The organism is Chitinivibrionales bacterium (assembly GCA_014728215.1).
GTDB lineage: Bacteria > Fibrobacterota > Chitinivibrionia > Chitinivibrionales > WJKA01 > WJKA01.
In genome coordinates, this window is record WJLZ01000150.1 from 1 (window position 1) to 57,671 (window position 57,671).

At 43.7% G+C, this 57,671-nt stretch carries 36 protein-coding genes and 1 tRNA gene (2 of these 37 only partly in view); 18 read left to right on the plus strand and 19 right to left on the minus strand.

What is annotated here, in order from left to right:
• The first annotated feature begins 143 nt into the window (after positions 1 to 143).
• Positions 144 to 560, plus strand: coding sequence for a prepilin-type N-terminal cleavage/methylation domain-containing protein (locus tag GF401_12810; protein ID MBD3345936.1), 417 nt, complete (start codon positions 144 to 146; stop codon positions 558 to 560).
• A gap of 124 nt (positions 561 to 684) precedes the next feature.
• Here GF401_12810 and GF401_12815 read toward each other — a convergent pair whose 3' ends face one another.
• Both GF401_12815 and GF401_12820 read right to left on the minus strand, forming a co-directional pair.
• On the minus strand, positions 685 to 2,727 hold the full coding sequence (locus GF401_12815) for a tetratricopeptide repeat protein (GenBank protein MBD3345937.1): 2,043 nt from the start codon (positions 2,725 to 2,727) through the stop codon (positions 685 to 687).
• A gap of 55 nt (positions 2,728 to 2,782) precedes the next feature.
• On the minus strand, positions 2,783 to 4,843 hold the full coding sequence (locus GF401_12820) for a tetratricopeptide repeat protein (protein MBD3345938.1): 2,061 nt from the start codon (positions 4,841 to 4,843) through the stop codon (positions 2,783 to 2,785).
• A gap of 170 nt (positions 4,844 to 5,013) precedes the next feature.
• Between GF401_12820 and GF401_12825 the strand changes: the two genes are divergently transcribed.
• Complete coding sequence (locus tag GF401_12825; GenBank protein ID MBD3345939.1) at positions 5,014 to 7,011, plus strand: tetratricopeptide repeat protein; 1,998 nt, start codon at positions 5,014 to 5,016, stop codon at positions 7,009 to 7,011.
• Here the strand turns inward: GF401_12825 and GF401_12830 are convergent.
• From GF401_12830 to GF401_12845, 4 genes are read right to left on the minus strand one after another with little or no spacing between them, the layout of a single operon-like run.
• Positions 6,995 to 7,726 carry a methyltransferase domain-containing protein gene (locus GF401_12830; GenBank protein MBD3345940.1) on the minus strand — a complete coding sequence of 244 codons (732 nt, stop codon included), beginning with the start codon at positions 7,724 to 7,726 and terminating at the stop codon, positions 6,995 to 6,997. The two genes, GF401_12825 and GF401_12830, sit on opposite strands and share 17 nt — an antisense overlap.
• 38 nt (positions 7,727 to 7,764) lie before the next feature.
• Positions 7,765 to 9,198 (minus strand): glycosyltransferase, encoded by a 1,434-nt coding sequence (locus tag GF401_12835; protein MBD3345941.1) that lies wholly within the window; start codon positions 9,196 to 9,198, stop codon positions 7,765 to 7,767.
• Positions 9,198 to 9,968 (minus strand): FkbM family methyltransferase, encoded by a 771-nt coding sequence (locus GF401_12840; GenBank protein MBD3345942.1) that lies wholly within the window; start codon positions 9,966 to 9,968, stop codon positions 9,198 to 9,200. The genes GF401_12835 and GF401_12840 overlap by 1 nt, the downstream gene beginning before the upstream one ends.
• Positions 9,965 to 11,854 carry a hypothetical protein gene (locus GF401_12845; GenBank protein MBD3345943.1) on the minus strand — a complete coding sequence of 630 codons (1,890 nt, stop codon included), beginning with the start codon at positions 11,852 to 11,854 and terminating at the stop codon, positions 9,965 to 9,967. Before GF401_12845 ends, GF401_12840 begins: the two co-directional genes overlap by 4 nt.
• Positions 11,855 to 12,105: 251 nt before the next feature.
• On the opposite strand from GF401_12845, the gene asnB (GF401_12850) reads away from it, so the two are divergent.
• On the plus strand, positions 12,106 to 14,016 hold the full coding sequence (asnB, locus tag GF401_12850) for an asparagine synthase (glutamine-hydrolyzing) (GenBank protein ID MBD3345944.1): 1,911 nt from the start codon (positions 12,106 to 12,108) through the stop codon (positions 14,014 to 14,016).
• Here the strand turns inward: asnB (GF401_12850) and GF401_12855 are convergent.
• Entirely contained in the window at positions 14,004 to 14,993 is a 990-nt protein-coding gene (locus tag GF401_12855) for a glycosyltransferase (protein ID MBD3345945.1), read from the minus strand. The two genes, asnB (GF401_12850) and GF401_12855, sit on opposite strands and share 13 nt — an antisense overlap.
• Before the next feature lie 201 nt (positions 14,994 to 15,194).
• On the minus strand, positions 15,195 to 16,133 hold the full coding sequence (locus GF401_12860) for a flippase-like domain-containing protein (GenBank protein MBD3345946.1): 939 nt from the start codon (positions 16,131 to 16,133) through the stop codon (positions 15,195 to 15,197).
• A gap of 202 nt (positions 16,134 to 16,335) precedes the next feature.
• Between GF401_12860 and GF401_12865 the strand changes: the two genes are divergently transcribed.
• Complete coding sequence (locus GF401_12865; protein ID MBD3345947.1) at positions 16,336 to 18,699, plus strand: hypothetical protein; 2,364 nt, start codon at positions 16,336 to 16,338, stop codon at positions 18,697 to 18,699.
• 11 nt (positions 18,700 to 18,710) lie between these two features.
• Here the strand turns inward: GF401_12865 and GF401_12870 are convergent, their stop codons facing one another.
• From GF401_12870 to GF401_12885, 4 genes are read right to left on the minus strand one after another with little or no spacing between them, the layout of a single operon-like run.
• Positions 18,711 to 19,592, minus strand: a complete 882-nt coding sequence (locus GF401_12870; GenBank protein ID MBD3345948.1) for a hypothetical protein — start codon at positions 19,590 to 19,592, stop codon at positions 18,711 to 18,713.
• A 50-nt stretch (positions 19,593 to 19,642) separates the two neighbouring features.
• A complete protein-coding gene (locus GF401_12875) occupies positions 19,643 to 20,407 on the minus strand; it encodes a methyltransferase domain-containing protein (protein ID MBD3345949.1) in 765 nt (254 codons plus the stop codon).
• A gap of 2 nt (positions 20,408 to 20,409) precedes the next feature.
• Positions 20,410 to 22,323: an asparagine synthase (glutamine-hydrolyzing) gene (asnB, locus tag GF401_12880; protein MBD3345950.1), complete on the minus strand. Its 1,914-nt coding sequence runs from the start codon at positions 22,321 to 22,323 to the stop codon at positions 20,410 to 20,412.
• A gap of 6 nt (positions 22,324 to 22,329) precedes the next feature.
• Positions 22,330 to 23,466: a glycosyltransferase gene (locus GF401_12885; protein MBD3345951.1), complete on the minus strand. Its 1,137-nt coding sequence runs from the start codon at positions 23,464 to 23,466 to the stop codon at positions 22,330 to 22,332.
• Between the two features lie 127 nt (positions 23,467 to 23,593).
• Here GF401_12885 and GF401_12890 point away from each other — a divergent pair, with 127 nt between their 5' ends.
• The 10 genes from GF401_12890 (at position 23,594) to rpmA (ending at position 39,035) form a co-directional block, all read left to right on the plus strand.
• Entirely contained in the window at positions 23,594 to 24,358 is a 765-nt protein-coding gene (locus GF401_12890; GenBank protein MBD3345952.1) for a glycosyltransferase, read from the plus strand.
• A 137-nt stretch (positions 24,359 to 24,495) separates the two neighbouring features.
• Positions 24,496 to 24,569, plus strand: a tRNA-Met gene (locus tag GF401_12895).
• Between the two features lie 33 nt (positions 24,570 to 24,602).
• Positions 24,603 to 25,991, plus strand: a complete 1,389-nt coding sequence (tilS, locus tag GF401_12900; protein MBD3345953.1) for a tRNA lysidine(34) synthetase TilS — start codon at positions 24,603 to 24,605, stop codon at positions 25,989 to 25,991.
• A 191-nt stretch (positions 25,992 to 26,182) separates the two neighbouring features.
• On the plus strand, positions 26,183 to 28,222 hold the full coding sequence (gene hflB, locus GF401_12905; GenBank protein ID MBD3345954.1) for an ATP-dependent zinc metalloprotease FtsH: 2,040 nt from the start codon (positions 26,183 to 26,185) through the stop codon (positions 28,220 to 28,222).
• A 19-nt stretch (positions 28,223 to 28,241) separates the two neighbouring features.
• A complete protein-coding gene (folP, locus tag GF401_12910) occupies positions 28,242 to 29,063 on the plus strand; it encodes a dihydropteroate synthase (GenBank protein MBD3345955.1) in 822 nt (273 codons plus the stop codon).
• A 148-nt stretch (positions 29,064 to 29,211) separates the two neighbouring features.
• Positions 29,212 to 30,345 (plus strand): SUMF1/EgtB/PvdO family nonheme iron enzyme, encoded by a 1,134-nt coding sequence (locus GF401_12915; GenBank protein MBD3345956.1) that lies wholly within the window; start codon positions 29,212 to 29,214, stop codon positions 30,343 to 30,345.
• 21 nt (positions 30,346 to 30,366) lie between these two features.
• Entirely contained in the window at positions 30,367 to 36,807 is a 6,441-nt protein-coding gene (gene sprA, locus GF401_12920) for a cell surface protein SprA (protein ID MBD3345957.1), read from the plus strand.
• 18 nt (positions 36,808 to 36,825) lie between these two features.
• Positions 36,826 to 38,355, plus strand: a complete 1,530-nt coding sequence (locus tag GF401_12925) for an Rne/Rng family ribonuclease (GenBank protein ID MBD3345958.1) — start codon at positions 36,826 to 36,828, stop codon at positions 38,353 to 38,355.
• An 88-nt stretch (positions 38,356 to 38,443) separates the two neighbouring features.
• A complete protein-coding gene (rplU, locus tag GF401_12930) occupies positions 38,444 to 38,758 on the plus strand; it encodes a 50S ribosomal protein L21 (protein MBD3345959.1) in 315 nt (104 codons plus the stop codon).
• 22 nt (positions 38,759 to 38,780) lie between these two features.
• Positions 38,781 to 39,035, plus strand: a complete 255-nt coding sequence (gene rpmA / locus GF401_12935; protein ID MBD3345960.1) for a 50S ribosomal protein L27 — start codon at positions 38,781 to 38,783, stop codon at positions 39,033 to 39,035.
• Positions 39,036 to 39,105: 70 nt separating this feature from the next.
• Here rpmA and GF401_12940 read toward each other — a convergent pair whose 3' ends face one another.
• The 3 genes from GF401_12940 to GF401_12950 form a co-directional block, all read right to left on the minus strand.
• Positions 39,106 to 39,996: a hypothetical protein gene (locus GF401_12940; protein MBD3345961.1), complete on the minus strand. Its 891-nt coding sequence runs from the start codon at positions 39,994 to 39,996 to the stop codon at positions 39,106 to 39,108.
• Between the two features lie 170 nt (positions 39,997 to 40,166).
• Positions 40,167 to 41,756, minus strand: a complete 1,590-nt coding sequence (locus GF401_12945) for a Do family serine endopeptidase (GenBank protein ID MBD3345962.1) — start codon at positions 41,754 to 41,756, stop codon at positions 40,167 to 40,169.
• 104 nt (positions 41,757 to 41,860) lie between these two features.
• Positions 41,861 to 43,372, minus strand: coding sequence for an IMP dehydrogenase (locus GF401_12950; GenBank protein MBD3345963.1), 1,512 nt, complete (start codon positions 43,370 to 43,372; stop codon positions 41,861 to 41,863).
• A gap of 206 nt (positions 43,373 to 43,578) precedes the next feature.
• Here GF401_12950 and GF401_12955 point away from each other — a divergent pair, with 206 nt between their 5' ends.
• From GF401_12955 to GF401_12970, 4 genes are all read left to right on the plus strand, one after another.
• The gene (locus GF401_12955) at positions 43,579 to 45,333 is read left to right on the plus strand and encodes a protein kinase (protein MBD3345964.1); all 1,755 of its coding nucleotides are present in this window, start codon (positions 43,579 to 43,581) and stop codon (positions 45,331 to 45,333) included.
• Positions 45,326 to 46,240 carry a hypothetical protein gene (locus GF401_12960; GenBank protein MBD3345965.1) on the plus strand — a complete coding sequence of 305 codons (915 nt, stop codon included), beginning with the start codon at positions 45,326 to 45,328 and terminating at the stop codon, positions 46,238 to 46,240. Before GF401_12955 ends, GF401_12960 begins: the two co-directional genes overlap by 8 nt.
• Before the next feature lie 76 nt (positions 46,241 to 46,316).
• Positions 46,317 to 49,466, plus strand: a complete 3,150-nt coding sequence (locus GF401_12965) for a DUF2341 domain-containing protein (GenBank protein ID MBD3345966.1) — start codon at positions 46,317 to 46,319, stop codon at positions 49,464 to 49,466.
• 36 nt (positions 49,467 to 49,502) lie between these two features.
• Positions 49,503 to 53,027, plus strand: a complete 3,525-nt coding sequence (locus GF401_12970; protein MBD3345967.1) for a DUF2341 domain-containing protein — start codon at positions 49,503 to 49,505, stop codon at positions 53,025 to 53,027.
• Here GF401_12970 and mutS read toward each other — a convergent pair.
• Entirely contained in the window at positions 53,013 to 55,658 is a 2,646-nt protein-coding gene (mutS, locus tag GF401_12975) for a DNA mismatch repair protein MutS (protein MBD3345968.1), read from the minus strand. The two genes, GF401_12970 and mutS, sit on opposite strands and share 15 nt — an antisense overlap.
• A 66-nt stretch (positions 55,659 to 55,724) precedes the next feature.
• On the minus strand, positions 55,725 to 56,801 hold the full coding sequence (scpB, locus tag GF401_12980; protein MBD3345969.1) for an SMC-Scp complex subunit ScpB: 1,077 nt from the start codon (positions 56,799 to 56,801) through the stop codon (positions 55,725 to 55,727).
• Positions 56,802 to 56,853: 52 nt separating this feature from the next.
• Positions 56,854 to 57,671, minus strand: partial view of a hypothetical protein gene (locus tag GF401_12985; protein ID MBD3345970.1) — the 3' portion only. Its footprint extends 7 nt past the window's final position; the window shows 818 of its 825 coding nt (coding positions 8–825); its start codon lies off the right edge, out of view; the stop codon is at positions 56,854 to 56,856.
• On the minus strand, positions 57,627 to 57,671 hold the 3' end of the coding sequence (gene glmS, locus GF401_12990) for a glutamine--fructose-6-phosphate transaminase (isomerizing) (protein ID MBD3345971.1). Its footprint extends 1,788 nt past the window's final position; 45 of the gene's 1,833 nt are visible here — the last part of the coding sequence; its start codon lies off the right edge, out of view; the stop codon is at positions 57,627 to 57,629. Before glmS ends, GF401_12985 begins: the two co-directional genes overlap by 52 nt.

A 57,671-nucleotide genomic window follows, 5' to 3' on the forward strand; every position in this document is an offset into this window, starting at 1 on the left:
TAGCAGTTCTATCCACCTAAGAGGGTTATAAGCCCGGGAAAGGAGTGGCTTTTTAGAAAAGTTCAGTAAGTTTTAACCCTTAAATAACATTAGAGGGACAGAACAGCGTATTTATTTAACTCTTTTAGAGGGAAGAAGTAATCATGAAAAAATTAACACAAAAGGGTTTTACCCTGGTTGAATTGATGGTCGTTATTGTCATTGTCGGTATTCTGGCGGCGGTAGCTATACCGCGGTTTACCATGGCATCACATAAAGCGAAGGCTTCCGAATATCCTACGATTTTGACGCAGATTTATACTGCCGAGCTTTCATACGAAGCAGAAACCGGATCTTATTCCGATGCCTGGACTGATATCGGTGTTGATAATCCAACCGGCCAGAGCAACTGGTTTTCATATTCTATCCCCAGTGCCGGAGTGGGAAGCTTTGATGCTCGCGCAGATGTTGCTGTCACTTTCGGTGATGCCACTGCTGGAACAGATTATGCTCAAATCGATGAAAACAACAGTAAAACCGGCACAACTGATTTAACGAAATATGTAACGAACTGGCGATAGTTACCAGTTTCTCTTTGAATTGTCTTTTAAATCCCTGCCCCTGTACAAGAAAATGTGCAGGGGTTTTTTATATGTTATCCCCATAATATTGCCAAATACACTGCGGACAGACTGCATGTGTGATTTATTTCCGCCTTTTAATTTTCTCGATATATTGGTGCACTTCCGGAATATTCTCATTTATCCTCAATGCTGCATCATAATCCGACAATGCCGAATCAGGCATACCGAGACGGACAAAGGAATTTCCCCTGTTTACATAGGGTTTTGCGGATTGGGGCGACAGCGCGATTGCGCGTGAAAAAAGGACCGTGGCTTCCCGATATTTGCCGACATTCATTAAAAGAGTGCCAAGATTATTGAGCAATTCCCACCTTTCCGGGTTAAAATATGCGGCCAAGGCTGCATGATGAAGCGCTTTTTTCATTTGAGTCTTTTTCAGATAGATATTCGCACAGTAATGGTGTGCCTCCCAATCATCGGATTGTAATTCAAGAGCCCTCTTCCAGTATTTCAATGAAGAATCCTGCCTGTTGGTTTGAAAAAATAAGCGGCCGAGTGAAATGTACGAAAGCCTGAAATCTGCCTCAACGGTGATTGCATTCTTGAAACAGTCCTCTGCCGCAGAATAGACCCCCGAGTCTTTAAACGCAACCCCCATATTATGGTAGGCCTTGGCATATTCAGGATCAGACTCTATTGCTTTTCTAAAGCGGTCAATTGACTGAAAACAGTCGCCTTTATAGGCAAACACCAGACCTAAATTATAATTTGCAATAGCATCATGCGGCTTGATCTTCAATGCTTCATTAAAATGAAATGATGCAGTATCATATAATCCTTGTCTAAAAAAAATCGCTCCGATATTAGTATGGGCGATATAATTCCCCTCCGTAACTTTAAGTGCATGACTGAAAACCGTTAGGCCATTATGCCAGTGTTGAATTTGTTGCCGCGTCGAGCGTGCAAGTAACAGAAGAATTGTACATGCAATGAATATTTTCACAGTAATTATATGCCTTCTTTTTTTGAATAGCTCTTTCATTGTCCATGCAAAGATGATAAAAAGTCCAATCAAGGGCACATACGCATATCTATCAGCTCGAGCCTGAGCACCGATTTTCACGATTCCTATGACTGGAACCAACGTTCCAAGATACCAAAACCATCCAACACCCAGCCAGGGAAATCTTCCTATATTTTTTACTGCCAAAAACGTCATAGCACCAATAAACCCTAAAGCTATCATAAGCAGAGGTATATTTATTTCAACTGGAAAAGGATAAAATATTGCCAGCTTCTGTGGCCATATCATACTCGCGGTATACCGCAAATACGAAACTGATGAATTTACTATTTTGTATGCTAATGGATATTCATATATCGCTTTTCCGGCTTCCTGTGTCATGTAGGCTACAAATGAAGCGATAAAAGCCATCAGAAAAAAAGGTGTTTTCTCCAATATTAATTGTCTGATATTCCTGAATCGTCCACCAGAATAGGGACGCGATTTTCCATTATATGCCTTTGCTTCACCGAATGGTGTTTCCACTCTCCTGAGGGGCCAATAATCCAGCAGCAGAAGTACAAAAGGAAATGTTACAAGCATGGATTTTGCCATCAGCCCGAAGCAGAAATAGAGAAATGACAGGATATGCGATTGTCGTTTTCCGTATTTTGCATAATCGGCGTACTTCCAGATTGCGGCCAGCATAAAGAAGGTACTGAGCACATTTTTCCTTTCAGCTATCCATGCAACGGATTCCACATTTATTGGATGCAGGGCAAACAATGCCGCCACCAAGGCACTGCGCCACACTGTTTGTGATAACCTCAAAAGGACCAAAAAGAGGAGAAGCGCATTTAACATGTGTATAATGATGCTTATTCCATGATGACCGCTGGCATTATCCCCGAAAAACTCATAATCGACCATATGTGAAAGCCATGTTAAGGGATGCCAATTCCCCTCATACTTACTGGTAAAAGCCCAAATGATGTTGTTTATTGTCAAACCACCAGTAACATGCTCGTTTTTCGTCACATATTCAGCATCGTCATAGTTGACAAAACCATATTGCGTGACAGGATAATAAACAACCAGTACCAACACAGCAAGCAAAACACTGATTATTGATCGCTTGTGCCTCCGGATATTATTAATCACATACGTAAAACATGCCTTTTGTATAGCAAACCTCCAGACTTAACAAAAATATAGATTAGTTAACATTGTCATCCTCAGCCTGAAAGCCAAGCTCCCTGGTTGTTTTTTCTAAAAGATCAATCGCCTGAATAAAATCAGGGTCAAGGGAAACGGCTTTTTTTAAATCAGTGATTGCGGCTTCAAATTCACCCAGCGCACGATACGTTTTTGCTCGGTTAAAATAGGCGTTCTTGCTTCTGGGGTTGAGAGAAAGGGCAACAGAAAACGTTTTCAGGGCATCACGATAATTCCCACATTTCAAAAGAATATATCCAAGGTTATTATAGAGTTCCCAGAAACCATCATTATATTTTATTGCTTCAGTAAAATGAAAAACAGCCTTCTTACATTTTTTCTTCCGTGCATGAATAAACCCCAAAAAGTTATGCGCCTCCCAGTTTTGATAATTCAGCGAGATAACTGTAGCAAGACGACGATAGGAACTATCCAACTTGTGCTGCTTGAATAATTGCCTTCCCAAACCAAGATGTGCCGGCCAGTAAAGAGAATCTATTGCAAGAGCTTTTTTATACAAATCGATTGCGCAGGAGTCACAGCCCTGCATTTCCAAGGCTTCACCTAAACTATGATATGCTTCTGTATGGGTAGAATCGACACGGATAACCGTTCTAAAGAGTCGAATCGCCTTTTTTATATTTCCCTCATTTGCTGCAATTATCCCGAGATTATATAGGGGGACCGGTAAAGTGGGTGCCATTTTATTGGCAATTGTTAAATGTTTTTTCGCATTTTCATATTGTTTATTCGAAAGGTAAGCAACACCCAGATTTGCATGGGCCAAGGGATTTACAGGTGCTATTTTTAAAGTATGAATAAAAAGAGTTGTGCTGTTTTTCCAATAACAGGCTTGCTTTCTGGTCATTACTGCGAACAGAATGACAATCCCTGCACCCATAGCATATCCAACCATTTTGATTCTGGGCGATGATTTGAAGATTTTATCTGCTGTTAGGGAAACAATAATAAATAAGCCGATAAATGAAATATATGCATATCTGTCGGCCATGGCTTGAGGGCCGACCTGTATCAGTCCGATCACCGGGATAAGTGTTCCAAGATACCAAAACCATCCTGTTACCAGCCATTTTTTTCTTTTTGCCTTTGCCGACACAACGATCGTAATGCCCATAATGAGCATGGTTGAAATAATTATATGCGGTATTTGGGGCATCCCACGGTGTGGGTAAGGTACGGCCAAATTCAAAGGGAGTACCATTTTTTGTAAATACCTGCAATATGAAACAACTGCATTGCCGACTCGAACCGATAGAGGATAACCGGAAGCCGTTGCCCCCGCCGCATCCTGAGTCACATAGGTAATCATGCTTGAAATGGTCGCTAAAATAAAAAGGGGTACTTTTTCTATGAACATTTGATGTATATGATATCGCCTTTTCTGCTCCTTTCTTTGCCTTGAATAACCTGATAGCTGAACTCTTCCTGCAGGCCAGAAATCAATAAGAAGAAATAGAAATGGAAGGATTACCAACGCCGGCTTCGCCATCAGACCCAAAGAAAAAAATAACGCCATATACATGTAGGTGGATCGGCGCGGCATTTGAATGTAGTTCCAATAAAACAGCAGTGTTACTATCATAAAAAAGGTTGAAAGGACATTTTTTCTTTCTGCAATCCATGCCACCGATTCTACATTTATAGGATGAACAGCAAAAAGTATTGCAATCATGAAGCTGCTTCGTAATGATAACGACATGCGCCTAAACAATAAAAAGAGCATAAGCGCATTAATTATATGAAGAAGAAGACTGGTTACATGATGTCCGGAAGGATTCAGGCCGTAGAGCTCACAATCAGTCATGTGCGAAATCCAAGTTAAAGGGTGCCAATTGGCGGCGTGACTATGAGTAAAAGCCCAGATTATATTCCTATTTGAAAGGCCGGTATTAACATGCCGATTATCCAAAATGTAATCGTCATCATCTAAATTAATGAAATCTCCATCAATTACAGGCCAATATGAAACAGCAATAACAATAGCAATACATAAGCCCATTATTTGTTGAGGGTTATGCGAAATTATTTTGTTCACCTTCATGGTAGCTTAGTAGCTGAGATAAAAATAGTTGGAGAATAAATTCAAGGGTTTTTTAGATGATCGTTGTGATATTTCCCGGGGAATGGTAACACTGTCTTTAGAAATTGTATGATTTAATTCTGTAATATATAATATTAAAATACAAGACTAATCTAAGGATCTCTAATATAATGAACTTCCATAACTTGATCCCCCTTTTTAAAAAGCATATTAGCTCCTTAGTCCCCCTCTTATTAATCATTGCAGTTGGGATAACCTACTGGCCTCTTCATAAAAACGGTTTTCTACAAAGGTACGATGATTATGATTACATCGTAGAAAATGAGCATGTGAACACCGGCCTTACCTTTCCAAATATTCAATGGGCGTTTTTTTCTTCTCATGCGGCAAATTGGCATCCCATGACATGGATATCACATATGCTCGATTGCCACATTTACGGTCTCAACCCTAATGGACACCATTTTACGAACCTTCTGATACATATCGCAAACAGTATCCTCCTCTATTTCCTGCTCTTGTACGGTAGTCGATGCCCCTGGCGAAGCCTCTTTGTTGCCCTGCTCTTTGCCCTCCACCCGATAAATGTCCAGTCGGTTGCCTGGGCAGCGGAACGGAAAGAACTTCTTAGCACCTTTTTCGGATTTTTATCTCTTAGAGCCTATTTTGCCTACGGACGTCATCCAAACATTAATAAATATTTGTTTTCGCTGCTCTGTTTTTTGCTTGCGCTCATGTCGAAGGCCATGTTAGTGACACTTCCATTCCTTTTATTTTTGCTGGACTACTGGCCCCTGAAACGTATTCCTTTTCATGGTCCTGGGAAATTACATTTACAGACTGCCTCCGGGCTTAAACGTTCCGCACTGATAATTATTGCTGAAAAAGCCCCCTATTTTGTGGCCTCGATTGCAGTAAGCATTATTACAATTGTGACTCAAAAGCAGGCCGGAGCAATGGCTCCCTTGGAAAGCATCCCTCTTTTAGTCCGCCTTGCAAATGCAATAACTTCGTACTGTGCCTATATCTCTAAATTGATCTGGCCGACAAATCTCTCTGTTATTTATCCGCATCCAGGGATGCCGAACCCGCTAATTATCTTCCTTTCTTTTATAGTGTTAAGTATCCTTATCTTTTTGGCAATTAAATTTATAACTAAAGCTCCATGGATGTTTATCGGGTTATTCTGGTATCTTGGTACCCTTTTGCCGGTAATCGGCTTCGTGCAGGTAGGGGAACAACCAATGGCAGACCGATACGCTTATTTTCCTTTCATTGGCTTATACATACTCCTTTCATGGAGCATGGGGTACATAGTACAAAGGACTAAATTCATTATATTAATTCCCGCCACAATCGTTTTGGTATTTTTAGCAGGAATAACCCAAAAGCAAATAACCTACTGGCGGGACAGTATTTCACTATTTCAGCATGCTGTAAATGCAACCGAACAAAATTATTTGGCCCATTATAATCTGGCCTATGCCTTCGCAGATAACGGCCAATTTGAAAAGGCTATCCATCATTATAAGCATTCAATCACCATCCAACCTTCGGCAAATTCCTACAACAATCTGGGGGTTGTCTATCTTAAACTTAATGAGCCACAAAAAGCACTGTTGCAGTTTTTCAAAGTGCTGGAACTTGATCCGGAATATGAAGAGGCCTACTATAATCTTGGTATGTGCTACGCACGAATCGGAAAAGTCAAACGGGCAATACGTGCTTATCAAAAAGCTCTTGAATCAAATCCCGAATACTGGGAAGCCTTGAATAATATAGGATTACTCTATTTACGTAACGGGTCATATAAAGAAGCTGTTTGTTATTTTACCAAAAGCCTGCATGTTAATAAAAAGAATATATCGACATATCTCAAACGAGGAAAAGCTTATCATAAAATGGGCAAAATCGATTCTGCATTGTCGGATTATTTGACCGTCCTTGGAGCTTACCCCCAAGATGCGTATTTATTATTTGAAATCGGCTTACTATATGAGCTAGGCGGCGCTTATCATATGGCTGTAGAAAAATATTCTCGGGCAGCACAAATAATGCCTGAGAATAAACATTTCAAAAATAAGCTGAAAACAATCAGATCAAAAATACCGCAAGAGCCACCATCCGAAAGTCCCGTTTCTGATTCGATTGCTACTTCTTCCGAATAGCTATATATGCTCTGAATGCAGTAAAATATCGAAGCGGTGCAAAAATCGCCTCTGCAGCCATAAATAGAGGAATTAGGAAATCAGGAATGAAAGATCGACCTTCAAACCCACCGGAAGCAGGATAAAGAATACTGCACATCCTGTTAACCTTCACCAATTTGAAATCATCGCCAAATCGAGACAAAAACTTCTTCCTGAATTTGAAAAACAACAAATATGCAATTGCCTGGTTTGATTCCCAGGGATTTTTTCCCCCATCATCAGAAGCCAAGAAATAATCCTTATCCATAAGAAAGGGTTCTGGATGAAATTTTCTGTAAACAAACAAAGACAAAAGCGATGGATATGGTTCAATTAAAATTATTTTACCATGCTTTCTTAATATCCTTGATGCTTCCTGAAAAAACATGAGCGGATCGGACAAGTGGTGCAAAACATCTATCATCACGATATTTGAAATTGTATTTTTTTTAAAAGGCAACCGATGTGCATCTTGACACAGATTAAGCCAGCTGCAGAATTGAATATCGGACGCGATGATTCGCCGATGAAAACTCTTGAAGTTGCCGATTCCTGCGCCGATTTCAAGTGTGGGAGTATCAAACCTCGACAAGTCTTCGAGTATTTTTTGATACCACCTTGTGTAAACAAGTTGCAAAATTCTTTTTTTTTGCCATATTGCTCTATGTCTTTGGGTTTTTTCGCTTGTAATCATTCAATGGATATTCTTCTTTAGAATGGAAACAATTGCTCCTATGCGAATTTAATTTTATTCATAGCGAAGGCCATCATCTCAAAGAGCAGTAAGCCGTGTCTGAACCGCGAAATATTGGTGCTGCCGTATGTTCTGGCCTGATACCGGACCGGTACCTCAACAATTTTCAGATTCAGTTTAGCGGCGCCGAAGATCATATCGAAATCACCAAAGGGATCGAACTCGCCAAAATAGCTTCTGTTCGCCTCGATTCGCTGCCAGTTTTTACGGGATATAACTTTAGTTCCACATAACGTATCTTTGATTCGCTGACCTAAAATCCATGAAAACATGATCGAAAAAAATTTGTTGCCGAACATATTCAAGGTCTGCATCGCCTGTTTTTCCATGGGATAGACCAGTCGGGAGCCGTTAATAAACTCGCCCTGGTTACTTGCGACGGCGGCATAAAATTTGGGCAGGTCTTCCGGCCGAACAGTAAGATCGGCATCGAGAATCATCAGAATATCTCCCCGGGCCAGAGAGAACCCCAGCCGCACCGCATCACCCTTGCCCTTTCCCTTTTGCACTGCGTATTTAACATCATGGGAACCCTGGTATTTCTCTGCAACCCGCCTGATTTCATCAAGAGTGCTGTCTTTTGAGTTTCCTTCAATAAAAACGATTTCTGTATGTCTTCCCATTACAGGAATTCGCTTGACAGCATTTTCGATATTGCCTTTTTCATTGCGTGCCGGAATTATCACACTCACCGAATATTCATGCTCATTCTCTGGCTTTCGTGCCTGCCGTGCAACAACATAGCCGGTTAAGCACAATTGATTAAAGAAAGGAAGGGGGGCGATATACTTATTTATAAAGCCGCCAAGGAGAGGAATTGATTTCGGTACCAGAAAACGTTTTCCCTGTTTTATAATTTCAAAACCCTCAACATGCAACAGATTTTCGATATCCAGTTCATTGAGCCAGTTCAATCTGGTCTGGGGCATTTTCAATCGAAGGAATTCTGCAAGCTTCAAAATCGGTTGCCACAGAAAATTATGATAGGTAACGATTATACGTGAATCGGGCGTGGTTACTTTCCATAACTGGTGAAAAGCTTTTTGTATATCCTCAAAATACCCCAGGGTATCGGACAAAATTATATAATCGAACTTTTCGGCAATCTCGATATTTTCCCCATCCATGACATGGAATGAGAGTTCGGAATATTTCTTTTTAGCAATTTCTATCATTTTTTCGGAAATATCAATCCCGACACCCCGATGCGGATTAAGGCTTTTCAGCAAATCCCCGGTTCCGCATCCAATTTCCAATACCGAACTCTTCGCCGGAACATTAAACCTGAAAAATTTCCTTAAATCGTTATGGTAATACCTGTTTTTTTCAATATACCGGTCGCGTTTTTCTGCAATTGTATTGATAGACCGGCTTACGCGCTTCTTATTCTCAGAAAGCAGTTGCTTATTCATCAGGATTCCTTACTGCCATAAAAATCAGTATAAAAATATTCATTATCACTGTTATTTCTGCACTCATCAAGTGATATATCATCAAACATATGAATTCGTATATTCAAGCTTGCCAGGAAGGAGATATATTCATCCACAGAAGTCCCCGCCTTCCGCAATCCATAGGGCCAGAGTTCACTAATGATAATTACCCCGTCAGAACGATTAATTGTATTCTGCATTCCCTTCAGGGCGGCAAAATCGGCCCCTTGAATATCCAGCTTAACAATATCAACCTTCTGTACATTTTCTTTAAAATAGTCATCAATACAAACTGCGGATACCTCAGAAACCCTGCGATGATCACCACTGTCGTAGACCCGATGGTCTACATTCATTTTTTCTGAATGATATAATTTGATTGTTCCCGATTTTTCGGCAACAGCCGCCTGATGTCGCTGTATACATGGTATGCCTGCTGTTACTTTCGTCAGACGGACAAAATTAGCCGGATCGGGCTCAAAGGCATGGACGGTTCCAGTATTATTCATCAGCTTTGAAAAAAGGACCGAATAAAATCCTATATTGGCGCCGATGTCCAGGATTGTCATTCCTGGTGTTAGAATATTCTCAAGAAAGCGTATCTTTTTTCTCTCCGATTTGTATTTATAGGCAAAATAGAATGGTTTGTAAAGAAAGAAAGCATGACTATACACAAAATTCATAGTAGAAAACAGCCGATAGGATAAAGGAACATTTCTTCGGTCCATGTGCACGTTACACCTTTTCATTCAAAATGAGTTACTATTTTCCCCTGATATAAATCATGAACACCGTTCCCGCCCAACCGAACCAATTCGGCCGAAAGAAAGCCGTCGGAATAAATTCCTATATCGTTATCAAAAACAATATGGAACCATTTTTGCGTACATAAATCAAATATCCCGGCCAGATAATCCCCCTTTTTAACGGCCTTGAATACGTGATTGTTCAGGAAAACAGAGGGATTGTTTTTGTTATAGGCAGATATTTTCACTTCCGACAATGTTGAAGGTGTCGTATTGTCGCCGACAATGTGGATATATGCGACATTTTTTGCACGGAAAACCACCCGATCTTCACAATGGGCTGCGATTTTATTTTGCAGTTTTCTGTCGCTGATTACTTTTACAAACAATGGACCGACAATCAAAATGAGTAGCAAAGCAAGAGCTGCGTGGAAATGGAAACCATCATGATTATCGTGGTGTTCGAGCAAAAATCCTTTATTATCTTTTTTAAATTTAATCAGCTCAAGCAGGATACCTGTCCCCACTGAAACAAGCGCGCAATTAATCGGCATTGTTGCGGCATACACTCTATAGCCGCCATCAACAAGAAAGGGCGAAGAAAGCACTATGCCGATAAGTGAGACAATGAGAAACAAGCCAAGTTGCCGTATTTTGTTTTCTTTTATAACAAACAATCCGATAAACACCATGATAAAGGGCACCAGAAGAGAATACTTATTTATCACAAAATTGAAGGGTATCGTAAAACTGAAGAGATGAAGCGTTGAATGTAACAACACCCTCCCTATTGTAGCAAAAAAGGGAATTGGGTTTTTTTTAAGTTCGGCCTTTGCATACTCATAGGCTAATCTCGACTGCTCGGCTTCGGGGAGCGATGATAATTCCGGATGCTCATTATACACATGTGTCCATCCTTTACCACCCTTCACCATTCCATAAAGGGTATATGAAAAATTCGAAATACGGAGCCCTTTCCCTGATGATCCGACTAATGTGAGCATTGTCGAATTAATAATCATCACCATTAGTATCACTATTATTCCCATGAGTCCATGGCGATAGTTTAATCGGGCTTTATTGCGAAAATGGTATGCGCCGTAGAGAACAAGTAAAGGAAGGATGAAAAAGGCCCCGACCCTGATGCTGAGGGCGAGGGCAAGGAGAAACAACCCGAATATGTACCGGCCTTTTTTAGACGTGTAAACCCCTGTAAAAAGAAACACAAATGCATAGTTGCCGAAGAGCAATCCAACCGGCTCGGTGAGCAATGTTCCATTAAAAAATGAGAAAAAACTGGAAAGAAGAAGGAGCATTAAAAAGGCTGCAAATGTTCCAAAGGCGAAATAGATGGTTTTGGCTGCATGGTATATTGAAATTGCAACTAACACCACGGTTATAAAAATTGTTAATTGCAGATTTTGACCGGTTACTTTCAAAAGAACAGCATAAAAACATATGGGCAAGGGCCGCCGCAGACTGTTCCACTCATCCAGTCTGCCGAATTCAATTAACCGTTTCGCTCCGGCACAATACCCCTGCGGATCGCTATAGGGAAGGAACCCGCCGATGGTAAATAACGGGTGCCCGATATTCTTAAGCCATGTTTCATAGAGAATGGAAACATTAATTACCAGTGCCAAAGCAAAAAGTAATAACGAGAAAAGAGGTATCTTTTTAAGATAAGCAGCAACAAGAGGAGACCTGACATGCTTCTGAATCCAATGCTCTTTCTCACTATTATATGTGTCATAGAGAAACAGCACAACAGCAAATACAGGCAGAATCCAAAGTACCTTATCATACGAAAAATGCGGATAGAAAAGATAAAACATCAAAAAAAGAATTGACCCGGCGAGCAAATAGGAAACCAGGGAGATGTTTGTCACCTCCCTATGAAAAAGAGCCTTGAAAGAGGTCTTTATATTCTTACGCTGTTGGTCTATTATATTCTTCATATAATTATATGTATCAGCTATGCGAATACCTTTGATGATGTACAATTATATTGTATAATAAAAACAATTAAATGTAAGCTTCTCAACCTGTTTTATGCAGATACAAATCATTTAAAACCATAATCCTGTTGAGGTATTTCAAGAGGCCCAGTGCTTTTTGAGTACTCTTATCAAAAATACACATGTGCGGAATTGCAGGCATTGTACACACGGCTAATAAGGGAATCGATCGTACGGTTCTTCAAAACATGACCGATGCCCTGGCTCATCGTGGTCCGGATGACAGTGGCATTTACCTTTCAGATACATCCAGAGGATCTTCACTCTCTATCGGTTTAGGCCATCGCCGTTTGAGCATTATCGATCTCTCCAACCACGGCCGTCAGCCAATGAGCAATGAAAATCAGACTATCTGGATTACCTTCAATGGTGAAATCTACAATTTTCAGTCATTAAGATCCGCTCTCATCCAGAAAGGCCATCATTTTCGCTCCGAAACCGACACCGAAGTAATCATCCATGGATATGAAGAATACAAAGAGGCTCTCTTTAATAAACTCAATGGAATGTTTTCATTCGGGCTCTGGGATGAAAATGTGCAAAAATTATATCTCGTCCGTGATCGTTATGGACAAAAACCACTGTATTACCGGCAAACAGAGAAGGGTATTATTTTTGCCTCTGAGCTCAAAGCGCTGCTCAAGCACCCGGATCTACACCCTGAAATAGATCTTCAGAGCCTCGGCCAGTACCTCTCATATGAGTATGTCCCTGCCCCTCATTGCATCATTAAAGGCGTACAAAAGCTTTTGCCCGGCCATTTTTGTGCCTTCTCAAGGGGAAAAACATCTGTCCATCCCTACTGGCACATAGAATTTGATAGACGGGAGACAATCGATGAACGGGAAGCGGAACACCAGTTTATCGAGCTACTCAAGCAATCAATTGAACGGCGTCTTATGAGTGATGTACCGCTGGGGGTTTTTCTGAGTGGCGGCATCGATTCAAGCTCGATCGTGGCGCTTCTTTCGGAAATAATGGATCCCAAATCGATTAAGACCTTCTCTATCGGATTTAAAGAAAAATCTTTCAATGAATCGCATTATGCCCGAAAGATAGCCGGTCATTTTGGTACTAATCATCATGAGCGGATTTTTACGCCCGGTGAAATGTTTGATATCCTCCCCGAGATATGGAAATTTTTAGATGAACCCTTTGCCGACGCTTCGGTTCTGCCCACCTACCTCCTTTCCAGAATCACGCGGGAGCATGTAACGGTTGCCCTTGGCGGTGACGGCGGAGATGAACTTCTTGCGGGTTATGATCCATTCCTTGCCCATGCCTTTGCCCGGCATTACAATCGTATCCCCTCATCCATTCATAAAAACATCATTGTTCCCCTTGCTGATAAATTGCCTGCCTCCAACAAAAATATGAGTCTCTCATTTATTCTCAAGAAATTTATTGGTGGCGTTCAGAATGATTTACCCCGGCGCAACCAGATATGGCTCGGTGCATTTTCGGCAACAGAGCAACAAAGCCTTCTCAGCAAGGATGTGCAGCATGCATTATGCGATTTTGATCCCTATGGAGATATTGCTTCAACATGTTCCGGGACTCATTTCCGCGATTGGATTGATGAACTCGTTTTTATCTATTCTCGATTTTATCTTGCCGAGGATATTTTGACCAAAATAGACCGGGCAAGCATGGCGGTATCTCTGGAAGTCCGTTCTCCATTTCTGGATGTTGAATTTGCCGAATACGTTAATCGACTTCCTTCGAATTTGAAAATGAAAGGCTTAACCCGAAAATATCTGCTGAAAAAAAGCGTTGAAAAAAAGCTCCCCAAAGAAATAATTCACCGTAAAAAAAAGGGTTTCGGCATCCCCTTAACAAAATGGATTAAAGAAGATTTCCGGCCGATTCTGGCAGATGTTTTTGCTCCCGAAAAAATTAAAAGTGAAGGTTTTTTTGAGCCGCAAGCAATTCAACACCTCCTCTCAAATCATTTTGATGAAAAGCAGGATAACCGGAAACAGATATGGACGCTTCTTATGTTTGAGATGTGGAAAAATAACTATCTGTCTTGAGCGTCGGCGTGTTCACACTTTGTACGTGAATGGCTTTTATAACTGCTGATTTTTCCAACCAGGTAATTTGGCTTGTTCTGTGACTCGTAATATGTCCGCATGAGAAGCTCGGCGATCAAGCCCATGAGGATTGAGAGAAATCCCATAAGGAAAAACAGTACCACCAAAAAAGGTATCGGCGTTTCAATAAACGACTTCCCCCCCCAGAATTTATAATAAATCATCATTCCAAAGCACAGAATCGACAAAAAGAAATTGACAAGACCGAATCCCCCGAAAACATAGATGGGTTTTTGAGAATAACTGGCAAGAAACTTCACCACGATTAAATCGAGGACGACTTTGAATGTTCTGTTCAGTCCATAATGAGAGGAACCGTGTTTTCGAGGATGATGGGTAACCGGAATCTCCGCAACCCGGGCGCCCTGCCATGAAGCATAGATGGGTATAAAACGATGCATTTCGCCATAGAGCTTTATACCTGATATGACTTCACGCCTGTATGCCTTGAGCGTACAACCATAATCTTTCAATTTAACGCCCGAAATTGCTGAGATAAGAGCATTGGCAATTTTGCTGGGCACAACCCGGGTAAAAAGCCGGTCTTTTCTCTCTTTGCGCCAACCGGAACAGACCTCATACCCCTCCTGAAGCTTTCCGAGAAGACGGGATATGTCTGCTGGATCGTTTTGCAGATCGCCGTCCATTGTTATGATAATCTCACCCTGAGCATAGTCGATACCGGCCATTATGGCAGCCGTTTGTCCAAAATTTCGCTTCAGGTGAATTGCTCTGTATCGATTATCTTTTTGCGCGAGCCGATCTATCACTTCGCCGGTAGAATCAAAGGAGCCATCATTTATCAAAATAATTTCAAAGGGCTCTCCAAGGCGTTCCAAATGATGTGAAAGTCGCTTCTCCAATTCTTCAATCGTGGCGCTCTCATTATACAGAGGGATTATAATCGACAACAGCATTAATTATTATTACCAGTGCTGGATTTTAAAATATCGAGTATTTTCATTAATTAAATTTTATCAAAGATATTACCCATAGGGAAGATTTTTGTGGAATTATTTTGTTTATTTCTTTAAAATGATTGCCTTTTCCCAGATTTTACAATGTCACATAACCTTAATCAATAAAATAAGATACGAAATTGGAAGCAGAATATGCTTTTATTTCATGAATCTGTTTCTGATTGGAAACAACACAGCAGCACCCATAAGGAAAATTATTTGAATTGAACGATTTAAAAGTCCTATCGCCAAGGCGTCTTCTGCAGAAATTCCAAGCTCCTTGAAAAAAAGGATAAAGGTAGCTTCTTTGATCCCGATACCGCCAATACTGATTGGAACTATGCTGATAAATGAAAGAACCGAAATCAGAATGACAATATTACTGAATGAAACATGGTGCCCAATTGAACGTACCAGCATCCAATTTGTTACCGTCATGAACAATATTGACAGGAGTGAGAAAAAAACAATTAAAGGAAGATGCTTTCGGTAATCTGGAATAAGGGAAAGGGCGACATTAAACCTCTTTCCCGAGGTTATTTTATTAATCTGAATAACGCCGGTTCTGATAAGCATTTTTTTTAAAAAGCCGTCCGAAAAAATAACGAGGAAAACTATGACCAAAAAACACGCTGCAAGTACGATGAAAAGAGAAAGCTTTGGTAGCGGTATCGTTTCAAATCGAATCAGTGAAATGAAAATAAAAACGATCGCTACCGTTACTAATCCCGAAAGCCGGCTGAAAAAGACACTGCCTATAGATTGGGCCATATTTCCTGTTTTCTTATTTATATCATTGATTCGTAAAATGTCGCCGCCATATTCTGTTGGAAATATATGGCCGATCACAAGTGACGGAAAATAGGAAAACAGGAGATACGAAAATGGAACCCTGTTTTTATTATCAAATAAGCATTCTCTCCACCGAAAACAATTTGTGAGGTGCCTGGCAAATACCATAATTACTCCGATTAGCAGAAATACGATATTTGCTTTGGAAAATGCCCCGGCGAGAGCCTTCATTTCGATGTTAAAAAATATCCATACAACCAATCCGATTGATATGATTAACTTGACCAGAAATTTTAAATACTTCATAATCTTGAATATATTCTTTTATGCACGCACTTTTTCATAAAATTTTTAATTACAATATATTATGCTACTATAATGGGATGGTCTCTTAAACATTTTTTTCAGTAAGGACCAGTACATCAGAAGATAGAGCATCGTTTATTACTCTTTTTTGCCCATGAACACCAGACTATTAAACAAACATTCACTTTTCTGCCTTCTTTTTTTGTTGGTTGTTTCCGTTTTGTTTTTTGCTCCGGCTTTGTTTTCCGGCAAAACATTTTATGCCTTTGATACTCTCTCCCGCTATTTCCCCTGGCGGTCTTATTCAGAGAACGTTTCAATTAATAATCCGCTGATCACCGATCCGGTGAACGTTTTTTATCCCGATCACCTCATAAATAAAGACAATAAGGCGCCATTCGGTTACTGGAACAGCCACATTTTTTGCGGCAAAATTCGACGACAGGCAAGCAATCCTCTTGTGATGCTTCTAGTTCATACTTTCCCGGTGAGCATTGCTCATGATTTACTGTTATTTATCCATCTATTCCTTGCAGGATGTTTTGCCTTTCTCTTCCTCTCAAAAATCGGGGTATCAAAAAAAGCGTCGCTCTTAGGGGCGATTGCATGGATGTTTAATGGATATGTAATGGTATGGTTCGAGTTTGAAACAATAATAATGATGGCTTCTACCTTTCCGGCCATCCTCTATGCCTTTGAATTATTCAAAAACAGGCAAAGCATAAAAACCGGCACCTTTCTTCTTGCCGGTATAGCTTATGCAATATCGATTGGAAACATTCATATTCTCATTTATCAGGGCTTGTTCACGATAGCATACATTTTTTTCTCTTATCTTCGATTTTGGAAACATTCCGAAACCCGATTTAAAAATATAATCCGTCAGCTTATCCTATTAGGGGTAATTGCATCATGTGCCTGCATCATAAATCTGACCAGTATTATAAATAATGTGAGTATTGCCGGTGCAGGACATCGAAAAGCCTACAGTTTTAATGAATTATTTGAAAAGGCCGGTAAGATTCCTGCCAGGCATCTTGTTACCTATGTCTTTCCGGAATTTTTCGGCAGTCCGGTATCAAAAATTAATCTGCTTATTCGAGACAACCAGGCATACAACAATTTCAACGAAATGTGTCTGTACGCCGGCATTGTGCCGATAATATTATGTTTTCTTTCTCTGTTATATATTCGTAAAAGGTTTGTTTTGTTTTTTCTTCTCTCTTTTATAATAACGTTATTCATGGCGATGGGTACAGTACTCTATTTACCTCTTTATAAATTTGTCCCCGGCCTTGATTTGTCGACTCCCACCCGGATTCTTTACATTACCGGTTTTTGCACAGCGATACTTGCTTCTTTGACACTTGACAATTTGATTCGCCATAGGATAAGCTTTTTCCGTTTTGCCTCAATAAGCATCGTCTTTATAACCGCGATAATACTAATTGTCGCCTTTGTTCAATCGGAACAGGGTATACAATGGTTTACCGGTATCCCTAAACCCGACATGCTGTCGGATAAAATCATCGATCATTTTACGCTTTCATTTAAGCATTTCGGTATTCAAATTCTTTTTTCCCTTTTGGCCCTTGGTATTCTCTCATTGTTTATTTTTCACACCCCATCAAATAACAGCTACTTTTTCCTTATTATCATTCTCCTTCTGGTTGACCTTGTTGGTTTCGGATATAATTACAATACCCGGTCTTCACGAAAACTTGAATATCCTGCAACACCGGGCATAAACTTTTTATTACAGGACAAATCACACTATCGGATTATGAGTTTCGGTCCCTTTCTCCATAACTCGTTTATTCCTTTTGGCATTGATGATATCGGTGGATACGCCTCCTTTTATCCGGAACGGTATGCCGAATATATTCACCTTAGTCAGCAGGGATATACTGGAGCGGCGCCCGAAAAAATTTCACGATGGCTTAGTTTCAACAAATTCGGATCACCGCTTATCAATCTCATAAATACCCGATATATTCTCTTTCCGCCGGGAATGGGAATAAACGACCCTTCCCTATCCCGTGTTTATTCCGGTGAAATGAACATCTTTAAAAATAAAAACGCCTTTCCCCGAGCCTTTTTTGTTGATAGTTTTACGGTTATTCCCAATAGAGACAGCCTTCGCAACCGGTTGGCCCAATTCACCGATGAAAATTTCAAAACCACGGTAATACTGGAACAAAATCCTGAAGAACCATATATAATCAACTCGAAAGATTCTACACGTCCACCACATTACGATATCCGATTGACTTACCTTTCTGAAAAAGAAGTTGCAATACAAATTAAAACCCGAAAAAGCGGGTTTCTTGTTCTCAGCGACAGCTTTTTCCCCGGCTGGAAAGCTTTTGTCGACAACGATGTCCAACCAATTTACAGAGCAAATTATATAATGCGGGCGATACCAATAAGGGAAGGCACCCATTCGGTAACGTTAATACTGACTTCCACTCCCCGCAAAATTGGGAGAGTCGTTTTATTCTCATCCTGGATTCTACTCTTTTGCTGTTTTTTCTTCTGGGGTATAAGGAAAGTAAGACGTGGGTAGTAACAGATCAGTTACCGGAGCTTTGCTCGCCATATTCCAAGATCAATATTCAATAATTTTTCCAGGTGCGAAATATCCGGCTCATAATTTTTCATAAGATATCTTCTGGTTTCCTCTGAAAGCCTTTCCTTCGGCGGCTTTCTCTGACCCGGAGAAACGGAATAGTTGGTTTTGTTTATCTTTAATTTATGCAGCATATTTTTTATTGGAAAAAGTACCGGAGTATTCAACAACAAAATTGCTAATCCATTTAAAGCTATTTTTATTTTCGGGCCCGGATCTTTGGCAGCATTGATTTTTTTTCCTATAACACCAGGCACAAATCTATAATCTACGCCTAAAAAATGATAAACATTTTTTATACTCTCCTCCTGATTATCGAAAAAGTGTTCATAAATCCAGATGCCAATATTTTCTCTTGGAAAATAATCAAAATATGGTTTCAATTGCCTAAAATAATAACCGAGATCGATAAATCGTTTATCCCTTTTTAATTCCTGTTCAAACGTCGGCTTGCGAAATTCTTGCGTTTTTCTTTTTAAGTATACTGAAAAAGCAACATCAGCCGGATTTCTAAGAAGCGCAATGATTTTCACTTCAGGAAAATGCCGAACGATTCTTTGCGCAGTATCAGAATCAAAATAGTAAAGCGGGGATATATCTCCCAGCAATGCGTTTTCCGGCGCTTTAACAAAATATTGCCGATAATAATCAATGCCCTTCGGATAGGAAAAATAGGTAGGATAGAGAGAATATCTATTAAAAAAATGGAGTTCTTTATTATGAGGTATCCATATCTGCGGATGCTCGGATAGCGCTGCTGCCAGCCATGTTGACCCCGCACGTGGTGCTCCAATATAAACAAAATCGAGAAAATGTTCATTTGTTATCATTTAATAGGATACCTATGCAAATTCAGAACTCGACATCTCTCTGCCGTTATTTAGTGTGCAGTTCCTACTACTTCGAAATTTGATGTTGATTTAAACCTTCCGGTCGCTGGGTTTGTTAATTTATACTCAAGATCATTTTCTTTAAACCAATTGAAAACTTCGTTATAGGAATGGAAGGTTCTCTGGGGCACGCCAAACCAATCATTTATTAGTTCTGCGTTTTGTGTTCCCCGCTCGTAATAATTTTCCTTGCCGTAAATAGCTATGTGAATCATATCAAAAATTCTGAGAAAAATTGATAACAGGGTCTGAATCAATTTCTTTATGCGCCAGGGACTTTTCTGATAGAAAATCCGGCTAAAGTTCCAAAAACCCGAAAGCCATGTCTTTAGATACACGGCAATAACAATCTTTCCCTTCGGACTTAAGTGTCGAACTAATCGATCAAAGCTTTCTCTTGCATCAGCTGTATGATGCAATACTCCCCAGCTATAGATTATATCAAACCTTTTCTCTCCCAGATCAAGTTGTGTAAGATCGTGACGTTCAAATAAAGCGCCAAGGCCAAACTGCTTAGCTCTTTCCCTTGAATTATTGATACATTCAGCAGAGGCATCGACACCTAAAACATCTGCACCCAGCTTAGAAAATGCAAGTGAAACAATTCCACTTCCGCATCCCGCATCCAAGACCCTTTTTCCTTCAACTCCTTCAGGAAATAGATGTATAAGATGATCAGCAACCTTTTTAATATCAAGGGGAAAATCCGCCCAGTGTTTGTCATAGAATTGTGAAGTCGCTTCAGAAAGTTTCATATCTATTTCCTTTCAGTGAGATTTGCTCTTCTCTGCCTCATCCATTCCTCAAGCACAACAAGGGCCCAGATACGCCTCCCATGATTTGCCCTGCCTCTTTCATGCTCATCGATAAGGCTTTTCAGACTAGAAACATCAAACATTTCATGAATATCAGCGGATGAACAAAGAAGTGTTTCTCGAACCTGCTCTTTGAGCGGATCTTTAAGCCACATTTCGATTGGTGCGGCAAAACCACGCTTGGGTCTTTTAGTAAGCTTATGCCCCAGCATATCAGAAAATGTTCTTTTCAACAGATATTTTGTATTCCGATTCTTAAGCTTGAATTCGACCGGCAATCGAGCGCAAAACTCGAAAAGCTCGTGATCACAAAAGGGCGATCTTCCCTCAAGCGAATGGGCCATTGTCATACGATCTGTTTTTGTCAGACCGTTTCCGGCAAGGTAAAATCGAGTATCAACAGCGAGTGTCTTATCGACGAATGACTGCGCCGCAGCATTGGAAAAAGCCTCTTTAAGGAGATCTGATGTAGGCGAATCCTTAACCTTCTGATACAACTCGTCTTTGTAAACAACCTGCTTGAACTGCTCGTCAAAAAATGATCCCCACCGAATAATACTTGCTTCCTTTGGCACTCTGACTACCTGTGACAGCCTTTTTAAACCCATAATCCAATTGGCTTCTATCGGGACATTATCCGGTTCTCTGAGTGGCGAAAGAACCATTGGTACAAGCTTCTGTGTTATAAACTGCGGCAGCATGCTGTAGGGCGCAACCCAGGTATCGAGCCAATACCGAGGATACCCTGCAAATGCTTCATCACCGGCATCTCCGTTAAGCGCCACCGTTACATGTTCTTTTGTCATTTGAGAAAGATAATAGGTCTGTATTGCACAGGAATCGGCAAAGGGCTCATCAAAAGCGCCCACAATTTTCGGGAGTATATCCGATAAGCGATCGGGGGATACGATAAATTCGGAATGGTACGTATTCCATTTATCGGCTACTGATTGTGCAAAAGGAAGCTCGTTGAATGAATCGGTCGAAAATCCTATTGAAAATGTTTTGATCTTTTTTGTAGCTTGCTGCGCCATTAACCCGACAATAATCGATGAATCTATACCGCCACTCAAAAATGCTCCCAGGGGAACTTCGCTAATCATACGCCGTTGTACCGCATTCATCATCAACCGTCGAAGCTCCTGTTCGGCTTCCTGTTCGGAAATTTTCAATTTTGGTTCGTAGCTCAGATCCCAGTAACTCTTCAGGGTAATGCCGTTCCTGTCATACGTAAGAACATGGGCCGGTGGAAGCTTGTGAATGTTTTTGTAAATGGTAAAGGGATCGGGGATATATTGAAGTGTTAAATAGTGATGAAGCGCCACCTCATCGAGTGTCCTGGATTGCTTGCTGTCGCAGAGAATCGTTTTCAGTTCGGATCCAAAGAAAAACTTTCCATTGCTTTCTGAATAATAAAACGGTTTTTGTCCCAAACGATCACGCGCTGCGAATAACCGATGTTTTCTTGAATCCCAGAGTGCAAACGCAAACATCCCAACCAAATGATGAACACAGGCATCTCCATATTCCTCATAGGCATGAATAATTGTCTCGGTGTCCGAATTTGATGAAAACGTATGTCCCTTATTCTGTAATGTTTTACGAAGCTGCTGAAAATTATATATCTCACCATTGAATACAATCCACAGTGTTTTATCTTCGTTGGAGAGAGGTTGATGTCCACCTTTAATATCAATGATGCTCAATCGGCGCATTCCAAGCGCTGCATAGTCATCATGATAATGGCCTTCATCATCCGGTCCCCTGTGCCGCATTACCGAACACATGCGGTGCATACAGTGGATATCGGTTTCTGATATTTTTCCCGGTGAATATATACCGCAAATTCCACACATGCTTATTTAACTCGCCGAAGTAACTCGTGTATACTCATGGACATAGCCGGTTGCAGCAGCATCCCAGCTATATTTTTCCACAACCATTTCTCTATTAAAATTTCCCATTTTTTTTTGCAAACCTGAATTCTTTCCAAGGAAAAGGAGTGCTTTTTTTAACGATATACTATCACGTGGTTTAACCAGCCGCCCTCCTTTTTCATGACACAGAATATTTTGGATTTCTCCTGATTGTGCCGCGATAACAGGCAAGCCGCAAGCCATGGCCTCCAGAAATACTTGCCCGAAGCTGTCGCCGAAGGAAGGAAGAACAAAAATATCGGCATTTGAATACCAATTCGGTAACTCCTCGTGCGGCTGAGCTTCAATGAAGCGGATTTTTTTATTCACACCCTGTTGTTCTGCTTTTTTAAGTAAATGATTTTTAAAAGGACCGGTTCCGATTAGGGTTAATTTCCACTCAAATTCATCGATTAGAGCGACGGCGTCAAGAAGGTAATCAATTCCTTTCCAGGGAACCAGCCGACCAACACAAAGAAGATTCAAACATTTCTCAGAATCCCGGCTTTTTCTTTTAGGATGAAACAGGCGAGTATCGACACCATTGGGAATCGTGGAAAAATGCAATCGATTCCATGACCTTTGGGCTGCTCTTCCCAGATGTTCGCTCAGGGCGACAACCCGTGCCGCACGCTTCCATATGTTTATATTCACCGGTTTGAGCAACAAGTGCAATATCTGAAATTCGCCGGGATTATAGCCGGGAACATCTCCTCCCCGTAGCGACACAATATAGGGAGTCGATCTGTTTGTTGCCAGTGAAATCATCCCTGTCGGCACACTGAAAAAATAATGAATAAGCGAGTATGATTCGGTCTTCATGAGTTTTCTTATACAATAAACGGCGTGCCAAACAAACGCTATCATTCCTCGCAATCCAGTCTGGTGAATAGATTTCCGATGAACCGGTAGTGAAAATACACGGGCCTTTCCACATAGGAATTTTTCCCTTGTAGCTCCCCGGGAGGTTACAACATCAACATCAACTCCCTGGGCGGCAATCTTCTCGCAAAGATGCCGGGTTGCCCTTCCGGCGCCGCCACCCACCGGGGGAAACTCATAATTTACCATTAAAATTTTCATGCCACGCGTATTATATTATCGCTGATTCAATTGACCAGTACTTTTTCCTTTTCAGTGCCGACTCAATGTGGTATTATTTTTATACAAGAATCGTATTCCGAATGCACACTCGCTTGAGTATAACATAATGTACCGCCAAAAAAAAGTAATCGTCGTCATGCCCGCGTATAATGCCGCGGAAACTATTGTGCAAACCCATCGGGAAGTGCTGGACCAGGATTTTGTCGACCGGGTGATTGTGGTTGATGATCACAGCAGGGACCGTACCGCATTCATTGCCGATTCGCTGCCGAAAACGCAGGTGGTCAGGCATGCCCTCAATAAAGGCTATGGGGCAAACCAGAAAACCTGTTACCGGATCGCGCTCGAAGAAGATGCCGACGTTGTTATCATGGTCCATCCGGATTACCAATATACCCCCCAGCTGATTCCGGCTATGGCGTCGATGATCGGTAACGGGGTTTACCATTGCGTTCTGGGTTCGCGGATTCTTGGTGGTTATGCCTTAAAAGGCGGCATGCCGCAATGGAAATATTATGCCAACCGGGCCCTGACTTTTTTCGAGAATATGCTCATGCATGCTAAATTATCGGAGTATCATACCGGCTACCGGGCCTTTTCCCGCGAGCTTTTAGAAAAAATACCATTTGACCGGAATTCGGATGACTTTGTCTTCGATAACCAGGTGCTTGCCCAGATATTGTGGCATGGCTATACTATCGCCGAAGTGAGCTGTCCCACAAAATATTTCGAAGAAGCGTCATCAATTAATTTTGCACGATCGGTGAGGTATGGATTTGGTTGTCTGGCGACGGCAATCTGTTACCGGCTTGCACGAATGGGGATATTTCGGACTAACCTTTTTCCCTTTCCCCAAAACGGCGATATGTAAGAGCTGCCGGGTCATTTTAAAAAAAAGTTCCACAAAGAGCATGGGATTGATCGCTTTAACCTTTGATCTGGAAAAAACCTATCTGCCTTTGACATGCTCAGAACCACATGCTATTTTAAATCAGTTTTAATAGTAATGGCAGCGTAGCTCAGTTGGTTAGAGCATCGGAATCATAATCCGAGTGTCCGGGGTTCGAATCCCTGCGCTGCTATTTTTTTTGCCGTTCCGGCTTTTCCTTCCTGCTATGTATTCCAATACTTTTTATGATGAGATTCTCGCATCCTGCACCCGGCTTATTGAACCCAATTCATCGATTCTGCTTGCGGTAAGCGGCGGGGCCGACTCTACTGCGCTTTTTCATGTAATGCTCCATTTGAAAGAGACATTTCCTTTTTCAAAGCTCGGTGTTGTTCATATCAATCATGGCCTGCGCGGCAAAGCATCGGATGCCGAAGAGCGTTTTGTTTGTTCCCTGGCCGAAAATGCCGGCATTCGATGCCATGTGAAGAGGCTCAGTGCGAAGAAACCTTCCGATTCCGGCATTGAAGAGTGGGCGCGGAAAGAGCGGTATACCTGTTTCGGTGAAATCATGAGAAGCCGGGGATATACATACTGTGCGACCGCCCATACCGCCGACGACCAGGCGGAAACTGTTCTCATGCGTCTCATGCGCGGAACAGGGCTCAAAGGACTATGCGGCATTCTGCCTAAACGAGATGATAACATTATCAGACCCATGCTCTGCATTACCCGCCGGTGTGTCGAAAAATGGTTGGCAGAAAAGGGTTGTTCATTCTATCACGATCATTCAAATGAAGACGTTCGTTTTAACCGTAACAGGATCAGACATCAGGTGCTTCCCCTTCTGATTGACAACAATCCCTCAGCGATTGAGCATATTTCCCAATGCAGCGTAGAAGCCCGGAATATCTGGGACATGGTTTCTCGCCGGATAAATAAGTGGATCGAAAAAAACGTAGTAACAAGTAGTGATGACCGTTTTAACATCTTAAAATCAGGGCTGGAAGACCAGGCATTAGCATGTGAATCTATCGCTCATTTATTCAGACAGAGATCCATTCCTTTCACCAGGCAGCATGTAACATCAATCCTGAGTAACCGGGAAACAACATCCGGAACATACCTCCTGCCTGGAATGTGGCGATACTTTCCCGGAAAAGAGACGATCCTTTTTTCATTGGCCTCGCAGGAAGAAAATTCGTCTGAGCCTTTTTCGTACGTGCTTTCAATGCCGGGGCGTACAACCATACCCGACACCAGTGCACTGATCTCCGCCGATTTTGTTGAAAATATCAACAACGTGCAATACAGAAAGGGCGATAATTTTACTGTTTTTTTAGATGCCGGTAAGCTGCCCGATATTGTACAATATAGAACTCTGAGCAGGAACGACCTGTTCCGACCCCTGGGGTTTTTGCATCCTGTTAAAGCATCAAGGTATTTAAAAAAGCAGAAAATCGAAAAAACTGCACGGGATAATATTGGCGTCCTTGCTTCGAAATATAGTAATATTATATGGATCCCGGGTGTGCAAATCGGTGAAGATTTTCGCATCACTTCAAAGACGACATCTATTTTAAGGATTTCATATATTAAGAATAACAGTGAATAAAGTATTGTTTTTACTCAAATTGGCAGTAAATAGTTCGGGAGAATAGTTTGGACCAGGAAGAAAAAAAAGGTCAGAAGAAGAATTTAAAGAAGTTTTTTCCTTCTCAAAAGAAGGACCAGAAACAGAATTCTGATTCAGGAGACAACAAGAAAAAACCACAGCCGGGGAAAGACCCTTCAAAAACGATTTTTATGTGGTTTTTAGTCATAGCCGTCGTGGTACTGGGTCTGCAACTCGTCAAAAGGTTTGATTCCCTCAGAGAAACGCAGATATCGTATAGCCAGTTCCAAACACTGCTGGAAGATCCGGATGCCCGCATTGTCAGGGCCACGGTCATTCAGAAAGGCCTTCGTCACGCAGTGCTGCAGGGTGTATTGGAGAGCCCGGAACCCCTTGAGGAGTTTCAAACAAACAAAAGTGCGCCTTCCAGCACGACCTTCATAGTTAACCTTCCCTACATCGATTCCGAAATGCTCAAGGAATGGGACGAGAAGGGATTTCCTTATGAGTTTGAGCCGGAGAAGATAGCCTTTGGCGATGTTGTGCTCAGTATTCTACCCTGGGTACTGATGATCCTGTTCTGGGTATTCATGCTTCGCAACATGCAGGCCGGCCAGCGGGGGATTTTTTCCTTTGGCAAGAACAAGGCCAAGTTCCAGAATATCGATCGTCCGAAAAGCACATTCAAGGATGCCGCCGGTGTTGAGGAAGCCAAGGCTGAGCTTGAAGAGATTATCGAGTTTCTTAAAGATCCGCAGCGTTTCAATAAACTCGGTGGAAAGATTCCCAAGGGAGTCCTGCTTTTAGGCCCTCCGGGGACCGGAAAAACGCTTCTTGCCCGGTGTGTTGCCGGTGAAGCCGCTGTACCCTTTCTATCCATGAGCGGCTCGGATTTTGTCGAGATGTTTGTGGGTGTGGGAGCGTCACGTGTTCGCGATCTTTTCGAAACCGCCAAAAAGAGTGCCCCGTGTATCATTTTCATCGATGAAATCGATGCTGTGGGTCGTCAACGCGGCGCAGGACTCGGTGGCGGGCATGATGAGCGTGAACAGACCCTAAACCAGATGCTTGTCGAAATGGACGGCTTCGAAGAAAATTCCGGTATTATCCTTATCGCAGCAACCAACCGGCCCGACGTACTGGACCCGGCCTTGCTTCGTCCGGGACGATTCGACCGTCAGGTTGTCGTTGATATACCCGATGTGAAAGGTCGTGATGGAATTCTCAAAGTGCATACGGAAGGCAAAATACCGCTTGGGCCCGATGTCGATCTGATGACTATCGCCCGGGGAACACCCGGATTTGTAGGCGCCGATCTGGCAAATCTGGTAAATGAAGCAGCCCTTATGGCTGCCCGTTTCGGCCAGGAAAAGGTTACCATGCTCGATTTTGAAGAAGCTAAAGACAAGGTCCTCATGGGAGCTGAGCGTAAAAGTATGGTTCTTTCGGATAAAGAAAAAACAAACACCGCCTATCATGAGGCAGGCCATGCTATCTGTAATATCTACTGCAAGGAAGCCGATCCATTGCATAAAGTGACCATTATCCCCCGGGGACGGGCCCTTGGTGTGACCTTCTCGCTTCCCGGAGAAGATAAGCACAGCTACACAAAGGGGTACCTTGTTGATCGTGTCTGTATCATGATGGGCGGCAGAGTTGCCGAAGAGCTGGTGTTTAATGTTCAGACCACCGGTGCGGCAAATGATATCAAACAGGCCACCGAAATCGTGCGGAAACTTATCTGTGACTATGGTATGACAGAAGAACTCGGACCGCTCAGTTACGGTAAAAAGGACGATCAGATATTTTTAGGCAGGGAAATTTCTCATCACCGGGATTACTCTGATAAAACCGCCGATGCGATCGATTCGATTATGCGAAAAATTATCGAGGAGCAGCTCAATCGAGCAAAAACAATCCTTACCGAACACCGGATTGAACTCGATCGTCTCGCAAATGCTCTCCTGGAGCACGAAATGCTCGATCTTGAAGAAATTCAAAAGGTTATCAAAGGAGAGTCCCTGGCGACCGCCAAGAAAACCCGTTCTCTCTTTGATGCTGTGAACGGAAATGGCAAGAAAGAAAAAGACAAAGAAGTAGTAGCTGAAGTAAAAATTGAAAAAAGCACCTCTGCTTCCTCTGGAGAGGCCGACACAAAAAGTCCGGCCGGAAAGGCTGCCGCTAATCCGGATGAGAGCAAGGCAGAGGATAATAACGAAGCGCAATCCTGAAAAGGCCAGGCTCCTCAGTATGGATTTACCTTCTCTGTATAAAAAATCTTATCTCGTAATGGGGGTCCTTAATGTGACCCCCGATTCTTTTTATGACGGAGGTTTGCATAATTCTTTGCCCGATGCGGTTTCTCATGGAGAGAAACTCATTGCCGACGGCGCCGATCTTCTGGATATAGGCGGAGAATCAACCCGTCCGGGAGCACAACACGTGCCCGAAAACGAAGAAATTCAACGGGTTGTGCCTGTTATCGAACAACTCGCCTCGAAATTTGATATCCCGATCAGTATCGATACGACAAAAAGCGGTGTTGCAGCAGCAGCATTCAATGCCGGTGCAACCTGGCTTAACGATATCAGCGCCGGACGGTTCGATCCGGAAATTAAACATTTTGCTGCACAAAAAAGATGTCCGGTAATTCTCATGCACAGCAGAGGAACGCCTCAGACAATGCAACACCATCCGGAGTACAAGGATGTTACCGGTGAAGTTATCGATGAGTTGAATAAATGCATCGACGATTTCAAAAGCGCGGGGGTGAAGCAGGAAAATATTATTCTGGACCCGGGAATCGGATTTGCAAAACGCTTTCAAGACAACTTGACACTTCTAAACAGGCTTGATGAAATCGTTGCACTCAAGTACCCTGTCGCAATCGGGACATCAAGGAAATCATTTATCGGCAGAATTACCGGTAAAGAGCCCTACAAACGGCTGCCCGGCACGCTGGCTACGATTGCTGGCGCCTATAGCAGAGGTGCAACCATTTTTCGGGTACACGATGTTTCCGAAACGGTTGATTTTCTTAAGGTTTTCTCATTAATTGAGTCGGGGCATTGATAAGTTGTTAATAAGGTGAATAATTAGAATTTCCAATGCGAATACCTGTATACACAGTTTGGAAAATCCAACAGGATGAATTTCATTGCATATGTACCTGTAAAACAGTACAATGCATAATACTGCATTCTAAGTCTCAGGTTGCTGCATGACAAAGAAAAGGCCTTCAAAAAAGCGAAAGGTTATGCTGCTGTTATTACTCCTGTTGCTTCTGATAGTGGTGGTGGTGTTAGTAACCGGAATATTTCGATTTATGAGGCGGGAAAAGTCGAAACCTGTGATTAAACCGATTAAACCAGACACTACTCAGACAGCACAGCAGCTGGACACGACCATGGAGAAACCGGTCGATACACTTCCTGAAACCGACACAGTTCCCGAAACAAAGGAGTCGGCACCCCGTCCCGAACAAACGCCGCCTCCTGTTATTGAAGCTCCCGATACGGCAGTTACGGCAGATACAACGGATACGACGGAAGTGACTGCTGCAAGACCGGATTCCTGTCTGCAGGATACCATCGCACCCTGGGTCTATCCCGACCCCTCAGGAGGCCTTCACCGGCAGAAAATCGAAGTGGCTCTCCATGCCACAAAACCATGCCTTATCGAATGGAAATTTGAGGAGGAGGAGGAATGGAAAGAGTATACCGGCGATGCAATTCCTATTGACAGTACAACAACACTGCATTACCGGGGTGTCGATTCCTGTGGCAATCAGATGTTGCCGACAAAAAAGCGATATGAAATTATCCTGTCAACCCCCTCTCAATACTGTCCTGAAGATATGGAATATATCGAGGTTGGCACTGTGCAATTCTGTATAGACCGGTACGAATGGCCGAATAAGCGTGGAGTTAAGCCCAGGTCGTATATTTCTGTCTATCATGCTATGGATTCCTGTTTTTCGATTGGCAAACGGCTTTGCTCAATGGATGAGTGGCTGATTGCCTGCAGTGGTCCCTATTCATGGAAATATCCTTACAGTCAAAAATATGCGCCCAATGCCTGTGTAACCCGGGACACGACAGCTCGTAAATCGGGAAGCAAAAGAGAATGCAGGGGGTATTTTGATGTGTATGACATGTCGGGTAATCTGGCCGAATGGACCAGTACTCGTTCCACAAAAGACCGCCATTTTTACAATGTAATGGGCGGTTTCTGGAAAAGCGGGATAGAAAGTGCCTGCCATTCAAAACGGTACAGCTATTTCCCCCAGAACCAGCATAATCCGGTCGGCTTCAGGTGCTGCGCAGATGCTGCTGCAGATACCGGCAAAAAATAAAGGATAGCAAAAGAGATACAGATGAGAAATAAAAGGGCCATCGATTTTTTATTTATGATTCTCTTTGCCGCTTTTGCGTCCCAGGCTCAGAAAGCGGAGTTTTTTTATTCTCAGCCAGAGTTTTATCATCCCCTCAGTGAGATTGTTCTTCCCGAAAATCCCTTTGCCGATGAAACCCCTGCTATTCTGGAATATGATTCGGACCTTTTTGCCGATAAGGAAATAATCGATTTCGAAAATCGTCAGGTCCTTTTTCGCCGGGAAGACACCCTTGGTGTGGTTGTGTGGCAATATCGATATGATGAACTGAATGAATACCTCGAGAGCAGGCGCCGTTTTGTTCTGGCCGATCTCTGGTATCAGGAAAAATCGACCCCCAAGGCCGGAAGCGGAACCGCGGGAGTATCGGATTTTGCTCTCGAATTCAAGTTACCGGTCAATTACCCTTCATGGGCCAAGCGAATTCTGGGAAAAGAACCGCCAAAACTCACGATCCACGGCTACGAAGAAATTATTATCTCCTACGAATATCGTGACTCCGACAAGGAAGGGCTTTCCGATTACAAACAGAGTCACGGGGGTATCAACTTTGACAACCAGTACAGTCTTTCGGTTACCGGCAGTGTCGGACGGCTCATCAATGTTCAGTTGAAAACAAGCAGTGAAGAACAGTTTTCAATGGATGATCCGCTTAAAGATATTAAAATTGAATATAAGGGTGAGGGCGATGAGCTCGAGGATGAAATTATTCAGGAAGTAACTGCCGGTTATACAAATTTTGAAATTCCCCGCACAAATTTATCCGGCTATTCCGAGGGCCATGAGGGATTGTTCGGTATCAGCGTTAAATCAAAGCTCGGCCCCCTCGACCTGACAACGGTTATAAGCCACGAACAGGGTGAAGCGCTGAAAAAAACATTCTACCCCTCAGAGTCAAAAGGACAGGTAGAGCCGCAACGGGACAAGGAATTCCTGAAATACAAAATCTTCTTTCTCGATACAGTCTACCAGAAATTGTATAACGAGAAGTATGGGGCCGGCGGAAATCCGGACCTGGCTATTCCAAAGGTCATTCCCACCGAATTCCAGGTGTGGAAAATGACCGAAAAGCAGACTGTTGCAAATAAGGATATTTCCAAATTCCGTTACGTACAGAATTCTCCCGCCGATAATCTGTTTCAAAAAATTGATGAGGGTGCGTATGAATTAAAGGAAGATGAAGGGTGGATACGGTTCGACACACTTGCGGTCGAAAGCGATGATATTATTGGTATTTACATGAAAACAGCAGCGCCGGACCTGATCCCCCAGAAAGGTGACACCACTCTTCTCGACAGTCTCGGCCGGGGAAAATATGAAATAATGAAATCACTCTGGTTCCTGAAAGGGCCACTGAATACAGAGGATACAACCAGCGATGCATTCAAGCTCATGTGGAAAAATGCCTATTATCTTCCCCGCTTTGAAGAAGGTAAATTTGATGTTAAATTAGGCTTGTTGCGTGCCGGCGATACGCTGTATCAGGATCCCGAAACAAACGAACTCTATTCGTATATTCTCGGGCTGACCGATAAAGATGGAAAGCGCGATAATGCTGCCTATAAATATAACCTGGACAAGGGATACATGGTAATCCCTCCGTTCGATACCTCCTATGAAGCCAACGAGCCATTCAGAAACCCCGAATTGGGTGAAGACACACTTCCGGATATTTACCGGATAAACCATAACAGCCAGAATTTTAACAAGATACAACAGAAATATGTGCTCATTCTCTCTGGTAAATCGACCGAGCGGCGAACCAAATTCAACCTCGCCTGGGGCGTGATAGAAGGATCCGAAAAGGTTAAAGGTGACGGTCAGGAGCTGAAAAAAAATGTCGATTACCGGATTTTTTATGAAATGGGCGAGCTCGAGCTGATTTCACCGACTGCTCAAAGTAAAAACAAGATCGAAGTTCAATATCAACGGGAGGCGCTCTTTGTCCCGGAAAAGAAGACCTTTATGGGCGCCCGCGGTGAACTGAAGATGCCCTTTATCAGCGATAAATCCTTTATCGGGGCGTCGATTCTCTATCAAATGGCGTCGTCACGGGAAGAAATTCCCCGGATCGGGCAGGAACCATTCAACAAACTTTTGCTTGACATTAATTCGGTGATGGATTTTGAGCCGGAGTGGATGACCAAGGCGGTCAATGCTCTTCCCTTTATCAGCACCGACGCCCGCTCTGTTGTTAATATCGACTTCGAGGTCGCTCACAGCAGGATGAGCCCTTCGGCCGATAAAGAAGACCAAGGCCAGGCCTATGTGGATAATTTTGAATCTAGTAAGCGGGTCTATCCCTTGGGAACAAGCCATAAAGCATGGCACCGATCCAGTCCGCCCATACCAAACGACAGCCTCTGGTACCGGCCGCCGGCCTGGTATTACTACTGGTACAGCCCTGTCGATGTCCAGAAAGAAAAACGCATCAATGTATTTGACATGGTAGACATCGGCGTATCCGAAGAAGATTTCAAGGACCAAGGCGGAGATCTTTACGAACCGGTCCTGCGGCTCGAGTGTTATCCCGTAGGTAACGATAATCAAACGCCGGCGGTAAACTTAAGTGACCGGTATCAGAACCCCTGGGCCGGTATTATGACCTCTTTCCCAAAATCTTCAATGGACCGCTCCGAAGACCGGTATCTCGAATTTATCGTCAAGGTCGAAAGTGATGTCTCCGAGAAGGGGAACCTGTACATCGACATGGGAGAAGTCAGCGAAGATCTTTCAATTCACGGCGGCCCTCCCAACGGTGTGAGAAACGATGAAGACCCCTTTGGCGAAGGAATCGAGGATTCGCTTCACAATACAGGATTAGATACAATCGTCGATAATAAAAAAGAGTACTGGGTTATTCCAGACCCTTCATCTCCCGGAGAATGGGATACGCTCCGGTTTGGCAGTGATTCACTCCCGGCCCGGCGAAAAACCGACCCCAGTGGCGATGATTACAAGGTCTTCGATGCCCAGAATCCGGACCGTTATCAGTACGCAAACGGTTTGCAGAACAACCTCTGGCTCGAATCGGAAGACATCAATTCCGATGGTTTTTCAAAGGATGAATCTTTTTTCAGGTATGCAATCGACCTCGATAATATCGAACATTCCGAATTCAATGACACAACCGCAAATGTCAAAAATGAAAACGGTTTTTATTATATCCGTATTCCTCTTAATGAAAACTTTGCTGTCGATGAAGTCGGCAATCCAGGATGGGAACAGATCCCCTTTGTCAGAATGTGGTGGAGCGATTTCGGTCCGAAAGGGATGACCAAAAAGCAATCTCTGGTTTTGGCCCGGATCCAGTTTGTCGGAAACCAATGGGAGGAGATGTACACCAAGAAAGTCATTCCTGAGGAAAAGTATGATCCGGTGCAAACCGATCCGACACAACCTGAACTTCCCACTCCCCAAAAAATCGTAATCGAAGATACGATTAAAATTGAAGCGTCGGTTGTGAATACCGAAGAAGACCGGGGATACTATATGCCGGCAGGTACTCGTTTGGTAAACAATCGTTATGAAGTTAAAACCACCAAATATGTCAAGCTGAAAGTTGATAACCAGACGGATAAACTCCGGAAAGAGCAGGCCCTCAGTCTCAATTTTTTCAACCTTCTTCAGGGCGAAGAAGCTCTGGTGCGGCGGCTCTATACGTATCATACTCAGGATATCTCAGCGTATAAAAAGATCAGTATGCTCGTTCACGGTGATGCACGGGTGGCCGAGCATAACAGGACCAGCAACACCGATTCTCTTTACTTTGTGTTCAGGTTCGGAACCCATGATTCCTCCTATTATGAATACCGGACCCTGATCGATTCCGGATGGAATGTTCCCGAAAGAGAATATCTTAATATTCCCGACCCCTGGAGATATCCCATAGAAATAGATCTAAGCGCCCTCGCCAACGCAAAGCTTGCATACCAGAATGCTTACGGCGATACTGCACATATCGATACGACCTGGGCTATTGACGAGCGATCCTTCTATCGAATCAGTTCGGTAACCAATGAACCGCCCAGTTTTTCTAATATCCGGACCTTTATGATAGGCGTTGCCCGTTCGCCGGTTGCGAACCCATCTCCTTACGACACCCTTTCAGGGGAAATCTGGGTGGATGAGATGAAAGCACTGGGACTTCAGGGTCTCTACGGTTCTGCGGCACTGGCCCATATTCATACCCAATGGGCCGATTTCATGACTCTTGATGCCGGCGCCAATTATCAGGACGGCAATTTCAGGACCATGACCGATAACATGATCACTCCCGGTAATTCATCTGTATCCGGAAATGTGAACGCCTCAATGAAGCTCGACAAATTTCTTCCCAATGAATGGCGTGTATCGCTGCCCGTTGACGCCGGTATTACAGGAACAATCGAACGTCCTCAAATTAAACCGAACAGCGACATATCTCTGGTAGAAAACGACCAGCCCGATAAACTGAGAGATTTTTTCGATGAAGATAAAACAAAGTCGCAGCACTTTCAAACCGTTAAAAACACACAATCTGTATCAACGAGTTACCGGAAGTCGGCAACGTCGAAAAATATCCTTACAAAAATGACCGCCGAAAGAATATCTGTTGACCGGCTGAGTTATCAGTACGACAACAGCCATCGTCATCTGGGACCGCGGATGGACGGCAATGGGGATTATCTTGAAATCAATGAAAACGAAAACTATTACGGCGGACTCAAATACGACCTCAGTCCCCGAAATCCGCCAAAATGGACCAAATGGAAACCTTTCGATAAGGTCAAGAACACTACCTTTAAAACGTTGAAAAATTATGAACTGACATTCCTGCCAAGCAGTATAAACTTCGACCTCGCCAGCGCCAAATATGGCAAGCATTTGCAGGAAAACCACCGTCTGGGAACCTATAACAAAAACCAGACCTTTGATCTGGGGCATGGATTCAATCTGAGCTTTGCCCCAATCAGGCCGCTTCTTGATTTCGATTACACCGTTTCAATTGATAGAAATCTCGATAATGCGGTTGAAGAAGAAGGGCTGGGCCGAGATTTTCTAAAAAATAAGGTGATGGAACTGGATAGTGCATGGCGCGATTTCTATATTCTTTATGGTGAAGAGTCGAGAACGCAGAAGGCCACGGTCCGGCTGAAACCAAAAATTTTCAGTTGGCTCGATCACAATGCAACGTATTCGGCGGCTTTCACCGGGAGTGAAAATTTTCGTCCCAATGATCCGACGCCCTATCTCAATCTTGGGGTTAACAGCAATCTTGGATTTACCGGCACATTCAGACTCAGGGACCTTATGACGGATTTCTCAAATATAGCATCAAAAGCTCAAAGCATGAATGCGGTTTTTAAATCTGCAGAAGAAGCTCTCCGAAATATAGATTTCAATACAATCAATTTTAATTATAACTCGAGTCTTTCATTGCTCAATAAAAATATGGACGCCGATTTTATGGGACGCACCCTTACAGACAATGGATTGGATTTTCTTAAATATCAATTGGGCTTGAAAGGACGTGATTTCGGTGATATCGTGCGAGGTGGCATGAATGACTACCTGGACTTTGGTGGTATGCAGTACCGGCGGAAAAACAATGACAATGAAGAACTCCTGAGAAACGACAGCCGTGATGTTCGACGGGACTGGAGCGCCTCAACAAGTTTCAGCATCCCTTCGCCTGTCGATTTCCGATTCGATCGTATCAGTCTCGATCATGAAAAATCATATCATCTCACCCCGGATACAACTCATCGGGAAACTACGGTCATTTTTCCAAAAGTGGGTGTCAGTGCATCATCCTCGTTCCTGAATCAGATTGCTGCCGTCAAAAACAATATGCGCAATGTGACCATGCGAAGCAGCTATACCTACCAGAAGGATCAGACGTTTAATGTTCAGTTACGACAGGATTCGTTGAATCAATTCGTAATGGTCACCGATACGACAACGGGCATTTCGCACTCTTTCAATCCCTTGGTGAGCATCAAGGGAAATCTGAAAAAATGGCCGATTAATTTTACCTACGAGCATAAATTGAAAAGAAACAGAGACATTGCCGAATCGGGAAAAGAATCAAATTCAAAGGAAGATGGTGATACCTGGACCGTAAATTATGCGATTAACAAGACCGCCCGACGGACAGAGTTCAAGTTTTTACGATGGACTATTCCGTTGAAAGGCCGGATAGAATTAGGACTCACCGCATCCCACTCATATAATTATGCCGAAACCAAAGAAAACCAGAATGCAAACGCTCAAAAATCGACCGACCTGCGGGAGATAAGGGTTGGTCCTCATGTTTCCTATGGTTTTACCGATAAAATCACCGGCGGCACATCCTATGATTTTCTCTGGACGGATGACAAAATGGCATCGGAAACATATAAAGAACACAACTTCTCGTTAAGTGTAAAAATATCTTTTTAAATATAAGGATAGGAATAAATGAAAAAATTGATTCTTTTCAGTGCCACCCGAACCGAGAAACGAGCGGCCCTGCTTGAAGACGATACGGTGGTTGAACTCGTTGTCGAACGCCCCGACGATATCAGAATGCAGGGGAATATCTATCGGGGAAAAATTAAAAGCATTCTTCCCGGGCTCCAGTCGGCGTTTATCGACATCGGACTGGACAAATGTGCCTTCCTTCACGCTTCCGATGTTGATCCGACACTTCTTTTGGACAAGAAAGATGCGGTCATGGAGCGCTACTCAGCACGGGGCAGAACCCATGTTAAAAAACTTCCCCGTATCCCTATTGAAAAAATTTTGTCCACCGGCCAGGAAATTCTTGTCCTCGTTACCAAGGAGCCAATCGGTTCAAAGGGTGCAAAAGTAACGACACAGATAAGCATTGCCGGGCGATTTCTGGTTTTAGTACCCGACTCCGATTTCATCGGCGTTTCCAAAAAGACTTCCGATTATCAGAAACGTCGAAAATTAAAACAAATTATTTCACAGCTCAAACCGCCCGGAATAGGATTCATCGTGCGGACCATAGGATTGAGCGTTTCCGAAGAAGAGTTCATCAAAGAAATTCACCACTTGATCGACCAATGGCGGCAGGTACAGAAAGAAGCACTGGCAGGTGAGGGGCCAAAGCGTGTATATAAAGAAATGGGCATTACCACCCGTGTAATAAGAGACCTTCTCTCCAATGATGTCTCCAATGTTTATGTGGATCAGAAAGACGACTTCCGCGAAATTCAGCAGTATATACAAGCGGTCTCTCCCAATCTCAGCAAGCGGGTTGTCTACTATAAAGAACGCATACCGCTGTTCGACAGATTCGATATAGAAAAGGATCTCGAACGGTCATTACGGCGGAAAGTCTGGCTTCGAAGCGGTGGATATATCGCCTTCGACCATGCGGAAGCATTATTGGCCATCGATGTCAACACCGGCAGGAATATCGGGCGGGCCGATTTTGAAGAAACACTTTTTCAAACCAATATGGAAGCGGCTCATGAAATCGTCAGACAGCTGCGGCTTCGGGATATCGGCGGGCTCATTGTTGTTGATTTTATCGATATGAACCGCGCCGATAACCGCAAAAAGCTTGAAACGGAAATGCGAAAACTTCTTCGCAACGACCGGACATCGACATCGTCTACCGGCCTCTCTAAATTCAGCCTTATGGAAATCACCCGAAAGCGGGTCCGGCCCGAACTCCAGGAATTGTATACCGATGTTTGTCCCATGTGCCATGGTGTGGGTTGGGTCATATCGCCCGCAACGGTTACCTCACGCATAGACCGATGGCTTCGCAGACTCGAAGCGACAAAAAGGCGCCGGCGCCTCTCGCTTACCGTGCATCCAAGCGTCGCCGCATTTTTTAACAGTGAAGGCAAGGATATCATCAAAGAAATGGAAAAGGAACATAAAGTTACACTCCTTATCAATGAAGATGAAACCCTTGAACACGACGAATACATATTCAAACCAATCGATTCAACTAATAAACAAAAACGGTGAATTATACGAAAAGTTGAATTTTTAAATGAATATTTTTTATTTTATCTGAGTTTTCCATTTAAATCAATCCCTGAGGGAGATAGAAAAAATGTATTGTATTGTTGAACAGGGTGGATACCAGTTCAAGGTATCTGAGGGAGATACAATCGATATACCCCATATCGATGGTGATGAAGGCAACGAAGTGGGGCTCGAAAAAGTTATCGGCATCCAGAAAGATAATGAGGGTTTTTCTGCAGGAACTCCGGTTGTCGAGGGCGTTACGGTCAAAGGCACTATCGTGAAACACGGAAAAGGCGATAAGGTAATGACAATCAAGAAAAAGCGCCGTAAAGACTATTTGCGGAAAAAAGGGCACCGCCAGGATTATACAAGCGTAAAAATTACATCCATAACAGCATAAAACCCATTCAGGAGATTATCTTATGGCACATAAAAAAGGTGTGGGAAGTAGTAGAAACGGTCGCGACAGCAAGCCGAAAATGCTTGGCGTCAAACAATACGGTGGTCAAACAGTTAAAGCTGGAAATATCATTGTCCGTCAGCGCGGCACAAAAATCCATCCCGGAACAAATGTTGGTAAGGGAAGCGATGATACGCTGTTTGCAAAAATTGACGGTGTTGTGCAATTCCGAACCTATCGAAAAATCAGGAAGATGGTTGATATCCTTCCTGCCTGAAAATTTTTATTTTTATCATATAAAAGGCGAGATTTAATCTCGCCTTTTTTATTTCCAATGATCTATGCGATCAGTATCTTTTCACACGTTTGAAATCTTTTTTCAGGTCGGAAAAGGTAATGAATCTATCCTGAGAACCATCAGTTATCGTTGAGTCGATCGGGGGTGCGCTTTTCTCATTCCAAGTTACTCTTTTTCCTTCCACAACTTTTTCCCATGATTTTTCTTTTACCCTCCGGAATCGGTCTATGAGAAGTACAACCGTATCTCCCATGATATCCCAGTTACCTTCGGAGATAAAGAGATAATCTAACTTGTAGTGGGTTCCTCCCTGGCCTTTTCCTTTTTCGGTATAGGTAACATTTCCCTTGCGGTGAAAATCGAAAATTTTGCTTTCGACCAGGTTGATTTCCTTATTGGCATCGCTTTTCTTCCGGTCCTGGCATAGCCATTGTCCCGGGAGACGCGGCTTAAGTTCCTCGGCACGTTCCTGATCAAATTTCAGCTGGGGAATCATATTTGCTGCCTGGTTCAGATAGTTTTCCGTCTGCAGTACCCAGTTGAGGGTGGAAAAAGAATCCGCCTTGGCCACAACACTGTCCAGCTTATGTTGCTGGAGGCCATCCAGTTCCCGTCGCTGGTTAGTGATAAACCGGCGTAACGAATCGATGACCGGATTCAGATTTTTCACCATGTCATCGTACTCCGATTCTGCCTGGGCGATGAGGATCATCATGGAATCGGCACTTTGACCGGCCAACCCTCTGTCACCCCGTTCCATCGCCGAACGGGCCTGATAAAGAAAAACTTTCGCACGAGACAGTGAACTGTCCGGAACTCCTTTGTTGAGCAAAGCATTGATGCGGTTTTCTGCATCAAGGAGCTTTTTATCGCTTACCCCACAGCCGATAATAAGCATTAGAGCGCTTAAGCCCATAATTGCAATCAGGAGCTTTTTCATAAGCTTATCCCCCATAGGAATTATGGTTTATTTTGATAATTGTATACAATTAAGTAAGATACCTCATATGTCGAAGGGGAGTCAAGCAGATGTTTTCACTTTTTTATGAAAAATAAAAGCCCGGGGGCTTTTGCCCCCGGGACCGGTGATTTTTGCATGGAAAGCGTGGTTTATTTTCTAAGGCGGAAGGCTACAAACCGGTTGTGGCCGTCCCGTTCGATGAGAAACATGACTGAATCTCCGGGTTTTAATCCTCGAACGATCTTTTTAAATTCTTTCGCGCTTGTTACAGGAACTGCATTTTGGCCTTTGATCCGTACTTCCTTAATGACATCCCCAACCTGAATTCCTTCCCGGGCAGCCAGAGAAGCTCTGTCGAGATCGACCACGACCACTCCTTTTGTCGATTTTTCAATGTTGTATTTGGAGCGCACGTCGTCGGTAAGCTCACTGATTTTAATACCGAGCTTTTTGGTAGCATCATAATCATCGGCGCTCTCTTCCTTTTCATCTTCTGCCGATTCTCCGGCGAGTTTGGTTTTGCTCCGCTCACCGAGCTTTGCCTGTAAAACCTTTTTTTTGCCGTTTCTGATAATTTCGATCGGGACCTTTTTGCCGGGGTCGATACTTGCGACGGTATTTCTGAGTTCATTAACATTTTCAACTCCCATGCCGTCGATAGACACGATAATGTCTCCCCGTTTGATACCGGCCTTGTCGGCGGGTTGTCCGTCAAAAACATCGGCAATCAGTACCCCGCGCGTTCCTTTGTCAAGACCCATCGCTTCACGGGTAGCATCATCCATGGGCTGTATTTGCACACCGAGCCAGCCTCTCGAAACCTTGCCGTTGTAGATGAGATCTTCCATTATCCATCGCGCCATTTTGATGGGGATGGCAAAACCGATCCCCATATAGCCGCCGGAGCGCGTGTAAATCATCGTATTAATCCCGATAAGCTCGCCGTCGAGATTGACCAGTGCGCCCCCGGAGTTTCCCGGATTAATCGCCGCATCGGTCTGAATAAAATTCTGATACATTTCATTACTTCCCGCCATGCCCGTGCGGCCAAGCGCCGATACAATGCCGGCCGTCACCGTTGAAGTCAGGCTGAAGGGGTTCCCGATAGCCAGTGTCCAGTCTCCGGGCCGCAGCTTATCGGAATCACCAAGATAGGCAACCGGCAAATCCTTCACTTCTTCGGCAATTTTAATAACCGCAACATCACTCAGCGAATCGCTCCCCACAATCGTGGCTTCAAAGGTCCGGTCGTCCGAGAGACGAACCTCAATTTCATCCGCACCGGCAATAACATGATAATTCGTAAGAATATATCCGTCTTCTGAAACGATAACACCGGAACCCAGCCCCTTTCGCCGGCGCTCCTGTTTTTCAATCGGCGGCTGTTGTTGTCGCCGACGAGGCTGCCCGAAAAAGAAATCGAAGGGTGAGCCGAATTGATCGTTATCAAAATAGCGATAAAAAGGATTCCGGGAAAAAATTACCGTGTCGATCTGAGTCGGGATAACCGATACCACCGTCGGTACCACTTCCTCGGCAATATCGGCAAATATTGTTTTAAAAGATTCAAACTGGGGGGTCTGTTTAATATCAGGTTTCTTCTGTGCGCCAAACTCTATCGTCCCCTCTCCCGGACGATCATCATCGGCAAACGTACATTGGCAGCCGGTTGTATAAATAACCGACACGAGTGCGGCCAGGGCAACTCCAACTGTTATTCTTCGATACCTCTTCTGCATTGATATTCCTTCCTTTAAGCTTTTAAATAGCCAGAAAAAAGCTACTTCACCTTTAATTTCGCTTTTGAAACCGAAAATATTGTTATTTTTGCACCATTGGTGCACTATACATCAAACGAAACATCCCGGTCGAGCTGAACAACGCTCGATGTGCCGCTTTCGACAAAAGACTGTTCCGAAATACGGGTCAAAACCGCTTTTTCTCTGAATTCTTTGAGCGTGAGAGCGCCGATATTGCACATTGTCGATCTCAATTTGGCAATGGTAATTTCAAGAACATCCTTAACCGAGCCCACGATAGGAACATACCCGTCGATACCTTCCTCGAATTTCATATTCATCTCGCCATCCATATTGTAACGCTGCCAGTTACGGGCCCGGTTTGAGCCTTCTCCCCAATAGGGTTTATACATGCGGCCTCTGATCGACACTTTGGGCGTCGGACTCTCACTGGTCATGGCAAAATAGCGGCCCATCATGACAAAATCCGCCCCCATAGCAAGGGCGATAATGATCTGGGTGTCATTGGTAAGACCACCGTCGGAGCACACCGGAATATACCGTCCGGTCTCCTGATAATATTTGTCCCGCTCCGCGACAACATCCATAAGTGCCGACGCCTGTCCTCTACCAATGCCTTTCTGCTCACGGGTAATGCAGATCGAACCACCGCCGATACCCACTTTGATAAAGTCGAGGCGGGCATTTTCCGCAAGAAACCGGAACCCGTCACCGGAAACCACATTCCCGCCGCCCAGAACAATTGAATCGCCGTATTTTTCCCGTATCCACAATGCGGCATCCCTCTGGAACTCAGTATAGCCGTCGGATGAATCAAAGGCAAGAACATCCGCACCGGCATCAATAAGTACCGGCACTCTGTCTTTGTAATCGTGAGTATTAATTCCCGCTCCTACAACAAGTCTTTTGCGGGAATCCAGTACCTCATAGGGATTTCGACGGTGATCAATATAATCTTTCTTGAACACGAGGGTTTGAAGGCGTTCGTTTTCGTCCAGAATCGGCAGGCATTCCTTTTTATGCTTTCTCAAAAGCAGATTGGCTTCATGAAGCGATATTCCGGATTTTCCATAAACGACAGTTTCTTTGGGAGTCATGTACTCGGAAACCTGGGCCTGAAGATTATCTTCGAACTCCCAGAAATCCTTATCGGTAATAATGCCCAGAAATTCACCATTCTTTGACCCGTCATGAGTAACCGGCATTGTAGAATGACCACTCTTACGGGTAAGGTGTACTGCATCCTCAAGAGTGTCGTCCGGTTTTAGATTACTGTCGCTTTCAACAAAGCCGGCTTTATGAGATTTTACCCGTTCAATCATTGAAGCCTGCTTATCAACAGCCTGGGAGCAAAAGACAAATGCAAGACATCCCTGACGAGCGAGTGAAATTGCCATATCAACCCCCGAAACAGCCTGCATACTTGCCGAAACAAAGGGATTGTTCAAAAACATTCGCGATTCATCCGCCTTTGAAAATGCCGCAAGCGGTGTTTGGAGCGATACATTAGCGGGAATGTTTTTTCGCCCCGTTAACCCAGGGAGAAGAAGATACTCCGGGAAGGTACGAGATACATCTTTAATGATTTTTGCCATACTTTTACCCCATTAATCCGGGAATAACAACGTTTGTTCGTAAATAAAGTGCATAAAAATACTGTACCTTCACTTGAAAATGCTAAAAACAAGTTGAATTTCTTAATAATTAGTAATATTATATATTTGTTGGTATCTATATTTATTAAAGGTGCACTGTTTTTTATTTACAAAAAGGCCTCCAATCCAGCATTTTTAAATCCTTTATGAACGACAACAATATTCAAGACTTTTCAATCCGGACTCGTAATGCGGTTATTCTTCCCGACGGTACCCGCCCGGTTCCCCTTGGATCCGGAATTATTACCGGCCTTCTTGGAAGCGGAGGCATGGCAAATGTCTACGAAATATGGAATTCCCAGCTGGAAGTCGGCCGCGCTGTCAAACTGATGCATCCCAACCTGTCCGAAGATTCAAAACGGCATTTTCAGACAGAAATGAAAATAATGGCCGAGTTGACCCACCCGAATATTGTCGAGATTCATTCGGTAGGAAAATGGAACGACCTTCCCTATATCGAGCTTGAGCTTGTCGATGGTCCCGCGGTAAACGAGCTTGTGAATGAAAAAGGTGCATTGCCGATTACCGTCTGTACCGCCATAGGAATTCTGGTTACCCGCGCCTTGAGTTATGCGCATAATAAAGAATACGTGATATACGGAAACAAATATTTCGGCATTGTTCACCGGGATTTGAAACCCAGCAATATCATGATTTCAAAGGATGGCAAGGTGAAGCTCATGGATTTCGGAATTGCCCGTCCCATCGAAGCATCACTGCTTACTACCGATGATTCGGTTATGGGTACCATTCAGTATTTATCCCCCGAACAGCTGGACGGCAAAGGTGCTGATGTCCGCTCGGACATCTATTCCTTCGGCACAGTCCTTTACGAGATGATCTCCGGTGTCAAAGCTTTTCCTCAAATTAATATGTCCAAGCTCATGATGTGCAAGGTAAAAAACGATTATCGCCCGATTGAAAACTATGATCTCAAAGTTCCGGTGACTCTGAAAAAACTCGTTCACAAATGCCTGATGCACGAAAAGAAAAAACGAATCCAGGATTCATCGCTCCTTCTTTCGGAACTTGAAAAGATACACAAGAGCTTAACCCCCGAAACTCCGGAGGAAATTGTTAAGCGGTTCGTTTCAGTAAGGGATGGTGAAAAATATATTCCCCGGTACCGGCAACGGATACCCTGGGGACTGGCTGTTTCGGCATTGTTTTTAATTATCGCCGGTATCGGGCTTTTCAGCTATTTCAAGCCGCTCATTATAAAGCCGGAACCGGTGGAGACGACGCCGGTTGTTGAATCGCCATCACCACCCCCTCAAGAGCCCGAGCCGGTTGTTGAAAAACCACGGACACAGAAAAAACCGGTACAGCCGGAGCCGGAACCCGAACTGGTCCCCCAACTGTCTCTTATGGATAAGCTTAAGGCGGCTTATGATACCGATGATCCTGTTGAAGTCTTTGTCAGTGATGTTGATGCCGGCAACTACAGCCGGGCATTGAAAGCCGGAGCTGGTATTCCACCCCAACTTGCCCAAAACAAAAAAGTTTTAATCTACAAAATCCGGGCTCTTGATGCGCTGCAACGGCACAAAGACAAAGAACTCCTCCTTCTGGCAAATTCGATCGATGATGCGGAATTTTATCTTGAAAAAGCCAAGCTCGCCTATAAAAAGGGCTCTATCAGCAAAACACTGGAATTGCTAAATAAATCCAGCCACACACCCGCTCAATTTGATGATTCGAGAAAAATTCGCCTGGAAAAACTCTATTATCAGGCACTCTGCAATACAAAGCTTTTCGATCAAAACAAAATTCAGGAAACCAAACGGACAGCAATGGATTCATGGTTTGAAGTAAAAAGCGCTTTGCGTTCATCACCGGAACATAAATATTACAAGCAGGCTGTTGCTGAAATGCAAAGAATTGGATTGTTTAATGAATAAAAAAATGTCGCTCATCCCTTCGGTTGTTTTCCAAAAACCCTTTTTATTGCTGTTTTTTTTCTGCTGGTTTCTTTTTTACGATTTACATGCACAACAGCCACCCGGCCATTCTACCCTTGCAGGAGATTTACCTAAATCCCTGAAAGCAGCCAACAGCCCATACCTTGTTGAAGCCGACATCTTTGTTCCCTCAGGAAAAACTGTTACGATCGAACCGGGAACCGTGCTGCTGTTTAAAAATTTTACCGGCGTTCATGTTGAAGGGCGGCTTATCGCTTCCGGAACAAAAAATCAACCCGTTACGTTTACTTCCGAATTCGATCAAACTTTCAATCCGAAAAGTCAGCTTCATGCAAACCCCTACGACTGGAATGGTGTTTTCATTCATAAGGGCGGCATAGGAACCGATCTTGCATACTGTAAAATTCTTTATTCGGTATACGGAATCAATTCCGAGACAAAATTCATCCGTATCCATAATACTCTCTTTGCCCAGAACGGACGGAGTAATCTTACGATCGAAGGAACGGAGCATAATGTTACAAACGAACCGTACAGCTATGCTCTCTCTGTAACCGATGCAACCGTTGATGGTGTACCGGTGAAAATTCTTATGGATCCACATGCCCGGAAACGCAACGCTGTCCGTTATTCGGGGCTTACCGCTTTTCTGGGAGGGTGTTCCCTTGGGATTGTATTCATTTCTCAATGGAACGATGCCCAGAATCGGGTCAGCGAACTAAGCAGGACAAAAGTCACAGGCGCTTCAAGTAATCTGGTAAGTAACACTGAGCAGGATTTCCTGGATGCTCAGGCTTCAAGAAACCGGAATGCAGCATTTTCCGCCGCCGCTTTTTGTCTGGGTGCGTTAGGAAGCGCCGGATTTGCATGGTCATTTACTTTTTAACAAACAACAATAGTGGTATTCTGTGATCGGGCATAAAAAATGTGTGGGTTTCGGTCTTCTTTTATGCAGCATTGCAATGCTTTTCTGCTCCCCCGATTATAATCCTTTTTCAGATCAGACCAATGCAAGCGCAACCGTTATACGCAAGACCTTCGGGACCGTAAGCGACGGTGATTCTGTGGAAATTTTCCATGCCGAAACACTGATAATCGTTCCCGCATTACGGGAAAAAATCAAATCTTTCAGGGTTGTCATCCCGAACAATCGATTTAATGACACAATTCGTTATATTAACACCAGAGAACAGCCGCTCCTTGCAAAAGAATACCCGGTTGCCTTTTCCCTTTATGATACGGGATTCGACACAATCAGCGTAACAACGATAAGGGAAAACGGTGCGGCAGTGAACGAAAATTTTGTCGTTTATGCCCATTCCCCCCTTTCACAAAACACCATAACCGGATATCAGGGTCAGAAAATCGAGCTTACAACATCACCGGTTGCCGACAGCGATGTCTGGTATTACTGGATTTTTGGCGATCGCATAAAAATTATATCACCCTACTCCCGGATCGACACGATACTTCCATCAATATCACTGCCTCATGGTATAGGTTTACTCCGGGTTTCAGACGCCAAAGGAGAATACCTTTCTCCACCGGACTCTTTCAGCTATACCATTTCCGATACCGTACCCCCGGTAATCACGCCTTTACACGCTCTTGACAGCAGCAATTTAATTAAAACCGGAAATACAACATTCATACTCAGAGTAGAAATTAAGGATTCCGATCAGGGGGGGCCTTTGGCTGTTACATTTAACGGGGAATCCTATGATGATCACAACAGCTCAATGTACATAAAAACTATCCGAAATCTCGACAGCCTTACTCAGCATTTTCCTTACCAGGTTACCATTTCCGCAACCGACCGGGGAGGGAATTCCGATACCATGAAGGTAAGAATTTTTTATGATGAAAGCATCGACGCGACTGATAATATCGAGAACACCTTCTACTCGCCCTTTGAACGTGGAGAGCGGACGATGAACCGGAATAACATCGCTGTTGGTGAAATTATCAGTTATGCCGGGTCTTTGAATGTTGTTCTTAAACTTTCTGTTAATGATTCTCTTTATCCGAACCCGATTTATGTTTCGAATAAGTCGGACACTATCTGGCAATGGCCTGTTTTTCTGGATGATACGATCAATACGATCGCGTTGCATGTGTACAACAGTGCCGACTCGCTTCTTAAAGAAGAGAGCAGCACAATGATATTCGATCCTACCATGCACGACACCATCCCACCGGTAATTGCCGACATCTCCGCGGATGGTCAACCGGCCGACATGCTTTTTACCTCCAGCGGAAATGTTGCGCTTAAAATCATTGCCTTTGATAAAGGATCGGGTATGGGATCCTTTGAAGTAAATTCTACCAAGCTTATCGGCAGCAGTATCAGCTATCGCTGGGAACATACGGTTCAACTGACCCATGATAACTCAGGAAACACAATCAGTATAACTGCAACCGATAATAGGGGCAATTCTTCTGAGGAGCACATAACAATCTACCATAACAACCCACCTCTTGTTACCACACCACTTAATCCACCGTTACCCTTGCGCGCAGGAATAACCTATACCGATACATTGGGCGTTCATGATAGAGATAATGATCCCCTTACGATCACGCTCCGTGATGCTCCGGATAATTTCAGCCTCGATGGTTCGATTATTTCCTGGACGCCGTCTCTGAATGATACCGGTGAAAATGAACTTGTTTTCGATATTGAAGACTCCCTTCAGAGAATCACCTACACAACAGACATTGTTGTTGCTCCGGGGGCAAATGATCCCTGCACTCTTTCGATAACTTCAAGTCGGGGCACGATTCGTAATGATTCTTTGATTTTGCCGCAGAATTTTACCCACGATACCCTGTCGATCTTGATTCATGATAATGATCCTGCCGGTTCCGAAAAATATGACCTGATGATTAAATACGATAACAAGCTTGCGTTTCAGTCGAAAGATACGACACGATCTTGTGAACTAATTCTCGATTCGCTTCAGACTTCAGTTAATAGTATTCACCTTTCATGCAGCGATAATTCCGGTGAAACGTACAACCTCAATCTGACCATAACGTATCAGTATTCATCCCAGGAATTATTCAGGAAGCGTTTGTATATCAACACCACAGACACCGCAGGAGGTGCGGGCATTGACTCCGATGTATATAATTATCCGCTGGCCGTTTCCCTGACGGATCAAAATTATGATTTCAGTTCCGATGATGGAAATGATATCCGTTTCAGAAAGTACGACGGCACGATTCTTCCCTATCAGCTCGAGCAATACAGTGCTCACGAGAAACTGGCTGGCTTCTGGGTGCTTATTGATACAATTAAAGGAAATAATAATTCTCAGTATATCGAGATGATCTGGGGATTTCCAGATTCGACCGACAAATCGAACGGACAGCAGGTATTCGATACTTCGAACGGCTTTTTCACCGTCTATCACCTTAATGAAAATTTGTCCGGCAATACAATGTATGAAAATTCCTGTAGTGATGAGCTTAACGGTGCCGGTGCGATAACCGCAACAGGCAAAAAAGGTGTTATCGGACAGGGACAGGGATTCGATGGTGAGAATGATATAATTAATCTCGGCACTCCTGATATCCCCGGCGATGAATTAACTATCAGTTGCTGGCTTTATTCTCCCGATTTTGCTTACGGTCCATGGTATGAGAAAAGTTATGACGGCAGGATAATTTCAAAAGCCAATGGAACCGAGGATCATAATCACTGGTGGATGCTTTCCACGATCGGATCATCGGGAAATATTTATCTGCGATGCCGTCTCAAGACAGCCGGCACAACCTCTGTTCTCGAAGGCAATTCGGCCGCGCTCTCTACAAATACATGGACCTATGGCGTTATGCGATACAGTGGAAAAGAAAAAAAGCTTCAACTCTATAAATATGACGGTTCTTCCGATGACGGACTTGTTGGAGAGATGGATATAGCCGGCAATATCGAGCAAAACCATCTTATTCCCGTATGGATCGGTGCAAATCCCTTAAGTGAAAATGTAAAACCCTATAATGGTTATATCGATGAAATGCGTATAAGCCGGAAGGCGCGAAGTGCAGCATGGATAAAACTCAATTATGAAGTCCAACATTCCGAGACCGGAGTTGTCCGGTATGAGTAAAATAACCCTGATAAACAATTATCACAGGAACAGGTAATGCACCATAAAAGGTCAATCACAACAGCCCTGAAATTGACCGGCTTGCTTTTTTGCTCTGCCCTTACCTTCCTGTGCAGTGACGAATACAATCCCTTTTCGGATATGTCGCATGCCAAGGCCCATGTTGTTTCAAAAACATTCGGCACCTACGACGAAGGTGATTCGGTTTCTATTTTTACCTCAGAAACATTATTCATTGTTATTGCTTTAAAAGAAAAGGTCGATTCGTGTGTTGTTCATATACCAAACAGCCGCTTCGAGTCCCGCCGGGTAATACCTTCACCCCCTGCCGAAAAAGTTTCTGCGGCGCTTTATCCCGTGGCTTTTTCACTTATAGATACCGGAATATTTACAATTACCATTACCACTTGTCGCTCAAGCGGCCGGAATGTCATTGACGAACTGGTTGTCCGTGCAGCAACGCCCCTTTCACAAGATCCTGTTGACGCATATACTGGTATGCCCATTACCCTCAACACCGGATCAGTGGGAGATCCTGATGTCTGGTATCACTGGCAATTTGATTCGCTGAATCATCTCAAAATCAGCTCTCCCCATGCAAGTGTCGATACTGTTCTTCCTGTAATAACCAACCCCTCAGGCTCTGGATTTCTCTGGGTTTCTGATTTGAAAAACAGTGCAGCATCACAAAAAATCCCCTTCACCTACTCCCTGAACGATACTGTCCCTCCGATAATCCAGATACCAGCGGCGCCAAACGATACCATTACCACCGGAGATTCAATTGTCGGTATTACCGCGGTGGTTGAAGATCCCGGTGGAGGACTTATTTCGAGAGTAACCTTTAATGGAATACGATATGATAATGTGGGTAGAAATTCCTATGAAAAAACCTTTCATGACTTTACCGCTCATACCGTAGAAAATCCTTTAGCGATAAAAATCAAGGCGTCGGATTATTTCGGAAACTCCATCGAAAAAACATGTCACCTTGTTTATGATCCTTCATTACCTGCGGTAGGCGGAATGAAACTCAAATTTCTATCACCACCCAGTGATTCACAAACTACTGCCTCATCCAGAAAATTCATTATCGGCAGAGTCATTGATATCACCCGCGATTCTGTGAACGTATCACTCCGGCTCCGCCATAACCATTCACTCCACGATGATGTTCAGACAATTAAAGGTAATAAAAACCAGGAATGGCAATGGCACCTGACACTTGCAGAAGGGCTTAATAATATTACAATATCGGCACTTGATAACATTTCCAATAAAACCCATGACTCCTCTATAGTAATTTTTTATCAACCCGACGACCGGATGGATTCCGATCCTCCGGTTATAGCCGATGTCCAGGCCGATGGGAAATATGCCGATAATTCACATACCACAAAAGATTCAGTTAAGTTTAAAGTAATCGCATTCGATGATCATTCGGGTATCGAGACGGTTACAATCCATGGTAACACTATCGAACCCGATTCAAAGAATTATTACCTTTATGAAACCAGTATTGCCCTCGAAAAAAACGGCGGTAACAGTATTTCAGTGACTGCCCGGGACAGCTCGGGTCATACAAAAGAAATAAGCGTGGTCATTTTTAAAAACAATCCTCCTCAAGTTATTGATTCTCTCCATCCACCGGTACCGTTGCGTGTCGGCGACCACTATATCGATACGCTGGTCGCCACCGATCAGGACAACGATTCGATACATATTGAGGCTATCGATATACCGGAAGGCCTGATCTTTACCGACGGTATCATAGAATGGACTCCAACAAATACGAACATAGGAAATCATATCCTGAGGTTTGATATTTTTGACGGCACCGAATATGTTTCCTATGAATGCACTCTTGAGGTTGTTTCAAAAGAGAATCATCCCTGCTCTTTGTCTGTGACGCCAACCAACGGCATCCTGTTCGATAATACCCTTTCTCTCTCTGATACCCTTTCATCGGAAATTTTATTTTTTGATATCATCGATCAAGACCATTTGAATACCGAAGACTATACAATCACAATCAAATACAACAACGTTACCACAATACGATCGATCGATTCGACACGATTTACCATAACCCTCAATCCTACGGAAGCCGATCGGCAAAACGAATCACTCACAGTAATATGCTCCGATCTCTCGACGGTTCCCGACACTCTGGCCCTGAATATCAACTACGTTCCGGCTAATAACCCCTGTTCCCTTTCGGTTCGGTCGGCATTGGGTCTGCTCGATAACGATACTCTCTCTATCGATATAGGTTCAACTCCCGACACCCTGATTTATACCATCCATGATAACGATCTGACGGGTTCCGATCAGTACCACCTTACCATAAAGAGACAATCGGGGCCAGACGTTCAAACGTTTACCGATAGTCAAACAAGCAGAACCTGTAAGGTTACCCTAGAAACAGACAATTTGCAGGAATCCACCGAGACCATTACGGTAATTTGCAGCGATCGTTCCGGAATGTCCGATACGGTGACCGTTACCGTTCTTTATCATCAAGGAATACTATCGCAGAAAATCCGGCTAAATACAACAGCTTCGGGAGCCAATATCACCTCAACAATTACGTCCTTTCCGGTGCTTGTACGGCTTGACAGCAGCAATTTCGATTTTTCGGAGGCCAACAGGGACGGTACGAATATCTGGTTTATCGATGATAGCGGTGATACGCTCTATTATGCTGTTGAAATGTTCGATTCTTCGGCCCAAAAAGGTGTGCTCTGGGTTTTGGTCGATTCAATATATGGTAACGATGACAACCAGTATATGACCATGCATTACGGAAAACCTTCGCCGGTCGACTATTCACCTTCCAGTATTTTCTTATATGGCGACGGTTTTGCCGGTGTGTGGCATCTGAATGAAACAAATTCTTCGGGTGGGGCGAATCTGGAGACCCCCGATGCATCGTCGAATTCCCGTGACGGAATACTTAACGGTCTTTTAGAAGACGATAATGTCGTTGACGGTTATTGCGGAAACGCTGTTCGATTTCACGGCGGCAACGGCACCGACGGCGACTGGATCGACCTGGGTGACTACTCTGCATACCGACTCGAGGATCATACTATTTCCTTCTGGATGAATGCTGTCAACACTCCACAATCCGGTGACTGGGATTATCTCGAAAAGCTTTTCTGTAAAGGTAATCAGCAAATTGAGTTTACCTGGGGTCACATAGAACCGGAACACACGAAATCATATCAGATTCGTCTCAATTCCAATGAATGGGCCTCTGTTCGTACATCAGAAACACTTCATAGTAACACCTGGTATCTGATTCACTGCACGCTTACAAGTGGCGAATTGATGCGCCTCTATGTTAACGGGGAGCTTAAAGCGCAGACATCCATACAGGGTTTCGGCGATATCGCTTCAGGTGCATTCGCTCTGGGCGGCGACGCCTACGATAATGGTTATTATTTCAACGGCATCATTGATGAATTCCGGTTCTCAAGCGCTGTCCGCTCTTCCGAGTGGATCAGGCTGGAATACGAAAATCAGAGAAAAGACGGCTCGTTTTTAATCTTCGAGTAGTTGCTCCGGCGGAGTATCCACGGCTTTTTTTATTTCCGCAAGATGGTTCAGGGCCTCGATGGGCGTAAGATTATTGATCTCGATGGTATCCAGTTTTTTCTTTATGTTTTCCAGCTGTGGATCTTTGATTACCTGGGGGGATTGAAAGAAGAGATCGGTCTGCATGGTCGGTTCTGATGTCCGGGTTTCACCGTCATGGCGTGCCAGGGCCGGTTTATGGTCCGGAGTAAGTTCCATGCTCTCGAGATTGGCAAGTATCTCCTTGGCCCGTTTAATTACCGGTTCGGGAACGCCTGCCAGGCGAGCGACCTGAATGCCGTATGAGTGATCACAACTGCCATCTTCAACCTTTCGCACAAAAATAATCTTATCATTCCATTCTTTTACTTTCACATGCATGTTTTTGATCCGGGGAAAGAGCAAGGCCAACTCGGTAAGCTCGTGATAGTGTGTAGCGAAAAAGGTCCGGGGGCGACACTTTGGCGTTTTATGAAGATGCTCTGCCACCGCCCAGGCAATGCTGATTCCATCGAAAGTCGAAGTGCCTCTGCCGACTTCATCAAGTAATACGAGACTGCGATCGGTGGCATTGTTAAGAATATTGGCCACTTCGATCATTTCGACCAGAAAAGTACTCTGTCCACGTGCCAGCCTGTCCGAGGCCCCGACACGGGTAAAAAACTTATCGACAATGCCGATTTCAGCTTTTGCGGCGGGTACAAAAGATCCCATCTGGGCCATAATTGCTATCAGTGCATTCTGACGGAGATAGGTCGATTTTCCTGCCATATTTGGGCCGGTTATCAGAATAATTTGTGCATCTTTGCCCCCCACAATGGCATCATTGGGCACAAACTGCTCATCAATAGACATCTGTTCGATTACCGGATGACGGCATTCACGGATAATAATATTGGAATCTTCTCGAATGATCGGCCGGCAATAACCGCTGTCGGCAGCAATTTTTGCAAGAGAGGTAAACACATCGAGCATGGCAACCGCTTCTGCGGCTTTCTGGATCCTGCTGCAGTATCCCGCAATTTCGGTGCGAAGGGAAACAAAAAGCTCATATTCCAATGACGACAGCCGCTCTTCAGCCCCCAGAATCTTCTCTTCCATCTCCTTTAATTCGGGAGTAATAAACCGTTCACCGTTAACAAGTGTCTGCTTCCGAATATAAGTCTCCGGTACCAGTGATATATTTGCCTTCGACACCTCGATATAGTAGCCGAACACTTTATTGAACCCGATTTTCAGTGATGAAATACCGGTGTTTTTCCGCTCTGTTTCCTGAAGGCTGGCGATCCATTTTTTACCGTTCTGTGAGGCCTCTTTGATTTCATCGAGTTCCTGCGATACACCTTTGCGAATGATGCCTCCCTCTCGAAGGGAGAGCGGAGGATTATCCACAATGGTCTCATCTATCCGCAAGGCCAAGTCTTCAAATCCTTCCAGATTCTGGGATATTCCTCTGATAACATTGTTGGACTTTGGTGAAAGTGTTTTAACTATTTTCGGAAAGACATTCAGTGAGTTTTTCAGCGCGCTCAGATCTCTGGCATTGGCCCGTTCATAGGTGATCCTCCCGATAAGCCGTTCGATATCGAAAATCTGCTTCAGCAACAGTTCAATTTCTCCCCGAACAAAGACATCTTTTTTAAGCCATTCAACGCAATCGAGACGGTCGGATATTTCCGGCGCCTGTTTCAAAGGATGGGTAATCCACCGTTTCATCAGCCTGCCGCCCATGGCGGTACAGGTTCTGTCGAGAACTGAAATCAGGGTACCGCCTTTATCATCGGAATGGATCGGTTTAAGAAGTTCCAGATTTCGAATGGTCGAGGGATCGAGTTCCGCATACCGAGAAAGGGTGCGTGGGATCAGCGATGAAATATGACGCAAGTCATTTTTTTTCTGCTCCTTCAAATATGAAAGAAGTGCACCTGCCGCCCTGATTCCGGTTTCATAGCTTTCAAAGCCGAGCCCCTGAAGGGAAGCCACCGAAAAATGGCATTTCAGTACTTCCTCTGCATTATCACGATCAAATTTCCAGCCGTCATACCGGGTAATGACGCGTTGGGCGAATCCATTTTCCTCCGAGAGCCCTGCAAGCGGATCTTCTCCACCGTCGGCGGCAATAATTTCTGCCGGATCTACCCGTACGATTTCCTCCGATAATTTTTCCTTTTCAATTTCTTCAACGGAAAACTCTCCGGTTGACAAGTCACATATTGAGACTCCGGCCGTGCCGTCATTTACAACAATGCCCAATATATAATTATTGCTTTTTTCATCGATAAAGCTGGTTTCGGTTGCTGTTCCTGCGGAAATTATTTCTATAACATCCCGCTTAACGAGACCTTTGGCTTTTTTCGGATCTTCGGTTTGCTCACAAATGGCAATCCGGTATCCTGCTTTAACCAGACGATTTGCATACCTGTCGAGGGCATGATACGGAAAACCGGCCAGTGGGGTGGCATCGGCACCGCCATGATTCCTGCTTGTTAATGTTAAGCCAAGGATCCGGGAGGCTGTTTTCGCATCCTCATTGAACATTTCATAAAAATCGCCCATCCGGTAAAGGAGTACTGTGGTTGGATTCTGTTGCTTAATGGCAACATATTGCCGCATCATGGGGGTAAGATTCGGTTTTGTGGATGCGCTTTGCTTCATTATACCGCCGTTATGAATTTGATTTTATCCGCCGGAGTTTGAAAATCCACTTTCTGTATCCTTGCGGTTTTCCGCTTGTACATCAGAAGATTCATCACCTTCGGGATTTTGAACTTGTGAGGTATCTTCCTGTGAGCTTTGTTCCGGATTTTCAGCTCCCTCCTCCGATTCCGTTTCCATTACTTCACTATCATTGGTTTTCGTTTCGGCGGAATCATTTTCCGACGGGCTTTGCTGTCGTTCGCTCCCGGCATCATTCTTTTCTTCCGATTTATCCTCGGAAGATTCGTCGCCCCGTGAAGATTGAACCGATTCAGCGTCAGTTGAGTGATCACCGTCAGTATCAGATGATTCATTTTCCAGCCGGTCACCATTCTCTTCTCCCTGTGATTCTTCACCCTTTGGCGCTTCAGCAGTCTCATCGTTGCTTTCGTTCTCCGGTGTTTGACCTGAAGGAACTTCGTTATCGGGAATTGCCTGTATCTCTTCTTCAATATCTTCCATTTTCTTTTTGGCCATTTCTTCGAATTCTTCGATTTTTGGAAGATCATTAATCGATTTTATTCCAAAATAATCAAGGAATGTATTCGTTGTTGCATAAAAAAGAGGGCGGCCTGGCTTGTCGCTTCTTCCGGCGATAGTAACAAGATGTTTTTCGAGTATCGTTTTCATAGCACCGTCGGACAGTACCCCCCTGATTTCTTCAACTTCAGCTTTGGTGATTGGTTGCTTATAGGCAATAACGGCAAGGCATTCAAGCGCCTGGGCTGAAAGTTTTTTTGCCGGTTTTTCCTTGAACAGCTGACGGATCCAGGGTGCAAAGTAGGGAACTGTTTTGACTTGATATCCCCCGGCGACATCAACAATTTCAAAAGGATGGCGCTGTTTTTGAAGTTTATGATTTATTTCAGAAATCAATTTTCTGATCTGACGGGCATCCGGACGGCCGGGCAGAATTTCTTTAAGTTTATTCAATGAAACAGCTTCATCGGATGCAAAAACAAGCGCTTCCAAAATCTGCGCCTGTTCGGTAAGCATTTCATTGGTACTTTTATTTTTCTTTTGTTTCTTTTCCTGTGCAGTATCGGTTTCTTTACTCATTACTACGGCCTTTACTCTAATACCTTACCGTTCAATTTTGCCGGTAATCGGTTTAATCAAATTCCTTTTCGGTACGTTTAACGACATGGATTTCGCCGAATATATCTTCCTGCCTGAATGTAATTTCCTGCATTTTGACAAGCTCCAGTAGCGCCATGAACGTTACAACAAGCACAATTTTCTGCCTGCTGCTTTTAAAAAGCTCCTGGAATCGAATCTCAGGAGTATCCTGCAATATACTTAATATATGTTCGATTTGATCGTCAATACGTGCAGTTTCAACCTGAACGATATGATTGTGCTCGTCTTCTTCCTCTTCTCGATTAAGGATATTCATGAAAGCCGAAAGAAGATCATAGATGCTGACATTCCCGATAATTTTGCTTCCCTCTTCACTTTCCCGGCCAGCCTTCGGCTCATCAGATGTCCCCCGCGCAAAGGATCCAAACTGCTCTGATTCGAATACCCTGAGGGAATTCGCCGCCTCTTTGAACTTTTTATATTCAAGAAGCTGAGCGATCAACTGTTCTTTTGTATGAATTCCATCTTCTTCGGTTTCGAGATTCTCATCAATTTGCTGAGGTACCAGCTCCCGGGATTTGAGACGAAGCAGTGTGGCGGCCATGTGCAGATATTCGGCGGCAACATCAATATTGAGTTCTTTCATCAGGTCCAGATAGGAAAGGTACTGTTCCGTTACCTGTGCAACACTGATATCTGCAATCTCAACTTCAGATTTGGTAACGCAATAGAGAAGAAGATCGAGCGGGCCTTCAAAAAGGTCGAGTTTTACTTCGTATTCCTGATTCATTTCCTGATATAAACTTATTCTACTGTAACGCTCTTTGCGAGATTTCGTGGCTGGTCGAT

Excerpts from the sequence above, each read along its gene's own strand:
- GF401_12810 (MBD3345936.1), top strand. The coding sequence starts at position 144 with ATGAAAAAATTAACACAAAAGGGTTTTACCCTGGTTGAATTGATGGTC.
- GF401_12820 (MBD3345938.1), bottom strand. The coding sequence starts at position 4,843 with ATGAAGGTGAACAAAATAATTTCGCATAACCCTCAACAAATAATGGGC.
- GF401_12825 (MBD3345939.1), top strand. The coding sequence starts at position 5,014 with ATGAACTTCCATAACTTGATCCCCCTTTTTAAAAAGCATATTAGCTCC.
- GF401_12830 (MBD3345940.1), bottom strand. The coding sequence starts at position 7,726 with ATGATTACAAGCGAAAAAACCCAAAGACATAGAGCAATATGGCAAAAA.
- GF401_12835 (MBD3345941.1), bottom strand. The coding sequence starts at position 9,198 with ATGAATAAGCAACTGCTTTCTGAGAATAAGAAGCGCGTAAGCCGGTCT.
- GF401_12840 (MBD3345942.1), bottom strand. The coding sequence starts at position 9,968 with ATGAAAAGGTGTAACGTGCACATGGACCGAAGAAATGTTCCTTTATCC.
- asnB (MBD3345944.1), top strand. The coding sequence starts at position 12,106 with ATGTGCGGAATTGCAGGCATTGTACACACGGCTAATAAGGGAATCGAT.
- GF401_12855 (MBD3345945.1), bottom strand. The coding sequence starts at position 14,993 with ATGCTGTTGTCGATTATAATCCCTCTGTATAATGAGAGCGCCACGATT.
- GF401_12860 (MBD3345946.1), bottom strand. The coding sequence starts at position 16,133 with ATGAAGTATTTAAAATTTCTGGTCAAGTTAATCATATCAATCGGATTG.
- GF401_12870 (MBD3345948.1), bottom strand. The coding sequence starts at position 19,592 with ATGATAACAAATGAACATTTTCTCGATTTTGTTTATATTGGAGCACCA.
- GF401_12875 (MBD3345949.1), bottom strand. The coding sequence starts at position 20,407 with ATGAAACTTTCTGAAGCGACTTCACAATTCTATGACAAACACTGGGCG.
- asnB (MBD3345950.1), bottom strand. The coding sequence starts at position 22,323 with ATGTGTGGAATTTGCGGTATATATTCACCGGGAAAAATATCAGAAACC.
- GF401_12885 (MBD3345951.1), bottom strand. The coding sequence starts at position 23,466 with ATGAAAATTTTAATGGTAAATTATGAGTTTCCCCCGGTGGGTGGCGGC.
- GF401_12890 (MBD3345952.1), top strand. The coding sequence starts at position 23,594 with ATGTACCGCCAAAAAAAAGTAATCGTCGTCATGCCCGCGTATAATGCC.
- tilS (MBD3345953.1), top strand. The coding sequence starts at position 24,603 with ATGTATTCCAATACTTTTTATGATGAGATTCTCGCATCCTGCACCCGG.
- hflB (MBD3345954.1), top strand. The coding sequence starts at position 26,183 with ATGTGGTTTTTAGTCATAGCCGTCGTGGTACTGGGTCTGCAACTCGTC.
- folP (MBD3345955.1), top strand. The coding sequence starts at position 28,242 with ATGGATTTACCTTCTCTGTATAAAAAATCTTATCTCGTAATGGGGGTC.
- GF401_12915 (MBD3345956.1), top strand. The coding sequence starts at position 29,212 with ATGACAAAGAAAAGGCCTTCAAAAAAGCGAAAGGTTATGCTGCTGTTA.
- sprA (MBD3345957.1), top strand. The coding sequence starts at position 30,367 with ATGAGAAATAAAAGGGCCATCGATTTTTTATTTATGATTCTCTTTGCC.
- GF401_12925 (MBD3345958.1), top strand. The coding sequence starts at position 36,826 with ATGAAAAAATTGATTCTTTTCAGTGCCACCCGAACCGAGAAACGAGCG.
- rplU (MBD3345959.1), top strand. The coding sequence starts at position 38,444 with ATGTATTGTATTGTTGAACAGGGTGGATACCAGTTCAAGGTATCTGAG.
- rpmA (MBD3345960.1), top strand. The coding sequence starts at position 38,781 with ATGGCACATAAAAAAGGTGTGGGAAGTAGTAGAAACGGTCGCGACAGC.
- GF401_12940 (MBD3345961.1), bottom strand. The coding sequence starts at position 39,996 with ATGAAAAAGCTCCTGATTGCAATTATGGGCTTAAGCGCTCTAATGCTT.
- GF401_12945 (MBD3345962.1), bottom strand. The coding sequence starts at position 41,756 with ATGCAGAAGAGGTATCGAAGAATAACAGTTGGAGTTGCCCTGGCCGCA.
- GF401_12950 (MBD3345963.1), bottom strand. The coding sequence starts at position 43,372 with ATGGCAAAAATCATTAAAGATGTATCTCGTACCTTCCCGGAGTATCTT.
- GF401_12955 (MBD3345964.1), top strand. The coding sequence starts at position 43,579 with ATGAACGACAACAATATTCAAGACTTTTCAATCCGGACTCGTAATGCG.
- GF401_12960 (MBD3345965.1), top strand. The coding sequence starts at position 45,326 with ATGAATAAAAAAATGTCGCTCATCCCTTCGGTTGTTTTCCAAAAACCC.
- GF401_12965 (MBD3345966.1), top strand. The coding sequence starts at position 46,317 with ATGCTTTTCTGCTCCCCCGATTATAATCCTTTTTCAGATCAGACCAAT.
- GF401_12970 (MBD3345967.1), top strand. The coding sequence starts at position 49,503 with ATGCACCATAAAAGGTCAATCACAACAGCCCTGAAATTGACCGGCTTG.
- mutS (MBD3345968.1), bottom strand. The coding sequence starts at position 55,658 with ATGCGGCAATATGTTGCCATTAAGCAACAGAATCCAACCACAGTACTC.
- scpB (MBD3345969.1), bottom strand. The coding sequence starts at position 56,801 with ATGAGTAAAGAAACCGATACTGCACAGGAAAAGAAACAAAAGAAAAAT.